Here is a 54,191-nt window from a genome sequence, read left to right on the forward strand (position 1 = left end):
CGCAAAAGGACCTGGGCCTTCCCCCCTTTCCTACCACCACCATCGGCAGCTTTCCCCAGACCCAGGAACTGAGGGCACTCCGCCGGCGCCTGCGCTCAGGGCAGCTGGACCCCGCGGCCTACCGGGCAAGGATACAGGAGGCCATCCGGGAGAACATCCGCCTTCAGGAGGAGCTGGGCTTGGACGTTCTGGTCCACGGGGAGCCAGAACGAAGCGACATGGTGGAGTTTTTTGCGGAGCGCCTGGAAGGCTTCCACACCACCCAGGGGGGTTTTGTCCTCTCCTACGGGAGCCGGGTCTGGCGCCCCCCCATCCTCTTTGCCCCGCCCAAGCGCCGGGGATCCTTGGTCCTGGAGGAAACCCTCTACGCCCAAAGCCTAACCCCCAAGCCGGTAAAGGCCATTCTCACAGGCCCCATCACCCTGGCCGCCTGGAGCTACCTGCCCCAGGGGGTAGGGTTCCGGGAAGCCGTCTTGGCCCTGGCGGAGGCGCTGAGGGAGGAGGTGAGGGAGGTGGCCGCCCATGGCATCCGAGTGGTGCAGGTGGATGAGCCCGCCCTCCTGGAGAAACTCCCCTTACGGGCTGAGGACCACGCGGGTTATCTGGCCCTGGTGGGGGAGGCCTTCTCACGGGTGGTGGGGGGCCTGGGCCCTGGGGTGCAGGTGCACCTTCACCTTTGCTACTCCGACTACGCCGCCTTAAGGCCCTTTCTGGAGGCCATGGACCCGGATGTGGTGAGCCTCGAGGGGGCCAGGCAGGACCCGGGCTTCCTGGAGGCCCTAGCGGACCTCCCCGTGGACCTGGGCCCCGGGGCCTTTGACGTCCACTCCCCCCTGGAGGCCAGGGTGGAGGAGATCCTAGCCCGGCTCCAGGGTTACCTGCGGCACCTGCCCCCGGAGCGCCTGTGGGTGAATCCCGACTGCGGCCTCAAAACCCGGAAGCCGAAGGAGGCCGTGGCCAACCTCAGGAACATGGTGGAAGCCACCAAAAAGCTAAGGGAGCGCATGGGAGGAAAGGATGCTGACAGAACCTAGACCCCACTACCGCCCCTACGAGTACCCCAGGCTTCTGGACTATCGGGACGCCATCCGGCACAGCTACTGGCTCCACACGGAGTTTAGCTACACCGCCGACGTGCAGGACTACGCCCTCGCCCCCAAGGAGGTGCGCTCCCTGGTGGAGCGCTCCCTCCTCGCCATCGCCCAAGTGGAGCTTTCCGTGAAGCTCTTCTGGGCCAGGGTTTACGAGGTCTTCCCCAAACCCGAAGTGGCGGAGGTGGGCATGACCTTTGCGGAAAGCGAGGTGCGCCATGCCAACGCCTACGCCCACCTCCTGGAGCTCCTGGGCCTCGAGGACCGCTTCCAAGAAGCCCTGGAAAGGGAAACCGCCCTCCGGGAAAGGCACCGCCGGTTGGGAGAGGTGCTGGCCCTTGCCCACAAGGGTAGCCTTAGGGACTACGCCCTGGCCCTCCTCCTCTTCTCCGCCTTCACCGAACACGCCTCCTTGTTCTCCCAGTTCTACGTGCTCATGGCCTTGAACAAGCGCCTAGGCCGGTTCAAGGGGATCTCCAACGCCATCGAGGCCACCAGCAAGGAGGAGAACCTCCACGGCCTCTTCGGGGTGGAGCTCCTCCGCATCCTCAAGGAGGAAAGGCCGGAACTCTTCCGCCCCCCCCTCGAGGAGGAGGTGCTGGACGCAGTCCGGGCCTTCTTCCGCGCGGAGGAGGCCCTGCTGGACTGGATCTTCGCCCAAGGGGATGTGGCGGCGGTGGCAAGGGATGAGGTTCTGGAGTTCTTGAAGTGGCGGTACAACCAGACCCTCTCCCTCCATGGCCTTCCCGCCCCCTTCCCCGTGCAAAGGGATCTCCTGAAGGACACGGAGTGGTTTGACCTGGAGCTGTTGGCGGACAAGGAGGTGGACTTCTTCAACAAGAGGAGCGTGGCCTACGCCCGCAGGGTGCAAAGCTACGACCCGGAAAGCCTTTTCTAAGGGGAGGCGAGGATGCTAAAGACCAAAAGGGAATACGAGCCCTGGTACTGGGCCAATGAGTGGACGAGGCTCTACATGAGCCGGGGGTACCTGCTCCCCGGGGTGACGGTGGAGGAGCGGGTGAGGGAGATCGCCCACCGGGCGGAGGCCCTGACCCGCATAGAGGGCTTCTCCCGCAAATTCCAGGAGTACATGGCCAGGGGCTGGTACTCCTTGGCCACCCCCATCTGGGCCAACTATGGCCTCAGGCGGGGCCTTCCCATCTCCTGCTACGGCACCTACGTGGAGGACGATACCGCCTCCATTCTCAAGGCGGTGGCCGAGATCGGCATGATGAGCAAGCAGGGCGGGGGAACCTCCGTCTACCTGGGCACCTTGCGCCCCCGGGGAGCCCCCATCCGGGACAATGGGGAGAGCAACGGTTCCTACGCCTTCGCCTCCCTCTTTGACCGGGTGATCGAGGTGTTCAACCAGGGCTCAACCCGGCGGGGCCAGTGCGCCGCCTACATCCCCATAGAGCACCCTGATTTTGAAGAGTGGCTGAAAATCCAACGGGAAGGAGGGGAGATCCAGTCCCTCTTCTGGGGGGTCTCCGTGGGGGATGCCTGGCTGGAGGAGGCCATCGCCGGGGACAGGGAGAAGCGGGAACGGTGGGCCAAGGTCCTCAAGAGCCGTGCGGAGGTGGGGATTCCCTACCTTTTCTTCCGGGACAACGCCAACCGCCATGCCCCAGAGATCTTCAAGAAACTGGGGAAGATCATCCACGCCTCCAACCTCTGCACCGAGATCATGCTCCCCTCCGGCCCCGAGGAGAGCTTCGTCTGCTGCCTTTCCTCCTTAAACCTTCTCCACTTTGACGAGTGGAAGGACACGGATGCCGTGGAAACCCTCACCATCTTCCTGGACTCGGTGCTGGACGATTTCATTGAAAAGGCGGAGGGCATCCCCTACATGGAACGCGCCGTGCGCTTTGCCAAGCGGTATAGGGCCATCGGCATCGGAGTCCTGGGCTGGCACAGTTACCTGCAGTCCAAGGGGATCCCCCTGGAGAATCCCGAGGCCCTGTTCCTCAACAACCTCATCTTCAAGACCATCCGCGAGAAGGCGGAGGAGGCAAGCCGCTGGCTGAGAAAGCGCCACCCTGAGGACGAGCTGGCCCAGGTCATGGAAAGGCGAAACGCCACCCTTCTGGCCGTCGCCCCCACCAAGAGCAGCTCCTTCATCCTGGGGCAGGTTTCCCCCTCCATCGAGCCCTACACCAGCAACTACTACCTCAAGGACCTGCAAAAGGCCCGGGTGCCCTTCAAGAACCCCTTTCTGGAAGAGCTGCTTCGGCAAAAGGGCAAGGACGAGGAAAGGGTGTGGCGGAGCATCCTGGAGAGGAACGGCTCCGTGCAGCACCTGGATTTCCTCTCGGACGAGGAGAAGGACGTTTTCAAGACCTTCGCCGAGGTGTCCCAGAAGACCCTCATCAACCTGGCCATCGGGCGGCAGAAGTACATCGACCAGGGGCAGTCCCTGAACCTGGTGATCCACCCTGAGGCCCCGCCCAAGGACGTGAACGAGCTCTACCTGCACGCCTGGCGAGGCGGCCTCAAGGCCCTCTACTACCAGTTCAGCACGAGCACCGCCCAGGCCTATAGCCGCGACCTCCTCCTCTCCTGCCGGGCCTGCGAGGGCTAGCCCTTGAAAACCCCAAGGCGGTGGTAGAGGAGGGTGGCCCCCAGGGCTCCCAGAAGGGGGAAGAGGGCCGGGACCAGAAGATAGGGGCTAGCGGCTCCCTCTACCCCCAAAAGGCCCGCCAGAAGCCTGGGGGAAAGGTCCCGGGCAGGGTTGAGGGCAAAGCCGCCAGGCCCTCCCAGACCATAGCCCACCGCCGCCACGGTGAGGCCCAGAAAGAGGGGAAGAAGCCGGGTGTCCCGTGCGGCCACCAGGATGACGGCCATGATGGCGAAGGTGCCCAGGGCCTCGGCCACCGCCGGGCCGGTCCAGCCATAAAGGGCCTCGGGCGCGGTGCGCAGGAAGCCCGGTCCCGTGGAGAACACGTTGGGCATCCCTTGGGCAATAAGCCCCTCCCGGTAGGCCAGGAAGGCCCCTAAAGCGCCCAGGAAACCCCCGGTAAATGCCCTATCAGGTAAAGGGGAACCAGGCGCCAGGGAAAGAGGCCAAAAGCCGCTAGGGCCAAGGTCACCGCCGGGTTCAAGTGAGCCCCGGAAAGGGGCCGGCTGGCCAGAACCCCCACCAGCACCGCCAGCCCCGATCCCAAGGCGATGGCGTCATAGCCGTAGGCACCCGGGGAGAGCCGGAGCTCCAGCAGCGCATCGGCCGCACTGCCCACCGTCAGAAGGACCGGGAGAAAGGTTCCAAGAAGCTCACCAATGAAAGCCTTTGCCACGCGCATCACCTCCTGTCGCTATAGGCCTTTCGTCAGGTAATGGTCAAAGATTTAAAAGAGGAAAGAGGGTTAAGCTAAGAGGGTGCGGGTGGTCAGCCTGGTGCCCTCGGGAACCCTCCTCCTAAGGGCCTTGGGCCTCGAGCCCGTAGGGGTAAGCCACAGCTGTCCTAATCCCCAAGGCGTTCCCGTGGTGACGGAAGGCCTTATCCCCAAGGGCCTCCCCCAGGAGGAGATCGACCGGCGGGTGCGGGAGGCCCACGGGAGGGGGGAGCCCCTCTACAAGATCCGGGGGGAGGTCCTGGCGGTCTTAGAGGCAGACCTGCTGGTCAGCCAAGGGGTCTGCCAGGTGTGCGCGGTCACCCCCCAGCAGGCGGCCCTGGCCACCGCCTTCTTCCCAAGGCCCCCCAGGGTGTTGGAACTCCGGGGCACCCAGCTGGAAGGGCTCTTCCTGGATATACGGGCCCTGGCCCAAGCCCTGGACGTGGAGGAGAGGGGAAGGCATTTGGCTCAGGAGATACGGGAAGGGCTTTCCCGTCTGCCCCCGCCTCCCCCTAGGCGTCCCTCCGTGGCCTTTCTGGAGTGGCTGGACCCCCCCTACCTGGGCGGGCACTGGGTACCGGAGCTGGTGGCCCTGGCTGGGGGCCGGTACCTGGGGCCTGAGCCGGGTACGCCCAGCCTGCGGGTGGACCCCATGGACCTCCCGGAAGCGGAGGTGGTCTTTATGGCCTTCTGCGGCTACAGCCTCGAGGAGGCCCTGGCCGCGGTGGCGGACCACCGGGCAAGAGGAGGGTATTTGGACCGCTATCTTCGGGGACGGCAGGCCTACCTTGTGGACGCTGGGCCCTTCCAGGCCCTGACCCACCGGGTGGCAGAGGGGGTCTGGACCTTGGCCCACCTTCTACGAGGGAAGGGGGTTTCGCCTCATCTAGCCAGGCCTCTTTGAGGGGTAGGGGACAAAAGGGGGTAGCCCAAGGGCTGCCCCCCCATAGCCCTACCCCGGGTCCTACGAGGTCCGGAAACGGCCGTTCAGGCCTTGGGGGAAGAACCCACCCATGCTGACGCCGGTGTTGCCGGTGAGGTAGACGATCCTAAGCACCTCGCTCACCGTGCGGCCAAAGGCCACCCCGTTGGCATCCGCGGGGACCAGGTTGGCCTTTCCCATCTTGGTGATCCCCTCGTCCTTACCCCCGCCCACCTGGGCCCTGAGGTTGCTGATGGCCTGAACCACCTGCTCCACGGTGAGGTCTGGGGTCACCGGCTCATCCTTTCTCTGGTAGAGGAAAAGGCGGGTGGCCCCCGCATGGTAAGCCTCCACGGCCAGGATGCCGGCGGCAGGGTCCAGCACGTTGTTTCTATCGGTGATGAGGGGTGCCGCCCCCTTGTAGGCCGTCACCCCCACATCCTCGAAGATGAAGGCCCCATGCAGGAAGAAAAGCTCGTTGGCAAAGGGGTTAAAGTTGGTGATGGCCCCATTGCTGGCCAGCCGGCCAGCCTCGCGGAAGGCCTGGTCCAGGTCGATGACGGGCCTGGCTACAGCCGCGCTCCCCAGGGCTTGGCGCAGGAAGCGCACGTGGGCCAGCTCATCCTCGGCCAGCTCCTCGGCAAACTGCCTCACCGCCGGGCTCAGGCCCGGCACCGGCTGGGTGCCGTCGAAACCCTGGGGCAGGCGGATTTCCGCGTTGCCCCCCAGGTTGCGTATATCCCCGATGCGGCCCACGGCGGCCAGGTAAAAGGCCGCCTCCAGGTACTCCAGGTTCAAGGCGAAGTTGAGGATGTCCACGTCCTGGTTAGGGCTTTGCCCCATGCCAGGGGAGCAGGCCACCAGGCCGCCCCCACCCATCACCAACCCCGCTCCTACCAAACCCGCGCGTTGCAAAGCCTCCCTACGGCTTAAAAGGGCCTTTTTCATGGGATATCTCCTCCCTTTCCCATCTCCTACCGCACTGGGATTTGCCCCCGTAGCTCCCCGGCACGGAAGGCGGTGGTGTGGATGTCCAGGTAGAGCTCTCCCCGGAAAAGCCGGGAGCGGTCCTCGAGGCTAAGCTCAATCCGGTCCACAAAGGTGGCGCTCCTCCCATCCGGTGCGGGGTTGACCCGCAGAGCCTGAATCAAGGGTCCGTTCTGTCCCCGGGGGCCCCGGTGGAGGTGAACGGCGCTGGTGAGCCGAGCGTTGAGGACAGGATCCTCCACCGGGTCCCGGGTGTAGTCGCGGAAGGGCCCCGCCAGGTTGGCCACCGCCCCCTGGAGCAGAAGGCTTGGCCCCTGCACCTCCACCCGTACCACCGCCAGGGCCGGGGTGTCCACGGGATTCGGCACCACCTCCGCTCCCGTCAGGAGGACGGCCCGGACCAGGCCCCCCTGGGCCCGGGCCGAGTCCAGAAACACCGCCACCCAGCCTGCTCCCAGTAGACCGGCCAGGGTCAGCGCGTCCCTACGGTTCACCCTACCCCCTATTTGCGGATGAAGCCCTGAACCGCCTTGGTGGCTTCCTCCGGAGTGATGGCCTTGGCGAAGGCCCGGCCCACGGGGGTCTGGGGACCCTCTACCTTACCCCCTAGCTCAAGCACGGCGTCCCGGGCCAGGGCCAGGTGGGCCTCCTCGTTCATGGCGATGCTGGCCGCCGCTGAGAGGACCGCCTTGTTCTGGATAAGGGGAATGGCCCCCAGGTAGGCGCCGGTGAAGGCGGTCTCCAAGGCGATCAGGGTTTCCAGAACCCTAAGCCGGCTGGCGGCATCAAACCGCAGGTCCCCATAGGTGAACTGGGGCCGGGCCACCGGGGTGGCCTTGAAGGGCCCCGCTATGGTGTCCCTCAGGGCCTGGACGTGGGCCTCCTCGTGCTTGAGGGCCTCGGCCAGGTAGTCGCGGATCTCCCCGGGGAAGGGGACCATGAGGGCGCGGGTGTAGAAGTCGCTGGCCAGGTACTCCGCGGTGAGGGCCAGGTTGAGGATGTCCAGGTCCTCCACCCCCTTGGCCTGGGCCAGGGCCTGGCCCAGGAGCCCCTTGGCAAAGGCCGTGGAGAGCCCGGCCGCGGTCAACACCTTCACAAACTGCCTGCGCACCATGGTTTTCTCTTGCATAACCTCACCTCCCGTGAGAGGGCTCCTCTGCCCCCTCGCTCTCCCCTTCGCAAGGAGGTGGGGTTTTGGATTTAGCGGGGAAGACCGAACAGGGTGGTGGGCTTGGGGCTTCCCCCAGGGGGCTCCAGGGAAACCGCTATGGCGAGGGCTTCTGGTGGTAGGCGAAGGCTCTTTAGGGGCAGACGGAAGGTGGATAGGGGCATGGGGTCGCCTCCACCCAGTCCCCAGGCTTGGAACACCTTTCCCCTGGGGCTGGACCGGTTCAACAGGACCAGGGCGGTCCGGTCAGCCCTTAGGATCACCCGGCCCACCACCTCCCCTTGGGGGCTCATCAGGGTAAGGACCTGGGTGGTGGGCTCCCGCAGGGCCAAGAGCCAGCCTCCCCCCAGGAAGGCCCCATACCCCAGGGCCAGCAGGAGGAGGACCGCCGCCGCCCGCCCCACCCAGCCCCAGGGTGAGGGGCGCCGGAGGGCGCGGATGCGGGCCATCACCTTGGCCTCGAGGCCCGGGGGAATGGGGGCAGGAGGAACCCCCTCCGCCAGCTGGGAAGCGGCCTCCATCAAGGCCTTGGCCTCGGCCCAAAGCTCGGGGTAACGGGACAGGGCCTCCTCCACCCGGGAGCGCTCCTCCGGGGAGAGGGCACCCAAGGCGTAGAGGGGCAGGAGGTCGCGCACCTCCTCAGGGCTCACGGAGCACCTCCTTGAGGCGCAGCAGGGCGCGCCTAACCCGGGTCTTTAGGGTGCCCAGGGGGATCCCCAAAAGCCTCGCGGCCTCCTGGTGGGAGTGGCCTTGGTAGTAGAGGATCTGGATCACCTCCTGCTCCTCTGGGTCCAGGTGCCTTAGGGCCCCTTGGAGACGGATACGGTCCAGATGGCCCTCCTCGTCCAGGCCGTCCCCAGGCAGGTCGAAGGCCTCCTCCGCCTCCTCCCCCTGGGGCTCCAGGGGCTTGGGGCGGGCCTCGAGGCGGCGGACGAAGTCCACGGCGGTGTGGTGACCAACCGCCAGGAGCCAGGCCCGGGCCGAGGCCCGCCGGGGGTCAAACTGGCGGGCGTTTTTCCAAACCCTGACAAAGGCCTCCTGCACCACATCCTCCTGGGCATTGGCGTCTAGGCCCATCCTGCGGGCCAGGCCCAAAAAGGCCCCCGCGTAGCGCCGGAAGAGCCACCGGAGGGCCTCCTCCTCGCCCCTAGCCACCAGGGCTAGGAGGGCTTCGTCGGAAAGGCCCTCGAGGCTCATCCTCCGCCCATCCTACCCTACGCACACCCCCTGGGGGTTGGTTTTAGCGCCCTTCCCGAAGCCAGCTGGCTCTAGAATACCATTCACTTCCTGCTCTCAAGAGCTCCTTGACCTTCTGCAAAGCTCTATCCCGGCCATCCCGGCTTCCTAGTCGGGCTCCGGCGAACACCCTTAGGCCCTGTCTCCCTCCTGGAGGCCCGCAGCCGGTTCCACGGCCCACCCCCAGGGGAGGAGGTCCGCTACACCTTCCCGGTCCTCGCCCCCCCAGGACCCCAGGCACTACGTGCGCCTGGCCAGCCGGATGGGGTACCGGAGGAGAGGGCACCTGGACTATCCCTCCCATGCGACCCTAGGGGATCCTCGCCTAACGCCAGGCACCCATTCCTGCGGCGTGGGGCCAGACCTTGGTCCACCGCCATTTCCAAGCCACCCCCCTTCCCTACCCGAGATCGTCGCCCCACCTAAGATGCCCTCAGGAACCCCGCCCTAACATGGGGTTATGTTGGACGACGTCTTGAAGCCCATCCATGGCGGTCCCGACGGGGGGCCTGAGCCCCTTTACGACTTCTCCACCAACGCCAACGCCCTGGGCCCCAACCCCGTGATCCTGGAGTACCTGGAGGCGAAGGACCCAAGCCGCTACCCCGACCCCCTTTACCGGAACCTTCGGCAAATGCTGGCGGAAGCCCACGGGGTCACCATGGAACAGGTGGCGGTGGGCACGGGCAGCAGCGAGCTCATCCACCGCCTGGCCCGCTGGAACTACCTAAGGGGCCCCATCCTCCTCCTGAAGCCCACCTTCAGCGAGTACGCCCGGGCCGCCAGGGCCCTGGACCTACCCCTTTGGGAGGCGGAAACCCCGGAGGACTTCCTAAGGCTTCTTCCGCGAAGCTCCCTGGCCTTTCTTTGCGTGCCCAACAACCCCACGGGGGAGGTTTACCCCTTTTTGGAGGAAGCGGCCGAAAGGGCGGGCGGAGCCTTGGTCCTGGACCTGGCCTATTATCCCCTCCTGGAGGGCCCTCCTCCCCTGCCCCAGGAAGCTTGGCTCCTCTTTGGCCCCAACAAGGCCCATGGCCTTACGGGGGTGCGGGCCGGGTACCTGGTAGCCCCCTTGGACCTCACCTATTTCCAGCACCTGGCCCCTTCCTGGCCGGTTTCCGTGTACGGGGAAGCCCTCCTGGAAGGCCACCTAGACCCCAGGGCCCAGGCGTGGCTGGAAAAGAGCAAAAGGGAGCTCCAAAGGCTTAGGCGCCTTCTGGCCCAGGGCCTGAGGGGCCTGGGCCTCGAGGTGCGGGAAAGCCCCGCCAACTTCCTCCTGGTGCGGGTGGGTCGGGCCACGGAGGTGGCAAGAGCCCTCCGGGAAGAGGGCATCCGGGTGCGGGACGCCACCAGCTTTGGCCTAGGGGAGTGGCTCAGGCTTTCCGCCCAAAGGGAGGAGGCCATCCAGGCCCTTTTGCAAGCCCTAAAGGAGATCTTGGCCCGGGTACACTGAGGGGATGAAGGACCTGGCCCCTTGCCTCAAGGAGACAGCTTGGCTATGGGAGGCCCTCTATCCCTTCAGCCCCCATGCCCGCCTACCCTTGAACCGGGATCCCCTAGGACGCGGTCTGGTCCCCGGGGGGGATAGGGCAGGTCCTGGCCGCCCCAGTGGGGGAGTGCCATGAGGGCCAAGGCGCTTGCCATCTGGGGCACGGGAAGCGGCGTGGGGAAAAGCCTCCTCACGGCAGGACTCCTCCGCCACTTCCAGCGCCTGGGCCTAAGGGTAGCCCCCTTCAAGGCCCAGAACATGTCCAACCACGCCCGGGTGGTGGTGGGGGGGGAGATGGCCAGCGCCCAGTGGCTCCAGGCCATGGCGGCGGGCGTTCCCCCTGAGCCCCGCATGAACCCCGTGCTCCTGAAGCCCATGGGGGAAAGGGGTTCCCAGGTCATGCTCCTGGGCCGGGCCAGCCCGGAGCTCTCCCGCCTGTCCTGGCAGGAGCGGCGGGCCCATCTGGATGGGACGGTGCGGGAGGCCCTAGAAGGGCTTCTCCAGGAGTACGACCTGGTGGTGATGGAAGGGGCGGGAAGCCCCGTGGAACGAAACCTTTGGCCCGACCTTCCCAACCTGAAGGTGGCCGAGTGGGCGGGGGCCAAGGCCCTGCTGGTGACGGATGTGGACCAGGGCGGCGCCTTGGCCGCCCTCTACGGCACCTGGGCCCTTCTCGGGGAGCACCGGAAGCGGCTACTGGGGTTCGTGCTCAACAAGTTTCGGGGAGACCTGGAGCTTCTAAAGCCCGCCTACGGGCTTCTGGAGGGGTGGACCGGGGTACCCGTTCTGGGAACCCTACCCATGCTGGGGCTGGAGCTTCCCGAGGAGGATGGGTTCCGCCATCGGCCAAAGCCGGGCCTGGGCCCCAAGGTGGCGGTGCTCCGTTACCCCCATACCTCCAACCTGGATGAGTTTTGGCCCCTAAGCGAGCTGGCCCAACTGGTGCACGCCCGCACCCCCGAGGAGGCGGAAGGAGCCTGGCTCCTCATCCTTCCGGGAAGCCGGCTACCCGCAGAGGACCTCCCCTGGCTAAGGGGCTTCCTACCCCTGATCCAAGGCCACCTGGCCCAGAACAAGCCGGTGCTGGCGGTCTGCGGCGGAGCGGAGATGCTTTCCGAGGCCATCTGGGACGAGGAGGGGGTGGAGAAATGCGGCCACTTCCCCGGGCTCGGCCTACTTCCCTTCCAGGTGCGGCTGGAAGGGTCCAAGACCTTGGAAGAGAGGCGCATCCGCCTGGAGGGCTTGCGGGGCTTTTGGAGCAGCCTGAATGGCCTCGAGGTGGAGGGGTACGAGATCCACCACGGCCAGGGCCTGCCCCTCCTCCACCAGGAAGGCTCCCTCCTCGCCACCTGGCTCCACGGCCTCCTGGAAAACCCCGGGGTGCAACGGGCCCTCTTCGGTAAGGAGGCCAAGGGGCTGGAGGATTCCTTGGAAGAGCTGGCCCAAGCCCTGGAGAACCACCTGGACCTGAAGGCCCTTCACCGGGCCCTGGGGCTTGGGGGAAAACCCCAGTCCCTCGCCTCCTGGCCAAAGACCCCAGACCCTCCCCCTAGCCCCGGCCTCGTCCTTCTCCTAGGCGGGGCGAAAAGCGGCAAAAGCCGCCACGCCCAACGCCTGGCCGGGCCCTTGGCCACCCTCATCGCCACCGCGGAGGCCCGGGACGAGGAGATGACGGCCAGGATCGCCCGCCACCAGGCCGAGCGCCCCCCCACCTGGCAAACCCTGGAGGAACCCCTGAACCTGGTGGAAGCCCTGGCCAAGGCCCACCACCCCACGGTGGTGGTGGATTGCCTGACCCTCTGGGTGGCCAACCTTCTGGAAAGGGGCCTGGATCCCTTGGAGGAGGCCAGGCAGTTCCTGGAAACCCTACGCCATAGCGGCAAGCGGGTCATCGCCGTGAGCAATGAGGTGGGCATGGGGATCGTGCCCGCCCACCCCTTGGCCCAGCGCTACCGGGACCTCTTAGGGGAGGTGAATGCCCTTTTCGCCCGGGAGGCAAAGGAGGTTTACCTCATGGTGGCGGGCCGGGCCCTTAGGCTTTAGTGCTCTATCCCCCTTTGCGCCGGAACCCCTTGGTCAAAGGCGTGCTTGACCTTGCGCATCTCCGTGACCGTGTCGGCCACGTCCAGCAGGGCCCCCGGGGCAAGCCGGCCCGTCACCACCACGTGCACGTGGGAGGGCCGGTGCTTTAGGACATCCACGAACTCCTCCAGGGAAACCCATCCGTAGCGCAAGGGATAGGTGGCCTCGTCCAGGACCACCAGGTCCCACTCCCCCGAGAGGATGGCCTTCTTGGCCCGCTCCCAGCCCTCTTGGGCCAGGGCCTTGGAGGCCTTGAGGTCCCGGCTTTTCCAGGTGAAGCCATCCCCCAGGCCCTCTATGGGGATGCCCAGCCGGGCCAGGGCCCGGTGCTCCCCAAAGCGGGCGCCTTGGTGCTTAAGGAACTGGAAGATGCGAACGTTTAGGCCCCGGCCATGGGCCCTTAGGGCCAGGCCGAAGGCGGCGGTGCTTTTGCCCTTGCCGTCCCCCGTGTAGACCAAAAGGAGGCCCCACCGCTCCCCCTCGGGCTTAACGTACGGCTTCACCCGCTTAGGCTCTTCCATAGGGCATAGCCTAACAAGCCCCCAAGCTCCGAGAGGGCGATCATGGCCCCGAGGACATCCCCGTTGATCCCGCCCAGGCGGGCCACCGCAAAGCGGGCCACCAGGTAGGCGGCGAGCACGGTCCAAAGGGCAGGCCAGGGGTAAAGGAGGGGAAAGGGAAGGGCGAGGAGGAAGGCCCCCCAAACCGGCCCCCCGCGGATGAGCCCAGCCATCCCCGGGTGCAGAAGGGGATACCGGTTCAGGAAGGGTAGGATGGCGAAGCGGGCGAAGCCGGGGAGGAGAAGGAGGAAAAGGGGTTCGGGCCCCAGGGCCAAGGCCTGCCAAAGGAGGAGGAGGTAAAGCCCCCCCACCCCAAAGGCGAAGGGACCCAGGTGGGGGTCCTTAAGGATGCGAAGCCTTTCCTCCTTGGATCTCGAGGCCAAAAGGGCATCGGCGGAGTCCAGAAGCCCGTCCAGGTGCAAAAACCCCGTGAGGCCCAAAAGGCAGGCGAGTAGCAAGGCCGCCAAGAACCCCTGGGGAAGGGGGAGAAGGGCCAAGAGGAATAGGGGAAGCCCGAGGGCATAGCCCGCCAAGGGGAAGAACAGGGTACTTCGCCGAAAGTCCTCCGGACTGGTCCCCTTGGGGGCCAGGGGATACACGGTGAGAAGGCCCAAGGCCAGGCGCAGGGCGCGGAGCATGGGCCTAGGCGCGGTCGGAAACCCCCGCCTCCTCGAAGGTGGCCATGTGCAGAATGCGGGCCGCCGCCCGCAGCAAAGGCATGGCCAGCACCGCCCCTGTTCCCTCCCCCAGGGCCAGGTCCAGGTCCAATAGGGGCCTTAGGCCCAGGGCCTCGAGGATGTACCGGTGCCCGGGCTCCCGGCTCCTGTGCCCGGCGAAGAGGTGGTCCTTTACCCGGGGATTCAGCCTAAAGGCCAAAAGGGCCCCGGCGGAAACGGGAAAGCCATCCAGGACCAAGGGAAGACCCCTTTCGTACCCCTCCAGATAGACCCCCGCGATGGCCAAAAGCTCCAGTCCTCCCAGCTCCGCCGCCACCTCCAAGGGGTGCATCCCCGGGCGCAGGCGGCTCAAACCCCGGGCCACCGCCTCCCGTTTCCGCCCAAGACCCTCCTCCCCCACCCCCGTGCCCGGGCCCACCACCGCCTCCGGGGCAAGGCCCAAGAGGGCAGCGGTGAGGGCGCTGGCCGCGGTGGTGTTGCCGATGCCCATGTCTCCCGCCGCCAGCACCCTGGCTCCCCGGTCCACGGCCCAACGGGCCGCCTCCCTTCCCGCCTCTAAGGCCCTTTCCGCCTCCAGAAGCGTCATGGCGGGCTCCCTGGCCAGGTTTCCCGTCCCCGGGCGCACCTTACGCTTAAGCAAACCCGGATGGTCAGGCAACTCCCCCTTTACCCCCACGTCCAGGACGTAGACCTGGCAGTCTGCCACCTGGGCTAGCTGGTTGATGGCCGCCCCTCCCCGGAGGAAGTTCAGGACCATCTGGTAAGTGACCTCCTGGGGGTAGGCGGAAACCCCTTCCGCCACCACCCCGTGGTCGGCGGCGGCCACCACCACCGCCCCTGGGCCCAGCTCCGGTTTCAGCCTTCCCTGGATGGCGGCAAGCCGTATCCCTACCTCCTCCAGGTACCCTAAGGACCGGGGCGGCTTGGTAAGCCGGTCCATGCGCTTCTGGGCCGCCTCTAGAACCTCCTGGTACCCCATACGCCCGGAGTATAAGCTAAAGCCCGTGGAGCTCTGGTTGGTGCGCCACGGGGAGACCCAGTGGAACCGGGAACACCGGCTTTTGGGCTGGACCGACCTGCCCCTTACCCCCTTGGGGGAAGCCCAGGCCCTGGGCCTAAAGGGGAGGCTTCCCTCCTTCCCCGCCCATAGCTCGGACCTAAAGCGGGCCTGGCAAACCGCTACCCTGGCGGGCTTCCAACCAAGCCTGGCCCCCGCCTTGAGGGAGATCCACTTTGGCGCCCTGGAGGGTACCCTGTGGGAGGAGCTGGAGCGCGGGTACCAGGAGGCCCTCCTCCGGTTCCAGGGCTTCAGCCCCCCTGGGGGGGAGAGCCTCGAGGCCTTCCAGGAAAGAGTTTTCCGCTTTCTGGAAGGGCTTGCCGGTCCCGCCCTTCTCTTTACCCACGGAGGGGTGATCCGGGCGGCCTTAAGGGCTCTGGGGGAGGATGGCCTCATCCCACCGGGAAGCGCCTTGATCCTGGACTGGCCCAGGCGCGTTTTGGACCAGCTGGCGCCCGGAGCATGACCCTTCTCCTCGCCCTCCTCCTGGATGCCCTCCTCGGGGAACCCCCGGCCCGCTTTCATCCCGTGGTCCTCATGGGCCGGTACCTGGCCTGGGCCTGGCCCCGGGTGCGGGGTTTCTGGTCCGGGGCCTTCTACTGGGGCCTCGGGGTTTTCCTCTTCACCTTCCCCGCCCTCCTTCTGGACCTCCTCCTGAGGCCCCTGGCCTGGGACTGGGTGGCCTTAGGGTTTCTCCTAAAGCCCCTTTTCAGCTTGCGGATGCTCCTGGAGGAGGTGCGGGCGGTGGAAGCCTCCTTGGGCCGGGACCTGGAGGAGGCCAGGGGCAGGCTTTCCCGGATCGTGAGCCGCCCCACGCAGGACCTCTCCCCGGAGGAGATACGGGAGGCAGCCTTGGAGAGCCTGGCGGAAAACCTCTCGGATAGCCTCCTGGCCCCCCTCCTCTACTACGCCCTCTTCGGTCTGGCCGGGGCAGCCCTGTACCGGTATGCCAACACCGCCGACGCCATGTGGGGCTATCCCCAGCATGGCTCCCGGGGCACCGTGGCCGCCCGAGCCGACGACCTTCTTAACCTGGTTCCCGCTCGCATCACCGGCCTCCTCCTATGTCCCCCCAGGCTTTGGCTCAGGCTTTTTAGGGAGGCTCCCAAGACCCCTTCCCCCAACGCGGGATTTCCCATGGCCGCCTTGGCTTTGAGGCTTGGGGTGCGTCTGCGCAAACCAGGAGCGTACGCCCTCAACGAAGAGGCCCCCTCCCCTACCCCTGAAAGCACGGCAAGGGCTTTGTTCCTCGGGGGTTCGCTGGGCTACGGGGCGGGTATGGTTCTAGGGCTCCTCCTTGGACCCTAAAACCCATCTCCGTTTACCCCCCGGTATCCCCTCCTGCGGCGGTACATTGGGGGCAGGGGCCCCACCCTTACCCCAAAGGGTCGCCCAATCCCCTTTGGTGCCCTCCCCCCACCCCAGAACCGGCGAGGCTCTAGCCCTGCACGAGGGCCATGGGGATGAGCCCCAAGGCCCGCTCCACGCGCACGGCTGGACCAAGGGGGGGGCCTGTGCCCCGCGGGTTAGGGGTCAGATGCCAGGAGCATTCCGGCGGGCGAGGGGTTCCACCAGGATTAGCCTATAATGGAAGCGCTTTTATGCTGCAGGGACAGGAGGCCATATGCTGAGGATCCTGGCGGTTTGGATAGGCCTAAGCCTAGCCCTGGCGGTACCGGTCACCTTCCGCTACACCCCTCCCCCTGGCCTCGAGGTGCGGTCGGTCAGCCTAAGGGGCTCCTTCAACCAGTGGGGGGAAACCCCCATGCAAAGGGAAAACGGGTCCTGGGCGGTCACCGTGGACCTGGACCCTGGAGAACACCAGTACAAGTTCTTCATCAACGGCCAGTGGCCCAAGGACATGTGCCACGATCCCACCTTCGGCACGCCCATGGTGGACCCCACGGCGGCGGGTTGCGTGGACGACGGGTTTGGGGGCCAAAACGCCGTGATCCTGGTCCAGGCCATGGCCCCATCCCCGCCTCCCACAGGGCCCGTAGCCCTGGAGTTCGCCCACGACCCCGGAAAGGCCCAGTACGTCTCCGTGGCGGACGGCAAGCTTTCCCTCCGCTTTACCGCTGGTGAAGGGGCGGTGGCCGCCGCCTGGCTCGAGGCCCCCTTCCTGGGAAAGGTCCCCATGCACCGCCAGCTGGTTTTCCCAGGAACGGAGGTGTGGCGGGTGGCGCTGCCTTCGGCACCGGAGACCTACCGCATCCTCATCAAGACCCAAGGTGGGGAGGAGGAGGCCTTCGGGCCCTTCCGCCCTCCCACCCGCCCCTTTTCCCAGGTCCCCTGGGTGGGCGGGGGCGTGGGGTACCAGATCTTCCCCGAGCGCTTTTACAACGGGGATCCCCAAAACGATGCCCTTGCCTTGGAGAGCGACGAGTACCTGTACAACCTCCTTTGGCAGCGCTCCGGAGGTCCAAAACCCCACCTTTCCCGCTGGACCGACCCCCCTTCCCCCCTGCACTGTTGCCACCAGTACTTCGGAGGGGATCTCGCCGGGGTCTTGGCCAAGCTTCCCCACCTCGAGGCCCTGGGGGTGACCCTGATCTACTTCAATCCCCTTTTTGACTCCGGTTCAGCCCACGGCTACGACACCCACGACTACCTTAAGGTCTCACCCAAGTTTGGTGACAAGGACCTTTTGCGAAGGGTTTTGGACGAGGCCCACCGCCGGGGCATGCGGGTGATCTTCGACTTCGTGCCCAACCACACCGGCCTAGGTTTTTGGGCCTTCCAGGACGTGGTGAAGCGGGGCCCCCGTTCCCCGTATTGGAACTGGTACTTTGTCAAACGCTGGCCCTTCGTGCCCGGGGACGGAGCCGCCTACGAGGGATGGTGGGGCCTGGGAAGCCTGCCCAAGCTGAACACCGCCCATCCCGGGGTCAAGCGTTACCTGATGGAGGTGGCCAAGTACTGGATCCGCTTTGGTTTTGACGGGGTGCGGGTGGATGTGCCCGGGGACGTGCTGGACCCCCACGCCTTCTTTAGGGACATGCGGGCCGAGCTGAAGGCCATCAGGCCCGATGCCTACCTGGTGGCGGAGGTGTGGCAGAGGGACCCAAGTTGGCTCCAAGGGGACGAGTTTGACTCCCTCATGAACTACGCCATAGGCAGGGATATTCTCCTGCGGTTCGCCAAAGGCGGCCACCTGGCCCTCTACAACGCCCGCCGGGCCCTTGCGGACCTGGCGCGGGTATACGCCCTTTACCCCGAGGCCGTGGCCGGCATGGGCTTCAACCTGATCACCTCCCACGACACCGCCCGCCTGCTCACCGAGCTCGGGGGCGGGGGCCTCAAGGACACCCCAAGCCCGGAATCCCGAGCCCGGCAAAGGCTTGCGGTTGCCCTGCTCTATGCCCTCCCCGGGGTCCCGGTAACCTTCCAGGGGGATGAGTGCGGCTTCACCGGGGAGCGGCCAGCCGAGTCTCCCCATGATCTCCAGCGGTATCCCCTTCAGTGGGAGAGGTGCCATGGGGAAACCCTGGCCTTCTACCAGGGGCTGGCCCAGCTGCGCCGGGAGCTTCCCGCCTTAAGGAGCGCGGTGTTCCGCACCTACCTTGGCGAGGGGCACCTGCTGGCCTTCCTGCGGGGCGAGCCTGGGGAGGGGGAGGTGCTTTCCGCCTTCAACAGCGGCCTCGAGGCCACCATCCTTCCCCTGCCCCCGGGAGGGTGGCAAGACCCCTTGGAGGGGCGCACGTACCGGAGGGAGGTGAGCATACCCCCCCTGGGCTTCCGCTATCTGGTCCACATGGGCCGCTAGCAAACCCCCAGGAGGCCAAAGCTCGAGGACGCCCACCCAAAACCCTCCCTTGCCGTAGCATGGGCCCATGCGCCTCATCGGCATCGCCACCCAGTACCGCATGGCCGAGGGCCTCCTAGCCAAAAGGTTCTGGGGCCTTTTGGAGTTCTATCTGGAAGCCCTCTCCTCCCAGGGCCTGGCCTATGTTCTCCTCCCGCCCCAGGGCCCGGAGGCCCTGGAGAAGATCCTCCCCCACCTGGACGGCCTGCTCCTACCTGGGGGAGGGGATGTGGACCCGGATCGCTTTGGGGAAGAACCCCATCCTAGGCTAGGCGAGGTCCTTCCTGAGCGGGACGAGCACGAGATCTTCTTGGCTCGCTACGGAGCGGAAAAGGGCCTTCCCACCTTGGGGATTTGCCGGGGAATCCAGGTGATGAACGTGGCCATGGGGGGAACCCTTTACCAGGACCTCGAGGCCCAGGGCTTCCACGAGATCCAGCACCAACAAAAAAGTCCCCCTCCTGCCCTGGCCCATGGGGTGAAGCTGGTGGCCGAAAGCCCCCTCTCCCGCCTCTTCCCCCCTAGCTTCCGGGTGAACTCCTACCACCACCAGGGGATCAAGGCACTGGGAAGAGGCCTAAAACCCATCGCCCTGTCCCCGGATGGCCTGGTGGAGGCGGTGGCCCTGGAGGGCCACCCCCTTTTCCTGGGGGTACAGTGGCACCCGGAACTTCTCAAAAAACACTGGCCTCTTTTTAGCTTGCTTAAAACCTAGTCGTTCACCTTCTGTTCACAGTACCGGCCTCCCTCTTTCACCCGACCAGGCCTAGCCTTAAGCCGACCTGGGGTGAGGAAGCCCGGGTCGGAAAGGAGAGGGATCATGAAAGGCAAAGCTTGGATCGCTATTGTAGGGCTCGCGGCGGTAGGGTTGGCGCTGGCCTACGGGCCTAGGGGGGGCCTTGGGGGTCCCAACGTGCCAGGGACCGGTATGGCTTCCCCGCAGCTGGGAGTGACCACGGGGCTTGCGGGAACCCTCCACGATGAGGTGGCTGCCCTTTTGGGCGTAACCCCGGAAGAGCTCATCGCCCTGCACCAACAGGGGAAAACCCTGGCCCAGATCGCCCAGGAGCTGGGAGTGGACCCCGCTAAGCTGGAAGCCCAACTGATGGAGATCCGCAACGCTGCCATCGAGGAGGCGGTTAAGTCCGGGGCTCTCACTGAGGCCCAGGCGGCCATGATGAAGGCCCGCACCCAACAGGTGGTCCGGGCCATGCTCCAACGGGAGATCGGGCCCAATGCAGGCTTCGTCTATGGTCCCGCCTGGGGAGCCCAGGCCTACGGCCGCCGTACGGGCCAGCCCGTGGGTCCCGGCGCACCCCAGGGCCCCGGGTATCCCACCTGCCCCTACTTCCCTCAAGGGGGTAGCTTCGGCCCCTTCGGCCCCTGGCGGGGTAGATAAGCTAAAGCCCAAGGGGCTCCCCCACGGTGGGGGAGCCCCCTCGAATAAGCTATGGGCATGCCCGGCGAACTGGTTTTGGTGGTAGAAGACGAGCCCCAGATTGCCGACACCCTGGAACGCTACTTGAGGGCAAACGGCTTTCGAACCGAACGAGCAGGGGATGGAGAGAAGGCGCTGGAGCTCTGGCGGCGTGCGCGGCCCGACCTGATCCTCCTGGACCTCATGCTACCCAAAGTGGATGGCCTCGAGGTCCTCAAGCACATCCGGCAAGAGGACCGCACCCCCATCATCGTCCTTACCGCCAAGGCAGAGGAGGTGGACCGGCTCTTGGGACTCGAGCTGGGAGCAGACGACTACGTGGTCAAGCCCTTCAGCCCCCGCGAGGTGGTGGCCCGGGTCAAAGCGGTCCTCCGCCGGGCCCAGGGCCTGGTACGCTTACCCAGCCACGTGCAGGTGGGCCCTTTGCAAATCGACCTGGAGGCCTTTCGTGTGCGCTGCCAAGGTAAGGACCTCGTCCTGACCCCCATTCAAGTGCGCCTCCTCTACCTGTTGGCCAGCCGGACGGGAAAGGCCCTGACCCGAGAGGAGCTACTTTTGGGGCTGGGCACCGACGCCGACGAACGCACCGTGGACGCCCATGTGAAGAACCTACGAGCCCGCCTAGGCCCCTGTGCCGCCATGGTGGAAACCATCCGGGGCTACGGGTACCGCTTAAGGGAAACGCTATGAGCCTCACGACGCGCCTTGCCCTATCCATGGCCCTAGTCGCCCTCCTGGTGGCTGGGCTATCGGGCTTTCTAGCCTACAAAGTTGCCTCGGGCCACCTGGAAAGAGCTTTCGCACTAGGAGCCGGTCCAGGTAATCCCTTGGCGCCTCGCCCAGGGCTACGACAGGGAAGGATGTTAGCCGAACTTAGGTCCTCCATCGCCCTCTCAGCAGGAGCCGCTTTGCTCCTAGGCTTGGGAACGGGAACCCTTTTGGCCCTGGGCCTAGTCCAACCAGTGCGGGAACTTTCACGAACCGCTGAGGCCTACCGTCAGGGGAACCGGACCCGCCGGGCCCGGGTGAAGGGACGGGACGAGCTGGCTCAGCTGGCCCAAGGGTTTAACCAGCTCCTGGAGGAGCTGGCTCAGAAGGAAGCCCAGGAAAAGTTGCTTCTCTCGGACATCGCCCACGACCTCCGTACCCCCCTCACGGTGTTGCAGGCGGACCTCGAGGCCCTAGAGGACGGCCTCCTTCCTTGCACGCCCGAACACTTAAGGCGACTGCAGGGAGAGGTCCACCTTCTCTCCCGTTTGGTGGAGGACATCCGCCTCCTGAGCCTGGCCGAAGCCGGGGGACTGCACCTCTCCTTAGAGCCCTTGCATCCCGGGGCCTTGGCCCTGGAGGTACTCCAGGCCCATGCCTCTCGGGCAGGGGCTAAAGGAGTGCGCCTGGCCTTAAAAGGGGAGGCCCCTCTTATCCGGGCGGATAGGGAGGCCTTCCTACGCATCCTCAACAACCTAATGGACAACGCCCTCCGCTATACCCCTGAAGGCGGTACGGTCACCCTGGAACTTTCCCAGGAAGAGGGATGGGTACGCCTGACCGTCCGGGATACTGGGCCTGGGCTGAAGCCCGGAGAAGAGGAGGCCGTCTTCCGTCGCTTTTACCGGGGTGATCCCGCTCGGTCTCGGGGAGGAAGCGGGCTCGGTCTAGCTATTGCCAAGGCCTTAGTGGAAGCCATGGGAGGGCAAATCCAGGCGGGTAACCATCCCGAAGGCGGAGCCATGTTTACCCTCGGACTACCAAAAGCCTAGGCCGCTTACGCTCCGTTTACGGGGAGGGATTAGCATCAAGGTTGGAGGTGAACCATGGCAAAGGAAACACCTTCCCTCCGGTTGGTCTGGCTGGCCTTGGGTCTAGCCCTCCTGGCCTCCTGCCAGATGAGCCCCTCGGGGTCCGCTCCCCAGGCGGTTCAGGTGGCAGGAGTGGTGGGGGGCACGGAAACTATTCCCACCCTTCTGGGCAAGCCTTTGGACCTACAAGGAGTACCCCTGATCAAGGAGGGGGAAGCCTATGGCGGCCCGGTGCTGCCGGGGATGGTGGTGGTGGCGCAGGGAACCGACCAGGGAAACGTCCTCCGCCTCCAGAGCCTCGAGGTGCGGGTGGAACTCAAGGGCCCCATCGCCGCTCTGGACGGGAACGCCGGAACCCTAACGGTCCTTGGGCAGCAGGTAATCACCGATGCCAACACCCGGATTTATGAAAAGGTAGGGGGTTCTTACCGCAACCTCCTCCCTTCCGATTTGGCGGTGGGCGATTGGGTGGAGGTCCAGGGTACCGCCACGGAAAGTGGCGTCCTCGCCACCTACATCGAGCGCCACCCGGGCCAGGACTCCCAGGTGGAGCTGGAAGGCCGGGCCACTAACCTGGACCAGGCGGCCAAACGCTTCACCTTGAACGGCTACACGGTGGACTACGCCCAGGCAAAGGTGGTGGGATCCCCCACGGAGGGGGTGTGGGTGGAGGTGAAGGGAACCCTTTCCGGGACCACGGTCTTGGCCACCAAGGTGGCGTTCAAGACCTCGGGGAACAACGGGTATGGGGCCTCGAGGCGGGTAGAGCTGGAAGGCCCCATCCTTGGACTTGACGAGGCCGCCAAAACCTTCGGGCTTCTGGGCTATACCGTGGACTATAGCGCTGCCAGGGTGACTGGCACCCTGGCGGATAGGGTTTACGTGGAGGCCAAGGGCCAGGTGGATGCCAACGACCCCACCCTCTTCCACCCCCAGCTGGTGAAGGTGAAGTACCCCAGGAGCTACCCGGCCAAGGCGGAGGCCGAGGGAACGGTAAGCGCCATCGATCACGGCCAAGGCACCTTTGCCTTGGGGAGCCTGGGATTCTATGTGGACCCGAACACCATTCTCAAGCGGGATGACCCCGATCGGCCCATCGCCTTCACCGACATCCAGGTGGGGGATTACGTGGAGGTCAAATTCGACCCCAGCCGCACGGAAGAAGGGCGGTACTATGCGGTAAAGGTAGAGCTCGAGCGCCGCTAGCCGGGCATACCTTGGGGTGGGGCCCTCGAGGCCCCACCTTCTTACGTTCCATTTACGCCTAGATTCTAGCCTCGAGGTGGGAGGTGAGGCCATGGTGCGAGGAATAGCCATGCTTTGGTTGCTGGGATGGGCCATGGCGGCCAACTTCCAGGTACAGGGGGAGGCCACCTATGAGGCCCGGGCCCCCTTGGGAACCTTCCGCGGGGTCAACCCGAGCCTGGAGGGGGTGGTGTCCTTTGAGCCCGGCAAGGGCCTTCTCCAAGGCAGGGTCTGCGTGGACCTTTCCGCATGGGATTCCAAGGAGCCCCTGCGGGACCGCCATACTCGGGAGATGTTCCAAGTGGACCGGTACCCCCAGGCCTGCCTGCTCATCCAAGGCTGGGATGCCAACCAGAACCTGGTTCATGGGGTTCTCAGCCTCCACGGGGTGGAACGAAGGGTGACCGTGCCCGTGCGCCATACCCTGGAGGGTGGGCGGATCCTGCGCTTCGAAGGGGAGTGGGAACTCCTCCTCAGCGACTACGGGCTCAAGGCCCCTAGCTTCATGGGCATGCGGGTGCAGGACCGGGTGGTGGTGCGGGTGAAGGGACAGGGGGTGGCCAAGTGAGGAGGCTTTGGCCCGTACTCCTCTTGGGCCTAGCCCTGGCCGGGGAAGGGGAGCGCTACCTCTACGTGCGTTGGGATGCGGAAAAAGCCCAAGCCTTCCTCTCGAACGGCGCCCCCCTTCCTCCGGGAGTTTCCCTGATCCCCGGCCAGTACGTGGAGGTGAAATACGGTCAGCTCAAGCCCAAAAAGCAGTGGCAAGCGCCTCAGGATCTGGTCAAGGTTTTTCAACCCAAAGAGGCCAGCCGGGTGGTCTTTAGCCACGAGCGCCACTTTGCCGCCCTAGGGGCCAAGGGTAGCACCTGCGATACCTGCCACACGGCCTTAGACGAGAATAAGGCCTGGAAGAGCCTGGCCCCAAGCCCGGCCCTCGAGGCCCACGGGGCCAACTCCTTAGGCCGCTTTTGCGCCACCTGTCACGACGGCAAAACCCACCCCGGAAGGGTTGCTGGAAGTCAAAGCTCCCTTAAGGACCCCATCTTCACCGCTTTTGGCCGCAAGGGCGACGCCTCCTGCGGCCAGTGCCATGCCCCCAAGGACCACGGGCAAGACTTTACTCAGGGCCATGGGGACAAGGCGGAACACGGTGGAGCCAGGGAATGCGCCACCTGCCACCGGGGGGCCCTGAGCATCTCCGCCAAGGAGGTGGCCCAGGTGCAAGCCTTCCAGAAGGCCCAGCTGGCCCTGATTCAAAACCCTGAGGACGAGAAGGCCTTTAACCTGGTCCTGCCCGCCAACTTCTGCGCCTACTGCCACGGGCTGGACGGAGAGGCCTGGGATAGGAAACACTGAAGGAGGTACCCATGCGTGAGGTATTGCTGAAGCGGTTTCCCGAACTTGTCGCCCTCTTCGCCGCCTTGGGTTTCCTAACCCTCCTGGCGGAGCTCCTCCTCACAGGGCACACCGAGGGCATCCAGGCCCTGGCGCCCCTGGCGGCGGCAGTGGGAGCAGGGGTAGTCCTCCTAGGCCTTTGGGTGAGGGGAGGGCGGTTTTGGGCCGTAGGCCTACTCCTCCTCGTGGGGGGTACCGGGCTTGTGGGCCTTGTTCAGCATGCAGAGGAAGCCCTGGAGGCCCTGGCGCCGGCCAGGGTGCAACTGGTGGACAAGGAAGGCAGGGAGTACTTCGCCTACCCGGGCCTAGGGGAAGAGGGGGAAAAGGAAACCCCTCCCCCACCCCTGGCCCCCTTAGCCCTGAGTGGCCTGGGTATCCTTGGGGCCTTGGCCCTTTACGTGCGCACACCATGAGGGTTTTGGTGGTGGAGGACGAGCCTGGGATTTTGGAGCCTATCCTGGCCCTGCTTAAGCGGGAGCGGTACCAGGTACAAGGGGCGAAGAGCCTCCAAGAGGCCTGGGAGCTTCTGGCAGAGGGAGAGCCCGACGTGCTTGTCCTAGACATCATGCTCCCCGAGGGAGAGGATGCAGGGTTCCGCTTCGCCGAGACCCTGCGCCAAGGGGGCTTCCGCGGGGGCATCCTGTTCCTCACCGCGAGGGATGCCCTCCAGGACCGCATCCATGGCCTGGAGCTGGGTGGGGACGACTACCTGGTGAAGCCCTTCCACCTGGAGGAGCTCCTGGCCCGGGTCAAGGCCCTCGCCCGCAGGCACGCCGATTTCAAGGGACGTATCCTGAGAAGGGGCCCCCTCGAGGTGGATCTGGTGGCCAGGCGGGTGACCCTGGGCGGGAGGGAGGTGGCCCTTTCCCCCAAGGCCTTTGCCCTCCTGGAACTCCTGGCGCAAAACCCCGACAGGACCTTTAGCCGTGAGGAGCTCCTCGAGCGGCTCTTCCCGGGAGCCGAAACGGATGCGGTGCTCCGGGTGTACGTGCAAAAGCTCCGCCAAAGCCTCGCCCCTTGGGTGGTGGAAAGGGTACCCGGGGGCTACCGCCTGGGGAAGCCATGAGCCTTAGGGCCCGCTTAGCCTATGCCTTCTTCCTTCTGGCCGCCGCCATCGGCCTCCTTTCCCTCCTTCTGGGGTACGTGGTCTTCCGCAACCTGGTGGAGCGGGACATCGCCCTGGACCTGGCGGAGGTGACGGGACGGGTCCTGAAAGCCTTGGAAATCACCGATGCGGGCCCCAGGCTCAGCCAGGGGGATGTCTTCCTGGGGACCCATTATGTCTTCGGCTTCCGCCTTTCCCGGGATGGAGTGCCCATCCTGGAGGGAGGTTTCGCCCCCAAGGAGGGAGATGCCTGGCGCACGGCCAAGGTCCCCTGGAAAGAGTACGTGTTAGAGGTCCACCTCCGGGTTGAGGAGTACCGGCGGGCCCTTGGCACCTATCTCAGGGCAAGCCTGAGCCTCCTCTTGCCCCTCCTGCTCCTGGCCGCCTTTCTCGGGTCCTACTTCGCCGGGGTTCTTTCTAGGCCCCTGCAGGAGCTGGCCCAGGCGGTGGAAAGCCTCTCCTCCCTTCGCTTTCCCAAACCCCTGGCCCCGGTCCGGGAACGGGAACTCGCCCGGGTTATCCATAGCTTCAACCGCCTGGTGGAGGCGGTCCGGGGAGCGCTGGAACGGGAAAGGCTCCTCACCCGCTACGCTTCCCACGAGCTCCGAAGCCCCCTGGCGGTGCTCCGGAGCCAAGTGGAGGCGCTCAAGGGAGGTCTTCTCCCCTTAGAACGGGTCCTCCCCCACCTGGAAGGTGCCCTGGCCCGCATGGAAAGGACCCTCGAGGGACTCCTGGCCCTAAGCCGAGCGGAGGGGGACCTGGAAGTGGACCTGCTTCCCCTAGAGCTTACGGGGTTCCTGAGGGACTACCTGAAGGGTCAGGAGGGGGTGCGGTTTCGGTACCTTCCCGCTGCGGAAAGTGGTCCAGGGCTAGGCCAACTGGACCCAGGACCCACCGAGCCCGCCTGGATCCTTGCCCATCCCCTTCTGCTGGAAAGAATGCTGGATAACCTCTTGGAAAACGCCCAGCGCCACGGGGCACCCCCGGTGGAGATCGGGGTTGGCGGTGGAAAGGAAGAGGTGGTCATAGAGGTGAGGGACCATGGGCCCGGGGTGACGGAAGAAGCCCTGCCCCACTTGACCCAGCCCTTTTTCCGGGAACGTAAAGAGCGGGAAGGGCTGGGCTTGGGCTTGGCCCTGGTGGAGCAAGGGGTGAAGCGCCTGGGCGGAACGCTGGAACTGGAAAATGCCCGTCCGGGCTTGCGGGTACGCTTGAGGCTTCCGAGGTGGCGCGGTGAGGCGGCGGACCTTTCTCGTTAAGCTTCTCCCCCTCCTGGCTGTGGCCCTCTTGCCCTCAGCATGGGGAGAAGAGGGGAAGGAAGGGGGGAAAAGGAAAAGTGAGGAGGGGAAAAAGCGCAGGGATGAGGCCAAGGAGGATAACCGGTCCACCCCCCGTTACTACGGCCAGGTGGAGGGGGTTGAGGAGGACACCCTCTGGGTGGGTGGCCGGGCCCTACAGGTGCGCACCCCCCTTCTCCCCTACCTGGCCCCTGGCATGGTGGTGGAGGTGGGCCCGGAAGGCCTCGCTGTGCTAAGCCCGGCCACTTGGTCCTACTACCAGGGTCCTGGAAGCCTCGTGGGCCTGGGGCAGGGACCGGTGCGGGCCTGGTGGGGGGAGGGCGGGCTTCTCTGGCGGGTCCTGCCCGGGTATGGCGGGCAGGCCTCCTTGGTGGCTCGGTACCGCCGGGGAACGTGGCAGGCGGTGCCCAAGGGCTTTAGCCTCCCCCGCCCTCCGCAGGAGGGATGGTGGCTTTTAGCCCTGGAGGGCAAAACGGGAAAGTTGATCCGGCGGCTGGAGTGAGCAGGCTAAGCCTCCCCCTCCCAAAGCCGCTCCCAAGGGTCTTGTGCCCGAAGCACTTGCCAACCCTCTCCCGTCCAGAGGAGCTCCAAAGGCCTTGGGGTATCCAGGTAATGGAGGCTCATGCTGCTTCCATAGGCGCCCGCCTCGAGGATGGCAATGGCCTCCCCCTCCCGGGGCACGGGTAGGCGCACCTCCCGGGCCAGGATGTCGCCTGCCTCGCAAGCGGGACCCGCCAGGTCAAAAATCCCTTCCTCCCGGCCCCCTCGCGGGTAAAGGGGCAGGACGGGGTGGCGGGCCCCATAAAGGGCAGGCCGGATGAGGCTGGTCATCCCGGCGTCCAGGAGGACATACCGCCTTCGGGTCTCCTTGAGGCCCACCACCCTGGACACCAGGACCCCCGCCTCGGCCACCAGGTACCTTCCCGGCTCCAACCACACCTGGGCCCCATAAAGCCGGGCCAGGTTCCCCATGGGTCCTCCTAGGAGCTCCAGGGGAAGGTCCAAGGCGAAGCCCCCTCCCAGGTCCAAGACCTCCACCGGCCCCACCTGGGGATGGAGGGCCTCGAGGACCCGATAGCCCTCCAGGAAATCCTCCACCCGGCCCAGGGCCGAGCCCAGGTGGAGGTGAAGGCCCAAAAAGGTTAACCCCCGTTCCCGGATGGACCTCACTAGCCCCGGCACCGCCTCCGGCAACACCCCGAACTGGCTTTCCCCCCTCCCGGTGGCCAGGTGCCCGTGCGTGCTCACCGGGAGGTCCGGGTTCACCCGCAGCAACACCCTGGCCTCGGGAAGGTGCCGGGCCACCCGCCCCACATCCCCTTCGGAGTCCAGCACCACAAGGGGTGCCCGTCCCCTCAGGGCGGAAAGGGCCTCAGGGGTTTTCACCGGACCGTTCCACACCACCTGGTCCGGACTAAAGCCCACCCGGTAGGCCCTGAGCACCTCCCCCAGGGAAACCGCCTCGGCCCCGAGGCCGAGGGCCCTGAGGCGCCGAAGAAGCCCAAGGCGGGGATTGGCCTTCAAAGCGTAGAAAAGGCGGGCAAAGGGGAAGGCTTCCCTCAGGCGCGCCCACCGGGCCTGGATCCGCCCCCAGTCGTAGGCGTAAAAGGGGGTGGGATACCGATCCAAGGCTTCCCGCAAGGCCGTCTGAAAGGCGGGATCCAGCATCCTACCCCTTAAGGCTTCCCAGGGTAAGGCCCTGGATGAAGTAGCGCTGGGCCACATCCTCCGTCATGTCACCTCCGCGGCCAGGGCATTTCCCACCGCCCGCCGCAAGGGGGCCAGGGAGGGGCGGTGCCGGGTGGGATGCACGGCGTTGGTCAAAAGGGCCCAGGCGTACCCCCGCACGGGGTCCACCCATAGCCCCACCCCGGTGAAGCCCGTGTGGCCGAAGGCCCCTTCCGAGGCCAGGCTCCCCCCTTGCCAGCCAAGCCTTTTCCTCTCCCAGCCCAAAAGCCTTTCCCCATGGGGCCTTGCCATTTCCTCCAAGGCCGCCCGGGAAAGCCAGGTGCCCTGGAGGATGGCCGAAAGCTGGTCCAGCACACCCTCGAGGGTGCCAAAAAGCCCCGCGTGCCCGGCCGCCCCCCCAAGGGCAAAGGCGTTTTCGTCGTGCACCTCCCCCCTTAGCACCCGCTTCCTCCAGGGGCAAAGCTCCGTGGCCGCGCTCCGCTCCTTGGGAGGGGCAAAGGTGAGGCCAGGCGGTAGGGGAAAGTGGGCTAGCGGCCTGCCCCGCACCCGCTCCAGCAGGATCCCCAGGAGGATGTAACCGATGTCGGAGTAAGTGGGTTCCCCCAAGGGCCAGGGGTGTTGCAGCACCCGGGCCTTTAGGGCCTCCCCCTCTCCCCAGGTGTACAAAGCCTCCCAGGCGGGGAGGCCTGCGGTGTGGGCCAAAAGGGCCCGCACGCTTACCCCCTTAAGGGGATGGTCCTTAAGCCAGAGGATCTCGGGGAGGTGCTGGGAGAGGGGGTCATCCAGATCCAAAAGGCCCTCCTCCACCGCCCGCAACACCTCCCGCAAGGTAAAAAGCGGTTTGGTAAGGCTCGCCAGGTCAAAGTAGAAGCCCTCCTCGAGGGGCACGGGCTCAGGCACCTGCTGAGCCAGGCCCAGGTGGAAGGCCTCCCTGCGCCCATCGGCATACACCACCCCAAAGGCCAGCCCAGGCACCACGCCCCGGACCACCGCCTCCTCCAAGAGGGCCCTGGCCCGCATGGCCCCAAGTGTATAACGGTCTGCCATTGGTAGGCAAGTGGTAGAATGGCGCCATGGCCCACGGCCCCCTTTACCTGGAACTGGCCCGGCGGCTCAGGGAAGGCATCCTGCAGGGCAACTTCCAGGACACCCTCCCCCCAGAACGGGCCTTGTCCGAGGCCTTCGGGGTATCCCGGGACAGCGTGCGCAAGGCCTTGGACCTTCTGGAGGAGGAAGGCCTGGTGGTGCGCCGGCAAGGAAGCGGCACCTTTGTGGCCAAAAGGGCCACCTTCCGCACCCGGCTCAAGGGGTTTAGCGAGGAGATGGAGGCCCTGGGGATGAGGCCCGGCACAAGAACCCTGGGAGTGGAAAAGGGCCCGGCCACCCCGGAGGAGGCCATGGCCCTGGGGCTATCCCCGGGGGAGGAGGTGCTCCGCCTGGTGCGCCTCAGGCTTGCGGACGGGGAGCCCATGGCCCTGGAACGGGCCACCTTGCCCGCCTGGGCCCTGGAGGAGGCCCCCCCGGGTTCCCTCTACCGGGCCCTCGAGGCCAAGGGCCTTAGGCCCGTGCGCGCCCTGCAACGCCTCCGGGCCGTGGCCGCCCGAGAAGAGGCCAGGCTCCTGGGGGTGGAGGCAGGAAGCCCCCTCCTTCACCTGGAAAGGATCAGCTACCTGGAGGACGGAAGGCCCATAGAACGGGTGAAAAGCTGGTACCGGGCCGACCGGTACGAGCTCTTGGTGGAGCTCTCATGAGGGTACTGGGCCTCATGTCGGGAACCAGCGCCGACGGGGTGGACCTGGTTCTGGCGGAGTTCACGGGCTCCCCTCCGGATGTGGTTCACCGGGTCCTGGCCCACCGGGAGGTGGCCTACCCGGAGGAGCTTAGGACCCGGGTGCTTCGGGCCATGCGCCACGGGGACACCCGGGAGCTCGCCCTCCTCCACCACGACCTGGGGCGGTTCTATCTGGAGGCCGCGCTCCCTTTCAAGGGAAGCGCTCACTTGGTGGCCCTTTCGGGCCAGACCGTCTGGCATGAGCCACCCCGGGCCACCTTCCAGCTGGGGGAGCCCAGCCACCTGGCCCTGGGCCTTAAGGTGCCGGTGGTCCACGGCTTCCGGGGCATGGACCTGGCCGCAGGAGGCCAAGGGGCTCCCCTGGTGGCCTATCCGGACCTCCTCCTTTACGGGGAGGCGGGAAAGCGCAAGGCCGTGCACAACCTTGGGGGAATCTCCAACCTGACCTATTTCCAGGGAAAGGATCCCAGCTCCCTGTTGGCCTTGGACACCGGGCCTGGGGTCTGCCTTTTCGACGAGGCTGCGGGCACCCTAGGGCTCAGCTGGGAAGAGGCCACGGCCCTGGCGGAGGAGGCCAAGCCTGATGAGGAGGCCCTCAGGGCCTGGCTTTCTCATCCCTACTTCCAGGCCCCCCCACCCAAGACCACGGGACGGGAGGTCTGGTGGCTTGGGAACCTCTCTCCCCTCCCCCAGGAAGCCGGGACGCTCCTCCGCTCCCTTTTGGAGCTAACCGCCAGAAGCATCTTCCTAGCCTACCGCCGGTTCGTGGGCAGGGTGGACCGGGTCCTATTGGCGGGGAGTGGGGCGAGGAACCGGGTTCTGGTGGGGCTTCTCTCCCAAGAGCTTCCCGTGGAGCTCATGGGGAACCCGAAGGTACGGAAGGCCCTGGCCTTCGCCCTCTTGGGCTACCTGTACGCCATAGGGGAGGTGAACGTGCTGGGCCGGGCCACGGGTGGGCGCAACCTAAGGGCCGGCCAGGTGGTGTACCCAGACTAGGAGAAAGGCATGCTGCAAGGTCACATCCTTACCCCTCACGGCTTCCTGCGGGGCCGGCTCCACTTTTCCCAGCGCATCGAGGCCCTAGAGGAGGCCCCCGTGGAGGGCCCCTACATCCTCCCGGGCTTCCTGGACCTCCACGTGCACGGGGGAGGAGGCAGGGAGGTGATGGAGGGCCAGGAGGGCGTGGAGGCCACGGTGCGCTTCCACCTCCGCCACGGCACCACCGGCCTTTTGGCCACCACCGTGACCGCCCCCTTAGGGTCGCTGGAAAAGGCTCTTAGGGGCATCCGAGAGGCCATGGAAGGTCCCCTAGGGAAAGCCCTTCTGGGAGCCCATTTAGAAGGTCCTTTCCTCAGCCCAGGCCGCCTGGGGGCCCAGCCCCCCTTCCCTCTCCCCCCTGATAGGGAGGCGGCCGAGCTCCTCCTCTCCCTGGCCCCTGTACGGGTGGTAACCCTGGCCCCCGAGCTCCCCGGGGCCTTGGGGCTCATCCGCTTCCTGGCGGAAAGGGGCGTCCGGGTCCAGCTGGGGCACACGGAGGCGGGCTACGGGGAGGCCCTGTCCGCCCTGGAGGCGGGGGCGGTGGGCTTCACCCACCTCTACAACGCCATGACCGGCCTGCACCACCGCTCCCCGGGGGTGGTGGGCCTGGCCCTGGAGCGGGGGGCGTGGGCGGAGATCATCCCCGATGGCCTCCACGTGCACCCTGCCGCCCTCCGGCTGGCCCTGCGGGCCATCCCCGGGCTCTACGGGGTGAGCGATGCCGTGGCGGCGGCGGGGATGCCGGATGGGGTCTACCCCTTGGGGGCCCACCGGGTGGAGAAGCGGGGGGAGGGGGTGTGGCTGGGGGAGTCCCTGGCGGGGAGCACCCTCACCCTGGACCGGGCCCTCAGGAACCTGGTGGCCTGGGGGTTGCCCCTGGAGGAGGCCAGCAGGCGGCTATCCCTGTACCCGGCCCGGTACCTGGGCCTATCCGACCGGGGGGAGATCGCCCCCGGCAAGCGGGCGGACCTGGTGGTGCTGGACGAGGCCCTGAGGGTGGTGGAGGTGTACCTGGAAGGGGAACGGGTAGCCTAGCGTCCCCTAAGGATCCCACACGTCCCTTGGCCCATCCCCCAGGAGGTTGAAGCCCAGAACCGTGAGCAGGATCCCCACCGCCGGGGCCGTGGCCGCCCAGGGAGCCTCTTCCGGCCACACCGCCCTGGCCCTAGCCCCCCTTGTGCGGGAAGTCATCGGGCTCGACCTGACCCCAGCGATGGCCATGCCCTTCGCTCAGGCCGCCCACGAACGGGGCCTGGGCAATGTCCGCTTCCTGGTGGGGGACGCCGAGTCCCTGCCCTTTCCTGAGGAGGAGTTCCACCTGGTGACCACCCGGAGGGCCGCCCATCACTTTCCCCACCTCCCTAGGGCCCTGACCGAGATGGCCAGGGTGCTAAGGCCAGGAGGCCGCTTGGGAATCGCCGATATGGTGGCCCCGGAAAACCCAGAGGCCGCCCATCTCTTCAATGCCCTCGAGGCAACCCGGGACAACTCCCACGTACGGGCGTATACCGTGGAGGAGTGGCTGGGGCTCATCGGGGACGTGGGCTTGAACCTTCTTCACCTCGAGGCGTTTGAGGAGGAGGTCGCCTGGCTAGATTGGCTCTATCCCCTTGACCCGGAGGGGTGGGAGGCTAAGCGGGCGGAGGAAGTTCTGGCCCAGGCCTTCCCCGGGACCCGCTCCCTGGTGGTCCGGGAAGGGCCAGGGGGCCTGACCCTCATCAAGCGCCGGATGGTCCTGGTGGCCCTGAAGGGCTAGGGCCCAAACTTGGCGAAAACCTTAAAGGGGCGGGGTGAAGCGCCCGTCCACCGCCGTCCAACCCCCATCCACCAGGAAAAGGGTGCCGGTCACGTAACTGGAGGCGGGTGAGGCCAGGAACACCACCGCCATGGCCACCTCCTCGGGCCTTCCCCAGCGTAAGAGAGCGGTTTTCTCCGCATAGGCCCGGTACCAATCCGGGTGGGCTTTGATGGGAGCGGTGAGGGGAGTTTCTATGGGCCCGGGGGCGATGGCGTTGGCCCGCACCCCAAAGGGCCCGAGCTCGGCAGCCAAGGTGCGCATAATCTGAAGGATCCCCGCCTTGGTGGCCGCATAAACCCCTTGTCCCGGTTCCACCACCAAGGCCCTTATGGAGGCAAAGGCGATGAGGCTTCCCCCCCTTTGCTCCCGCATCACCCGCCCCCCAGCCCTTAAAAGCCGCAAGGTCCCCTTCAGGTTCAGGTCCACCACCCGGTCGATCTCCTCGTCGCTGTAGTCCAGAAGGGGCTTGCGCACATTGATGGCCGGGGTGGAAACCAAGGTGTCCAGCCGGCCATAGGTCCGGTGCACCCTCCCCACCAGGGCCTCGGCCTCTCCCCTGGCCGCCAGGTCGAGGAGGTGGGCCTCCGCCACCCCTCCCTGCTCGCGGATGGCCTCGAGGGTCTCCTCCAGGCCCCCTTCATCCCGGTCCGCCAGCATTACCTTGGCCCCAAAGGCCGCCAGGGCCTCCGCGGAGGCCCGCCCGATTCCGGAGGCCGCCCCCACCACCATGGCCACCTGCCCCTCTAGGTCAAAAAGTTGCCGGTAGTTCACCGCCACCTCCTTTCGTTTAGGCCAGCATACTCTCCCACCTGGGCCTTGGCGTCCAACCCCCAAGCCCGAGCCTTGGCCGGATGCTCCGGGAAGCCCAAAGCTTCCTTACCCTTTCCCCCTATCCGGCCCTGGTTCCCGGGCTGGCCCTTTCCCTGGCCGTCTTGGGCTTTAACCTCCTGGGGGATGGCCTCCGGGACCGCCTGGATCCCCGGCGTTAGGGGCTTGCATACCTTTGCAGGCACGTGGTAACTTGCCCCTGACAAAGGAGGAAACCATGTGTGCCCCTCTGGTGATGGAGGAAGTGGCCAAGCAGATCTCCCGTAGGGCCCTCCTGGGCGCGGGCCTGGGGTTTCTTGCAAGCCGGGCCGTGGCCCAGGCGCAGGTGCCGGGCAAGGCCTTCAGCCGGGCGGTGGACCTCACCCACGAGCTCTCCCCGGAGATCCCCCTCTTCCCAGGAGCCGAACCCATGCGCATCACCACCCTGGTCACGGTGCGGCAAAACGGGTACTACGGCAACCGCATAGATTTCTGGGAGCACTCGGGAACCCATATGGACGCCCCCGCCCACTTCGCGGAAGGGGGGCTCACCGCGGAAAAGCTACCCGTGGAAACCCTCATCGCCCCCCTGGCCGTGATCCACATCCATGAGAAGGCCGCCCGTAACCCGGATGCCCAGGTGAGCGTGGACGACATCCTGGCCTACGAGCGCCAGCATGGCCGCCTGCCCAAGGGAGCATTGGTGGCTATGCACTCCGGCTGGGAGGCCCGCTGGCGCGACCCCAGGGCCTTTTTGAACCAGGACGCCTCGGGCACCCTTCACTTCCCCGGCCTCTCCCCGGAGGCGGCGGAGTTTCTGGTGCGGGAGCGGGAGATCGCGGGGGTAGGCGTGGATACCCTTTCCCTGGACTTCGGCCCCTCCAAGGACTTTAAGGCCCACGTAACCCTGCTAGGAGCAGGAAAGTACGGCTTGGAAAACCTGGCCAACCTGGCCCAGGTGCCCCCTGCTGGGGCTCTTATCTTCGTGGGAGCCCCCAAGCACCGGGGGGCCTCTGGGGGGCCCGTGCGGGCGGTGGCGGTATGGTGATCTCCTGGCTACGGGTTCCGGAGGAAGGGGAGCTCGCCCCAGAGGTCCGGGAGCTTTTCGCCCGGTTCCGGGAGAAAACGGGCTTTGTGCCCAACGTGGCTAGGGCCTTTGCCCTGAGCCCCAGGTTTCTCCTCTGGTTCCGGTACTATGACGCCCTCATGCGGGGGGAGGGCCTCCTCAGCCGGGAGGAACGGGAGGCCATGGCCGTGGCCATCAGCGGGGAGAACCGGTGCGAGTACTGCGTGGCCAGCCACAAGCGCTACCTCGAGGACCGCACCGGGGATGGGGCGCTCCCAGAGGTTTTGGCCGCCAACCCTCGCAGGGCGGAGATGCCTAAAAGGATGCGGGCCCTGGTGCAGTTTGCCCTCAAGGTCACCCACCAGCATTACGCCATGACCGAGGAGGACCTTGTCCCCTTGAGGGAAGCGGGTCTGAGCGACGAGGCCATCCTCGAGGCGGCAGAGGTGGCTGCCATGTTCAACTTCACCAATCGCCTCCTCAACGCTTTAGGCATAAAGCCCAACCCCGAGTACTACGCATGAGCTTCCTGGAGTTTAAGCAGGTTTCCGTGGCCTTTGGCTCCTATGTGGCTGTGGAAGGGGTGAGCCTCCGCCTGGCCCCAGGCGAGTTCGTGAGCCTGGTGGGCCCCACGGGGTGCGGGAAGAGCACCCTCCTAAACGCGGCGGCGGGGCTTCTGGCCCCCACCCAAGGGGAGGTCCTCCTGGAGGGGAGGCCCCTTAGGGGGTTGAACCCTGTGGCGGGCTACCTTTTCCAACAGGACGCCATCCTGCCCTGGAAGACCGCCCTGGACAACGTGGCCTTGCCCCTGGTCTTCCGGGGCCAGTCCTGGAGGGAAGCCCGGGAAAGGGCCCAGGCCTGGCTGGAGAAGGTGGGTTTGGGACGGTTTCCCCGCCACTATCCCCACCAGCTTTCCGGGGGGATGCGCAAGCGGGTGGGGTTGGCCCAGGTGCTCATCGCCAACCCCAGGCTCCTCCTCATGGACGAGCCCTTTTCCGCCCTGGACGTGCAGACGCGGCAGCTCATGGAGAACGAGCTCCTCAGGCTCTGGCAGGAGGATCGCAAGACCGTGCTCTTCGTCACCCACGACCTGGAGGAAGCCATCGCCCTTTCCGACCGGGTGGTGGTCATGTCGGCGGGGCCCCGCTCCCGGGTCATCGGGGAGTTCCCCATACCCCTTCCCCGGCCCCGGGATGTGGCGGAGATCCGGCTTACCCCGGAGTTCTTGCGCCTGCACCGGGAGATCTGGGAGCTCCTAAGGGGGGAGGTGATGCGGGCCCATGCGGGGGCTTAGGCTACGGCTTTGGCAGGCAGGGTTGCTCCTCTTCTTCCTCGCCTGGTGGGAGTGGGCCTCCAGGACCGGCCGTCTGGACCCCTTCTTCTTCTCCAAGCCCTCCGAGATCGCGGGAAGGGTCTGGCGCTGGTTCAGCACCGGGGAGATCTACCCCCACCTTTACATCACCACCCTGGAGATGCTCCTGGCCTTTTTCCTCGGAACCCTACTCGGGGTGGTCTTGGGGCTTTGGCTGGCCTTGGCCCCCAGTGTGGCGGCGGTCTTAGACCCTTACATCAAGGCCTTAAACGCCATCCCTCGGGTAGTCTTAGCCCCCATCTTCACCCTTTGGTTCGGCCTGGGGGTGCTCTCCAAGGTGGCCCTGGGGGTCACCCTGGTCTTTTTCGTGGCCTTCTTCAACACCTATCAGGGGGTTAAGGAGGTGAGCCCTGTGGTCCTGCAAAACGCCAGGCTCCTGGGGGCCCGCCCTGGCCACCTCCTCCGCCACGTCTATCTTCCCTCCGCGGCCAGCTGGATCTTCTCCAGCTTAAGGACCTCCATCGGCTTCGCGGTGATCGGGGCCGTGGTGGGGGAGTACCTGGGAAGCGCCGCCGGCCTGGGTTACCTCATCGCCCAGGCGGAGGGGGTCTTTGACACCACCGGGGTCTTCGCCGGCATGGTGGTGCTCATGGCCTTCGTGTTGCTGCTGGATGCCGTGGTGGGCCAGGTGGAAGGGCGTCTAGTCCGCTGGCGTCCTAGAATGGAGGGGGAATAGCGTTCAAAAGGAGGAAAGGAGGGAATATGAGGAGGCTGGTTGTGGCGCTTTTGGTGTTGCTCTTGGCGGTGGGCCTAGCCCAGAAGCGGGTGGTCTTGGGAGTGGGGGGAAAAACAGCGGTGGTCTACCTACCCCTCACCGTGGTGGAGCGCCTGGGATACTTCAAGGAAGAAGGCCTGGACGTGGTGATCCAGGACCTGCAGGCGGGCTCGAGGGCCCTCCAGGCCCTGGTGGGGGGAAGCGTGGAAGTGGTCATGGGCTTTTACGACCACACCATCCAGATGCAGGCCCAGGGCAGGGACATCGTGGCCTTCGTGCAGGTGGGGCGCTATCCGGCCATCGTGCTGGGGGTGCGCTCGGACCTAGCGGACCAGGTGCGAAGCATTGCCGACCTCAAGGGTCGGAAGGTGGGGGTCACGGCCCCCGGAAGCTCCACCCACTTCTTCCTCAACTACCTCCTGGTGAAAAACGGGCTTAAGCCCACGGACGTGTCCGTGATCGGCGTTTCCGTGGGGGCCCAGGCGGTGGCCGCGGTGCAAAACCGCCAAGTGGACGCCATCTCCAACGTGGAACCCGCCATCACCCTTCTGGAGGAAAGGGGCCTCATCAAGATCCTGGCGGACACCCGCTCCACCAAGGGAACCCGGGAGGTTTTGGGCGGGGAGTACCCCGCCGCCGTCCTCTACACCACCCGGGCCTGGCTGGAGAAGAACCCCGACACCGCCCAGCGCCTGGTGAACGCCATGGTGCGGGGCCTCAGGTGGATGCAGGGCAAGACCCCAGAGGAAATCGCCGCCGTATTACCGGAGGAGTACTTCCTGGGTGACCGGGCCCTCTACCTCAAGGTCCTCAGGAACTCCCTGGAGGCCTTCTCTCCCACGGGGCGCTTTAGCGACACGGCTCCTTTAAGGCCCCTCACGGTACTTTCCGCCTTTGACCCCAACGTGGCCCGGGCCAAGATCGACCTCAAACGCACCTACACCAACGAGTTCGTGGACCGGGTACCCAAGCGGTAGCATGGGATAGGAGGTGCATAGGTATGCGGATCCTTTTAGCAGGCCTAGCCTTATTGGCAGTAGCAGCCCAGGCCCAGAGCTGGAACATGGCCAGCCCGTATCCCCCGGCCAACTTCCACACCCAGAACATTCAGCAGTTCGTAAAGGAAGTGGAGGAGGCCACGGGGGGCCGGCTGAAGATCACCGTCCACCCCGGAGGCTCCCTCTTCCCCCATCCCCAGATCCTGCCCGCGGTGAGGAACGGGCAGGTGCAGATGGGGGAGGTGCTGATGTCCCTCCTGGCCAACGAAAACCCCATCTTCAACCTGGACTCCATCCCCTTTGTGGCCACCAGCTACGAGGAGGCCCGCCGGCTTTACCAGGCCCAGCGCCCTGAGGTGGAAAAGTGGCTGGCCCAAAGGGGAGTGGTCCTTCTCTACGCCGTTCCCTGGCCGCCTCAGGGGCTTTATACCAAGCGGCCCGTGAACACAGGGGCAGATCTAAGGGGCATGCGGTTCCGGGCCTACAACCCCGCCACCGCCCGGTTGGCAGAACTCCTAAGCATGCACCCGGTGCAGGTGGAAGCCGCCGACATCCCCCAGGCCTTCGCCACCGGGATCGTGGAGGCCATGATTACCTCCCCGGTCACCGGGGTGGACAGCCAGGCCTGGGATTTCGCCCGTTACTTCTACGACGTGAAGGCCTGGATCCCCAAGAACATGGTGGTCATCGGCCGGCGGGCCTTTGAAAGCCTCTCCCCCCAGGACCGGGAAGCCCTGGTGCAGGCGGCCAAGCGGGCGGAGGAGCGGGGCTGGCGGCTGAGCCAGGAACAGGAGGAGAAGGCCCTCCAGACCCTGGCAAGCCGGGGCATGCAGGTGGTGAAACCCTCCCCTGCCCTCCTGGCCGACCTCAAGAAGGTGGGGCAGACCATGATCCTGGAGTGGCAGAAGCAGGCGGGGGCTACCGGGGTGAAGGTCTACCGCCAGTACCTTGGACGATGAACCTCTTGGGAAAGGCCCTCGAGGGCCTCTTCCGCCTATCCCAGCTCCTGGCGGCCCTCATGGGCCTTTTTATCCTCCTGGTGATCCTGGCCCAGGTGGCGGGGCGGTATCTGGGCTTCGTGGTGCCCTCGGCTCTGGAGATGGCCGGGTTCGCCACCGCTGGCCTCATCTTCCTGGGCCTTGCCCCCACCCTGAGGGCCGGGGGGCATATCCAGGTGCGGCTCTTGTTGGGAAAGCTTCCCCCTAAGGCCCGTCGTCCGCTGCAAACCTTCGCCCTGGGGCTGGGATTCCTGGCTGCCTTTTATGCCTCCGTTCAGGCGTGGCTAAAGGTGGCGGAGAGTTTCCACTACGGGGACCTGGCTCCAGGCCTTCTCCCCCTTCCCCTGTGGCTACCCCAAAGCTTTCTGGCGCTGGGCCTTAGCCTCTTCACCCTTGCCCTCCTCGAGGCCTGGCTTAAGGCCGTACAGGGGGTGGAGGGATGAGCCTTCTCCTGGAGGGCCTTATCCTGGTGGGCCTCCTTTTCCTCCTCCTGGCCCTGGGGGTCTACGTGGGTTTGGCCCTCCTCCTGGTGGGCCTGGCGGGCCTGGCCTTCTTCACCACCGCCCCCCCAGGGTCCAACCTGGCCACCGCCCTATGGTCCGCCACCTCCGGATGGAGCCTGGCCGCCTTGCCCCTTTTCGTGTGGATGGGGGAGGTTCTCTACCGCTCCCGGCTGGCCCAAGGGCTCTTCCAGGGGCTAAGCCCCCTCCTCTCCCGCCTTCCTGGGGGGCTACTCCATGTGAACGTGGTGGCCAGTGCCCTCTTCGCTGCCGTCATCGGCTCCTCCGCTGCCACCACCGCCACCGTGGGCCGCTTCACCCTACCCGAACTCCTGCGCCGGGGTTATCCCAAGCCCCTGGCCTTGGGCTCCTTGGCCGGGGCCGGAACCTTGGGCTTCCTCATCCCCCCCAGCGTCATCATGATCGTCTACGGGGTCATGGCCGAGGTTTCCGTAGCCCGGCTTTTCATGGCCGGGGTGGTACCCGGAGCGGTCTTGACCTTGCTCTTTATGTTCCTGGTGGCCCTCCTGGCCTTTCTCTACCGCCGCCAACTGCCCCAGGAACCCAGGACGCCCCTCGGCCAGACTTTGGGTGGCCTTCTGGCCGTTTTCCCTGTGCTCTTTCTCATCCTCCTGGTCCTGGGCTCCATCTATCTTGGGGTAGCCACCCCCACGGAGGCGGCGGCCATAGGGGTAGCGGGGTCCCTCCTCCTGGCGGGGCTAAACCGGGAGCTATCCCCCAGGATGTTCTGGGAAAGCCTGATGGGAGCCATACGCACCACCAGCATGATCGGCCTGATCCTGGCAGGGGCCGGGGTTTTGACCCTGGCCATGGGGTTCACCGGGATCCCCAGGGCCTTGGCCACCTGGGCGGTGGAGGCCGGGATCACCCCCGTGGCCCTCATCTTCTTCCTGAGCTTGGTTTACCTCGTTCTGGGCTGGTTTCTGGACGGGATCTCCATCGTGGTCCTCACCATCAGCGTGATCCTTCCCGTGGTGAAGGCCATTGGCGTGGACCCCTTGTGGTTCGGGGTGTATCTGGTGATCATGGTGGAACTGGCCCAGATCACTCCTCCTGTGGGCTTCAACCTCTTCGTCATCCAGTCCTTAACCGGGGAGGACCTCTTCCATATCGCCCGGTATGCCTTCCCCTTCATGGGGGTACTGCTCCTTATGGTGGTTCTCCTCATGCTGTTTCCCGGAATGGCCACCTGGCTGCCCCGCACCATGACCGGGGGATAGGGTGCAGGTCATCCCTTTGCAGACGGGATTCCCGGCAAGGACCCATAGGGGCTACCTGGGCGCATGTGCCCGAAGCCATTGCCACGTTGGACCTCTTCTGCGGGGGGACGGAGGTTAAGCTTACTCTGTAAGGAAAGGAGGTCGGCATGTTCATAGACCTCAACGCCGATGCTGGAGAGTCCTACGGGGCCTTCACCTACGGTCACGACCGGGAGATCTTCCCCCTGGTGACCTCGGTGAACCTGGCCTGCGGCTTTCATGGGGGTAGCCCCGTCCGGATGCGGGAGGCGGTAGCCCTGGCCAAGGCCCATGGGGTGGCGGTGGGGGCCCACCCAGGCTTCCCCGATCTGGTGGGCTTTGGCCGCAGGGACATGGCCCTGAGCCCTGAGGAGGTATATGCGGACGTGCTCTACCAGATAGGAGCCCTCTACGCCTTTCTGAAGGCGGAGGGGCTACGCCTCCACCACGTGAAGCCCCATGGGGCCATGTACCTTAGAGCCTGCCGGGACCGGGAAACCGCCCGGGCCATCGCCGAGGCGGTGAGGGCCTTTGACCCTGAAGTGCCCTTGGTGGTGCTTCCTGGCACCGTGTACGAGGAGGAGGCCCGGAAGGCAGGGCTGAGGGTGGTCCTCGAGGCCTTTCCCGAACGGGCGTACCTGAAGAACGGCCAGCTGGCCCCCCGCTCCCTCCCAGGAAGTTGGATCAGCGACCCCGAGGAGGCTGCCCGGCGAGCCCTCAGGATGGTTGTGGAAGGAAAGGTGGAGGCCCTGGACGGCGGAGACGTAGAGGTCAGGGCGGAGACCCTCTGCATCCATGGGGACAACCCCAACGCCCCCAAGGTGGCACTGGCGGTGCGCAGGGCGCTGGAGGAGGCGGGGATAGGGGTTAGGGCCTTTTGAATCAGGGTCTACCGCCCTGCATTCACCGCCAGACGCCCTTCTCCCGGAAGAAGCGCACAGCTCCCTCGTGGTAAGGAACCTTTCCCCCACGGGAGCGTACGGCATTTTCTAAGTTGGTATCCCGGGCGGGAGCCACCGCCGTATACAGGGTAGGGAGGTTTTCAAACACCGCTTTGACCATGGCATAAGCTAGCTCCTCAGGAAGGCTGGCAGGACACACAAACACGTTCCAAAACGTTAGGGTCGGGGTGTCGTAGCGGGTGTTGTATACGCTCTTGGGGATGATTCCCGTATCTACTACCCCGGGAAAGCGGCGCATGAGGACCTGAACCGGAGTGCTTTCCTTGGCAAGGGGAACCAGATAAAGCCGCTTTCCCTTGCGGGATAAGCTACCAGAAAGCTCCAGAATGCTTCCGGTCGGAAGACCCCCGGACCAGAAGAAAGCATCCAGGTTACCCTCAGAGAGCATCTGGGCACTTTCCGCTACCCGGATCCTTTCCCACTTAGCAAAGTGAACCCGGGGATCGAAGCCAGGAAGAGCAGCGGACATAAGGACTCGGGCCTCGTACTCAATAATACCCCCCGGCACCTCCGTGGAAACCCGCTTTCCCTTTAAGTCCTGGAGCACACGGATGCCACCGCCCTCCGTGGTTACCACGTGGAAGTAATTGGGGTACATAGTGAAAAGAATACGCACAGGTACCGGCTTCCCTTGGAAACGCTCCTCCCCCTGGTATGCCATTAAAGTAGCATCTGGAAGTGCCGTGCCGCAATAGTAGATGCCCCTGGCCGCATCTGTACGGTCTCGGAGAAGCATCAAGTTCTCTATAGATCCCCCAGACTGCATGGCTTGAGCTTGAACCACCCCGCTTTTGGTTAGGATCTCCGCCACCGCGGTACCGTAGTAGAAGTAAACTCCTCCGATGCCCCCGGTACCGATAAGAACTTGCGGTTTCTGGGCCAGAGCCAAACTTAGAGCCCCCAGTAGGAGATAGGCATACAGACCCTGCTTCACGATGGCCTCCTCGCCTGGACCTTAGTTTAACTTACACGAAGGCTGGTCGTGTCAAGAGGGCTTGCGCCCCTCAAAATATCCTGCTGACTAAAAGCCGAGTTCACCCGGTAAGGGTTGAGGCCCGAAGCCCTGCCTGGGCCGCGGCAAGCCGGCCGGTGAGCACCCTGAAGGGGCTTGCTGAGGTGTAATCCAGGAGGTCGGCCACGAAGGCCACGCTACGAGCCTCGCCTCCATGTTCCCCGCAAAGCCCCACCTTAAGCCTGGGGTTAGCCCGCCTTCCCTCCTGCACCGCAAGCCTAAGAAGCCTTCCCACTCCCTTCTCGTCCAGGCGCTCCGTGGGGTCGAAGGGGAAAAGCCCCTCTTCCACGTACCGGGGCAGGAACTTGGCGGCATCATCCCGGGAAAGGCCAAAGGCCATCTGGGTGAGGTCGTTGGTGCCAAAGCTGAAAAAGTCCACCAGGGGAGCGATCTCCGAGGCCAGAAGGGCTGCCCTTGGGGTCTCGATCATGGTGCCGAAGGGAATGGGGCCGTATTCCCGGAAAAGCTCCTCCGCTAAAGCCTTGGCCCGTTCCACCTCCTTGGGATCCGCCACCAGGGGAATCATGACCTCCGGGCGGGGGTCAAAGCCCTCCTCCCTAAGTTCCTTGGCCGCCTCCAGGAGTGCCCGAAGCTGCATCTGGAAGATGCCCGGCCTGAGGAGCAAGAGCCGGATGCCCCTGAAGCCCAGCATGGGGTTCTGCTCCGCCAGGGCCTTGGCCCGCCCCCAAAGGGCCTTGGCCTCCTCATCCCCGGCCTCCGCCCGCGCCTTTAGTTCCTCGAGGGAGGGCAGGAACTCGTGAAGGGGAGGATCCAGGAGGCGCACGGTTACCGGGAGTCCATCCATGGCCCTGAGGATGCCCTTGAAGTCCTCTTTCTGGAAGACAAAAAGCCGCTCCAAGGCCTCGGCTTCCTCCTCCGGGGTGCGGGCCAGGATCAACCGCCTGACCCAAGGCAGGCGTTCCTCCTGGAAAAACATGTGCTCGGTGCGGCAAAGCCCGATCCCCTCAGCGCCGAAAGCCCGGGCCCTTTGGGCATCCAGGGGGGTGTCGGCGTTGGCCCTGACCCCCAGGGAGCGGTGGGGCTCCGCCCAGGCAAGAAGCTTTTGCAAAAGCTCCTCCCCTGTCGCCTCCGCCAGGGGCACCGCCCCCAGGTAAACCTCCCCGGTACCCCCGTCCAGGGTGAGGAGGTCCCCTTCCTGGATCTCCAGGCCCTCCACCCAGGCCCGGCCTTCCTCGGGGACCACCCTCAAGGCCTCCGCCCCCACCACCGCGGGCACCCCCAGGCCCCGGGCCACCACCGCTGCATGGGAGGTCAAGCCTCCCCGGGCGGTGAGGATTCCCTTGGAAAGGTACATCCCGGTGATGTCCTCGGGGGTGGTTTCCGGGCGCACCAGGATGGTGGGAAACCCCTGGGCCGCGTAGCGCTCCGCCGCCTCATTGGTGAAGACCGCATGGCCGAACGCCGCCCCTGGGCTTGCGGGAAGGCCCTTCAGAATGGGCCTGGGAGCCTTCTCCCGATCCACAGTGGGCTTGAGGAGGCCAGGCAGGGCGTTGGCCTCCACCCGGAGCACCGCCTCCTCCTTGCCGATCAGGCCCTCCTCCGCCATCTCTACGGCGATGCGCACCGCAGCCTGGGCCGTGCGCTTACCGGATCGGGTCTGAAGCAGGTAAAGCCTCCCCCGCTCCACGGTGAACTCAAAATCCTGCATATCGCGGAAGTGGCGCTCCAAGAGCTGGGCCACCCGCTCGATCTCCCCATAGAGCTCGGGGGCGTACTCCTTCAGGCGGGAGAGGGGCTCCGGGGTGCGGATGCCCGCCACCACATCCTCACCCTGGGCGTTCCGCAGGTACTCCCCGTACAGGCCCTTCTCCCCGGTGGCGGGATTGCGGGTAAATCCCACCCCGGTCCCCGAGTCTTCCCCCAGGTTCCCGTAGACCATGGCCTGGACCACCACCGCCGTGCCCAGGTCCTCGGGGATGCCGTAGATGCGGCGGTAGGTCTTGGCCCGGGGATTCAGCCAGCTACGGAAGACCGCCTCGATGGCCCCCCTTAGCTGAAGCCAGGGGTCCATGGGGAAGGGGGTACCCCGTTCCTCCAGGTGGCGCAAGTACTGGAAGGAAAGGGCCTCGAGGTCCTCGGGGGAAAGCTCGGTGTCGCTTTGCACACCCCGCTTTTCCCTTAGGGCCGAGAGCAGGCCCTCAAAGACCTCCGCCTTCTCCCCCAAGACCACCTCCCCGTACATGGAAAGGAGCCTCCTGAAGGCATCCCAGGCGAAACGGGGGTTGCCCGTGGTTCGGGCCAGGCTTTCCACTCCTTCCAAGGTGAGGCCCAGGTTAAGGATGGTGTCCATCATCCCGGGCATGGAGACGGGAGCCCCACTCCGCACGGAAACCAAAAGGGGAGGGATACTCCCCTCCCCTTCGCCAAAGCGCTTACCTACTAGGCCCTCGAGGGCCGAAAGCTTGGCCCGGACCTCCTCCCATAGACCCGGCACCGCCCCCTCCCTCAGGAAGCGGCGGCAAGCCTCCGTGGTGACGATAAGGGCTGGGGGAACGGGAAGCCCCGCCTGGGCCATCTCCACCAGACCAAACCCCTTGCCGCCCAAGAGGTCCCGGGAAAGGCCCCGGGCCTCGGAAAGGAGATACACCTGCATATGCGCGCCCACGCCCCCAGTTTCCTCCTGGGCATGGAAGCGTGGAAAGGTGTAAGGTCCGCAGGTCTACACCGCCTTGTGCCTGCACACCTGGGCCTGGTTACCGGTAGGCTTTTCTCGTGGCCTCGAGGCTTGCGGCCCTCCCTTCCGGCGTACTCTTGGGCACGGTGAGTGAAGGGAGCCTGCTCCCGCCCTCCCCCTCGTGGCCCGGACCCACTTCGCCGCCACCCTCCTTATCCTCACGGGCCTCATGAGCCTTTCCGCCTGGCTGGTGCGGGCCCGGGGGTAGGCCCAAACCACACTCCAGAGGAGCGGGAAGGGCATAGCATGGGGCCATGGTGGACGATGTGCTCAAGCCCATCCACGGCGGAGCCGACGGGGGTCCCGACCCCCTCCATGACTTCTCCACCAACGCCAACGCCCTGGGGCCCAACCCGGTGATCCTGGAGTACCTCAGGCGGGCCGACCCAAGCCGCTACCCCGACCCCCTCTACCGCAGAACCCATCGTCTCCTGGCCGAGGCGCATGGGGTTCCGGAGACCCACGTGGCCGTGGGCACGGGCACCAGCGAACTCATCCACCGTCTGGCCCGTTGGAGCTACCTAAGGGGCCCCATCCTCCTCCTGAAGCCCACCTTCAGCGAGTACGCCAGGTCCGCCCGGGCCCTGGACCTGCCCCTGTGGGAAGCAAAGAGCCCGGAGGAGTTCCTGAGGCTTCTGCCTCGGAGCTCCCTGGCCTTCCTCTGCGTGCCCAACAACCCCACGGGGGAGGTTTACCCTTTTCTGAAGGAGGCAGCAGAGCGGGCCGGAGGGGCCTTGGTCCTGGACCTGGCCTACTACCCATTTCTGGAAACCCCCATTCCCTTGCCCCAGAGGGCCTGGCGCCTCTACAGCCCCAACAAGGCCCACGGCCTCACCGGGGTGCGGGCTGGCTACCTCCTGGCCCCCTTGGACCTTACCTTTTTCCGCCACCTGGCTCCTTCCTGGCCGGTCTCCGTCTACGGGGAGGCCCTCCTCCTGGGCCACCTGGACCCGAGGGCCCAGGCGTGGTTGGAGGAAACCAAGGGGGAACTCCTCCGCCTCCGCCGCCTCCTGGCCCAGGGGCTACGGGAGCTGGGCCTAACGGTGCGGGAAAGCCCCGCCAACTTCCTCCTGGTGCGGGTGGGCCGGGCCACGGAGGTGGCCACGAGGCTTAGGGAAAGGGGCATCCGTGTAAGGGACGCCACCAGCTTCGGCCTGCCCGAGTGGCTTAGGCTTTCCGCCCAGAGGGAGGAGGCCATAGAGGCCCTCCTGGAGGCCCTCGCCGAGATCCTGGCCGCAAGGGTCTGAGGGTTGCATTGCCCAAAGGGCAAATCCATAGGGGATTGAACCCTCATGTGCGCGGAAAAGAAGCAGCCCAAAATGCGGCCCTGGTTCCCCTTGCCCACAACACCTGGCAAGCTGGAGGACCCAGAAGGGCTGGGAGGGACTGCGGAAGGTTTGGAGAGGTTCCAAAGCATAATTCCGGTGGGGGAGGTCAAGGGTGAAGGCTAAGGCCTTCATCGTCTGGGGGACGGGAAGCGGGGTGGGGAAAAGCCTCATCGCCGCTGGGCTCCTCAGGCACTTCAAGCGCCAGGGCCTAAGGGTGGCCCCCTTTAAGGCCCAAAACATGTCCAACCACTACCGGGTGGTGGCGGGCGGGGAGATAGCCAGCGCCCAGTGGCTCCAAGCGGTGGCGGCAGGGACCCCACCCGATCCCCGCATGAACCCCATCCTCATCAAGCCCTTGGGCCTCGAGGGAAGCCAGGTGGTGGTCCTGGGTCGGGTGGACCCCCTTCTTTCCAAGCTTCCCTGGAAGGAGCGGAGACCCCACCTGGAGGCTCCCGTGCGGGAAGCCCTGGAGGCCTTGGGGCAGGAGTTCGACCTCTTGGTTCTGGAAGGGGCAGGAAGCCCGGTGGAGCGAAACCTTTGGCCGGACCTCCCCAACCTTCTGGTGGCGGAGTGGGCGGGGGCCCAGGCCCTCTTGGTGGCGGACGTGGACCAGGGAGGATCCCTGGCCGCCCTCTACGGCACCTGGGCCCTCCTGGGGGAGCACCGGGAAAGGCTCCTTGGCTTCCTCTTCAACAAGTTCCGGGGGGATATCCGCTTGCTGGAACCCGCCTACCGCCTCCTGGAGGACTGGACGGGAATCCCGGTTCTGGGCACCCTGCCCATGCTCCCCCTGGAGTTACCCGAGGAGGATGGATTCCGCCACCGCCCGAGGATAGGCCAAGGCCCCAAGGTGGCCATCCTCCGTTACCCCCACGCCTCCAACCTGGACGAGTTCTGGCCCCTTTCGGAGCTGGCCCAGCCCGTGTACGCTCGCACCCTCGAGGAGGCCCAGGGAGCCGAACTCCTGATCCTCCCGGGAAGCCGCCTGCCCGCCAGGGACCTGGCCTGGCTCCAGGGGTTCCTACCCCTTCTCCGGGGCCACTTGGAGGCGGGAAAACCCGTGCTGGCCATCTGCGGTGGGGCGGAGATGCTGGCCCAGGCCATCGTGGACGAGGAGGGAGTGGAGGCAAAGGGGGTTTTCCCGGGCCTGGGCCTCCTCCCTTTCCCGGTGCGGATGTTGCCGGGGAAAACCGTCCGCCCGGCGCAGGTGGTCTTCCGCGGGCTTTCCGGCTTCTGGGCCAGGCTGAATGGCCTGAAGGCCCAGGGCTATGGGATCCACCACGGCCAGGGAATCCCCTTGGTGCACCAGGAAGGGCCCCTTCTCGCCACCTGGCTCCACGGCCTTTTGGAAAACCCTGGGGTGCAGCAGGCCCTCTTCGGCCGGGAGGCCAAGGCCCTGGAGGAGGCTCTAGACCAGCTGGCTGATGCCCTGGAGGAGCACCTGGACCTGAAGCACCTCCACCGCAACCTGGGGCTTACGCCCGGCCCTCCTCCAGCGCCCACAAGAAAGGAGGGGTCCCTTGACCCCCCGCCTCCCCCCGGCCTCCTCCTCCTCCTGGGCGGGGCTAGAAGCGGGAAAAGCCGCCACGCCCAAAGGCTTGCCGGCCCTTTCGCCACCCTCATCGCCACCGCGGAGGCTCGGGATGGGGAGATGGCGGAGAGGATCGCCCGCCACCGGGCGGAACGCCCCCCCACCTGGGAAACCCTGGAAGAGCCCTTGGACCTGGTGGAAGCCCTACAAATGGCCCGTTACCCCACGGTGGTGGTGGACTGCATCACCCTTTGGGTTTCCAACCTTCTGGAAAGGGATCGCGATCCCTTGGTGGAAACCCGCCGGTTCCTGGAAGCGGTCTCTTCCAGCGGCAAGCGGATCATCGTCATCTCCAACGAGGTGGGGATGGGAATCGTTCCCGCAAACCCCCTAGCCCGGCGCTACCGGGACCTTTTGGGAGAGGTGAACGCCCTGCTGGCAAAAGCAGCCCAGGAGGTCTACCTGCTCGTTGCGGGCAAAGCCCTGAGGCTTTAGAGAAGGGTCTGCTGGGGCCCCCACCTTGGGGAAAGCCCAGGTGGGATGGTACTAGACCCTTCCCCTAGCCTCCCACCTTTCCCGCAGCCGGGCGAAGAGGGCCTCCACCTTCTCCTTGGGCAGGATCACCTGCTCCGTGCGCCCCCGGCCGATCAGGTCCCCAAGCTCATTGTAGGCCTCCATGCTGGCGTAGACCCGGTTCCCTTCCGTGGCCTCGAGGCGGGCCACGATCCTCACCCGCATCCCCGGCAGCGCCGAGGCCAGGTGGCGCACCTCCACGTAGCTACCGATCCCCTCCTCCCCCTCCTCCAAGAAGGGCAGGATGATCTTGCGCCCGGCCAGCTCCATGTGCTTGGCCATCCAGTAGGTGGCGTAAACGGGGTGCACGGGGCCCAGTTCCTCAAAGTTCACGGTCATCTCGGGGGTGACCACGGTCTCAAAGACCGCCTCAAAACCGCTGGGAATGGGACGCATGGCCTACTTTCTCAGATCCAAAACCCGTCTCAGCTTCCCCCCCTCGCTCCTCGGGGCCTCCCCCGGGGCCAGGAGGGTCACCTTCATGCTCACCCCAATGCTGTCCTTGATCTTGTGGGCCACCTTCTCCCTCAGGGCGTGGAGGCGATGGTCCGCCTCGATAACCTCATCGGAAAGGGCCTTGCGCCCGATCTCCTGGAAGAAGGCCTGGGAAACCTCCACCCTGAGCTCGGCCTCGTCCAGGGTACCCTCCCGCCGCACCACGATCTGGTAGTGGGGCTCCACCTCGAGGATACCCGAAAGCACCGCCTCCACCTGCGTGGGGTAGACGTTCACTCCCCGGATGATGAGCATGTCGTCGGTGCGCCCCAGGACGGGACCCATGCGCACGTGGGTGCGGCCACAGGAGCAGGCCTCGCGGGTGAGGAAGGTGAGGTCCCCCGTCCAGTACCGCAAGAGGGGCATGGCCTCCTTGGTGAGGGTGGTGAGGACCAAAACCCCCACCTTGCCCTCCGGAAGGGGCTCCCCGCTATTTGGGTCCACCACCTCGGGCAGGAAGTGGTCCTCCCAGATGTGGCTTCCCTGACGTTCCTCCACGCACTCGTTGGCCACCCCGGGGCCGATGATCTCGGAAAGCCCGTAGATGTTGGTGCTCCGCACCCCAAGCCCCTCGTCCACCTGCTTCCGGATGGCCTCGGTCCAGGGCTCGGCCCCTAAAACGGCATACTCCAGGGATAGCTCCTCCGGGGAAACCCCCCGCTTCCTGAACTCCTCCGCCAGGGTCTGGGCGTAGGAAGGGGTACAGGAGATCACCTCCGGGCGGAAGTCCTGGATGAGCAGGAGCTGCCTCTCGGTCATGCCGCCGGAAACGGGGACCACCGTCATTCCCAAGGCCTCCGCCCCCCCGTGCAGGCCTAACCCCCCGGTGAAAAGCCCGTAGCCGTACGCGTTGTGGAGCATCATGCCCGGCTTGGCCCCCGCCGCGGCCAGGGAGCGGGCCACCACCTCCGCGAAGACCTGGAGGTCTTTTTTGGTGTAGCCCACCACCGTGGGCTTGCCGGTGGTACCGCTGCTGGCGTGGATACGGGCCAACTCCTCCCGGGGCACGGCGAAGAGGCCAAAGGGGTAGTTTTCCCTGAGGTGGTCCTTCCGGGTAAAGGGGATTTTAGGGAGGTCCTCGAGGGTCCGCACCCCCTTCGGGTCCACCCCTGCCTCATCCAGAACCCGCCGGTAGAAGGGCACCCTCTCGTACACGTAGGCCACGATGGTCCTGAGCCTTTCCTCCTGCAAAGCCCTAAGCTTTTCCCTGGACAGGGTTTCCCACTCCGGTTGGTACATCATCCCTCCTCCTTAGGCCAAGGGTTCTGCCCGGAAGGTAGCCCTTCCCCCACAGTGGGAAGGGCATTCCCCTCCAGGCGAAACACCGTTCCCGTAAACAAGGCCACCAGCTTTCCTTCCCACACCACCTCCACCCGGTAGGTGGCCGTACGCCGGGAGAGGTTGACCTCCTGGGCTCTGGCCTCCACCCGCGCTCCGGCGGCAAGGGGACGGAAGTAATCCATGCGGCAGGATAGGGCCACGGCGGGCCCCCGGGTGTTGGAGGCCAAGGCGAAGGCACTATCCGCCAAGGCGTAGAGGAATCCCCCATGGGCGGTACCGTGGAGGTTTAGGTGCGCCTCCCCCACCACCCCGGACACCACCGCCTCCCCCGGGGCCAGGTACCGCACCTGGAGGCCCAAGGTCCGCATGAAGGCATCCTCCAACCCTTCGCCGGAACCGTCCCGCCCCATTGCCCTACCCCTCCTCCAGGTGTTCCCTCGGCGCAACCGCCGCGTCCGACTCCCGGGAAAGCCCCAGGTACGCCTCCACCACCCGGGGATCCTGCCTCAAGGCCTCGGCGGACCCCTCGAGGACCATCTCCCCCGCCTCCAGCACCAGCCCGCGGTCCGCCAGGGCCAAGGCCACCTTGGCGTTTTGCTCCACCACCAGGAGGGTGGTCCCTTGGCCCTTGAGCTCCCTGAGGATCCGGTAGATCTCCTGCACCATCAGGGGAGCCAAGCCCAAGGAGGGCTCGTCCAGTAGGAGGAGCCGGGGCCTGGCCATGAGGGCCCGGCCGATGGCCAACATCTGCTGTTCCCCGCCGGAAAGGGTGCCGGCGGGCTGCCTCCTCCTTTCCAAAAGCCTGGGGAAAAGGGCATAGACCCTTTCCAGGTCCGGCCTCAGGTTCTCCCGGCGGCGGAAACGGGTAAAGCCTCCCAGGAGGAGGTTGTCCTCCACGGAAAGCCCCGGGAAGAGGGCCCGCCCCTCCGGCACCAGCACCATACCCCAGGAAAGAAGGGCCTCCGGGCTTCGCCCCCGCACCTCCTCCCCGTCCAGGAATACCTTCCCCTCCGCCTGGGCCAGGCCCAAGAGTCCCCGCAGCACGCTGGTCTTCCCCGCCCCGTTGGGGCCGATGAGGGTAAGCGCCTCCCCCTTCCTTAGGGAGAAGCTCACCCCCCGCACCGCCTCGAGGGGCCCGTAGCGCACGGTAAGACCCTGAACGGAAAGGAGGCTCATGCCACCTCCTCCTCCCCCAGGTAGGCCGCCCGCACCAAGGGGTTTCTCTGGACCTCCTTGGGCGTGCCCTCAGCGATCTTCTCCCCGTAGTTCATCACCACCACCCGGTCCGCAAGCCCCATGATCAGGTCCATGTCGTGGTCCACGATGAGCACCGTGTAACCCTCCCTGGCCAGGGAGCGGAGAAGGGAAGCGAGCTCCCGCTTCTCCTGGGCCCGAAGCCCCGCCCCCGGTTCGTCCAGGAGAAGCACCTCCGCCCCGGAGGCCAGGAGCCGGGCGATCTCCAGAAGCCGCTGCTGGCCCACGGAAAGGCGCTCCGCCTTTTCCAGGGCCAAGGACTCCAGCCCCACCCGCTTCAAGGCCCGGTAGGCGGTGGCCAAGGCCCGCTCCTCCTCCTTCCGGGAAAGGCCCAAGAGAGCCTGCAAAAAGCCAGCCCGGGTACGGCTGTACGTGCCCAAGGCGGCGTTTTCCAGCACCGTGAGCTCCGGAAAAAGGTGCGGGTGTTGGAAGGTGCGGCCCAGGCCCAGGGCGTGGATCCGGTAAGGGGGAAGCCCCGTGATCTCCTTACCGAAGAGGCGGACCTGGCCCCGGTCGGGGATTAACGCCCCCGCCACCAGGTTGAAGGTGGTGCTCTTCCCCGCCCCGTTAGGGCCAATCAAGGCCAGGATCTCTCCCCGTTTCAGGTTGAAGGAAACCCCGGCCACCGCCATAAGCCCCCCGAAGGACTTCTGTAGGCCCAGGACCTCCAGTACCACCTCGCCTTGGCGGCCGCCGGGGGGGCTAAGGGGAAGGGGTTCCGCCTTGGGAATCCCTGGGTCCCTGCTGGGCAGGTAGCGCTCCACCAGGGGCCACAGGCCCTTGGGGGCCAGGATGAGGATCAGGGCCAGGATTAGGCCGTAGCCGATGGTTTCGTAGTTGCCCTGCTGCCCCAAGAGGAGGGGCAGGAGATCCTTCAACCAGTCCTCGAGGCCGGTGAAGAAGGCCGCCCCCAGCATCACCCCGGGAATGCTCCCCACCCCCCCGGCCACGGCCATCACCAGGTACTTAATGGAAGCCTCCAGGGAAAAGGGCGTGGGGTTGACAAAGCGCAGGAAGTGGGCGTACAGGAAACCCGCCAGGCCGGCGATGGCCCCCGAGAGCAGGAAGGCCTTAAGCCTGAGGGCTGCCGGGTCCACCCCGAAGCTGGCCGCCGCCAGGGCATCCCCCCTAAGGGCGAGAAGGGCCCGGCCCATGCGGCTATGGCGCAGGTTGTAAAGGCTGAGGACCAACAGGGCCAGGAGGCCAAGGGTGAGGAAGGCATAGCGGAACCCGGTGTCCAAGGGCAGACCCAGGACGCTCAAGGGAGGCAGATCCGTAAGCCCGGTATGCCCCCCCGTGAGCCCCACCAGGTTCCCCGCCAGGATGTACAAGGCCACCTGCCAGGCGATGGTGGAAAGGGGAAGAAAATGCCCCTTAAGCCGCACCGTTAGGGCGCCCAGGAGCCAAGCTAAAAGGAGGGCGAAGAGGAGCCCAGCCCCAAGCCCAACCCAAGGGGAAAACCCCGCCTTAACCGTGAGGAGGGCGGTGGCGTAGGCCCCCATGCCCATGAAGGCCGCCTGGGCGAAGCTGGTCATCCCTGCCAAACCCGTGAGCACATATAGGGAAAGGGCCACCATGGCGGAGAGGGCGAAGAAGTTCAGGAGGGTGAGGTAGTAGGGAAAGGGGGACAGGGCCAGGGGCAGCAGGAGCAACAAGAACCAGAGGTAGCGCATCACTCCTCCACCGTCCGCGCCCGCAGGCTCTGGTAGAAAAGAGCGGGCACCAAGAGCAGGAAGACCAAGGCCTCCTTGTAGGCGCTGGCGTAGAAGCTGGTGAAACTCTCAAAAAAGCCCACGAGGAGGGCTCCCACAAAGGCCACCGGGTAGCTAGCAAGCCCGCCCAGGATGGCGGCCACGAACCCTTTGAGCCCCAGCATGAACCCCATGAAGTAGGCGGCGTTGATGAGGGGGGCCAAGAGAAGCCCGGAGAGGGCCGCCAAAAGGCTGGCAATGCCGAAGGCCACCATCCCCGCCTCCTCCGGGCGTATCCCCAGGAGCCTGGCCCCAAGCCGGTTCTCTGCCGCCGCCAAGAGCGCCTTTCCGAAAAGGGAGAGGCGGAAGAAGAGGTAGAGGGCCACGAGGCCCAAAGCAGCGAAGAGGAGGACCAAAACCCCCTGCCAGGAGAGGCCCACCACCACCTCCCCTGAAAGGAGAGGGGCTGGACGGAACTGCTCGGGACCGAAGAAGACCAGGCCAAGACCCTGGTAAGCCACGTGAAGGCCCACGGCCATGATGAGGAGGGAAAGCACCGTGGCCCCCCGCATGGGCTGGAAGAAAACCCGGTAGCTGGCCACCCCCAGGTACACTACGAGGAGCACCGCCGCCAGGTAGGCCAGGGGGGGA

The 54,191-nt window shown here is 65.9% G+C and carries 55 protein-coding genes and 2 pseudogenes (1 of these 57 running past the window's edge); 36 read left to right on the forward strand and 21 right to left on the reverse strand.

The window, feature by feature from the left end:
* The 3 genes and pseudogenes from L0C59_RS04645 to L0C59_RS04655 form a co-directional block, all read left to right on the forward strand.
* Window positions 1-1,034: pseudogene (locus L0C59_RS04645) on the forward strand (5-methyltetrahydropteroyltriglutamate--homocysteine S-methyltransferase); the annotation flags it as partial.
* The gene (locus L0C59_RS04650) at window positions 1,018-1,989 is read left to right on the forward strand and encodes a ribonucleotide-diphosphate reductase subunit beta (RefSeq protein WP_243090044.1); all 972 of its coding nucleotides are present in this window, start codon (window positions 1,018-1,020) and stop codon (window positions 1,987-1,989) included. The pseudogene L0C59_RS04645 and the gene L0C59_RS04650, both read left to right, overlap by 17 nt.
* A 12-nt stretch (window positions 1,990-2,001) precedes the next feature.
* Entirely contained in the window at window positions 2,002-3,672 is a 1,671-nt protein-coding gene (locus L0C59_RS04655; protein ID WP_243090045.1) for a ribonucleoside-diphosphate reductase subunit alpha, read from the forward strand.
* Here the strand turns inward: L0C59_RS04655 and L0C59_RS11110 are convergent.
* Window positions 3,669-4,043 (reverse strand): aquaporin, encoded by a 375-nt coding sequence (locus L0C59_RS11110; protein WP_279232521.1) that lies wholly within the window; start codon window positions 4,041-4,043, stop codon window positions 3,669-3,671. The two genes, L0C59_RS04655 and L0C59_RS11110, sit on opposite strands and share 4 nt — an antisense overlap.
* 41 nt (window positions 4,044-4,084) lie before the next feature.
* On the reverse strand, window positions 4,085-4,390 hold the full coding sequence (locus L0C59_RS11115; RefSeq protein ID WP_279232522.1) for an aquaporin: 306 nt from the start codon (window positions 4,388-4,390) through the stop codon (window positions 4,085-4,087).
* A gap of 76 nt (window positions 4,391-4,466) precedes the next feature.
* Here L0C59_RS11115 and L0C59_RS11120 point away from each other — a divergent pair, with 76 nt between their 5' ends.
* Window positions 4,467-5,327: a TroA family protein gene (locus tag L0C59_RS11120; RefSeq protein WP_341474737.1), complete on the forward strand. Its 861-nt coding sequence runs from the start codon at window positions 4,467-4,469 to the stop codon at window positions 5,325-5,327.
* 60 nt (window positions 5,328-5,387) lie between these two features.
* Here the strand turns inward: L0C59_RS11120 and L0C59_RS04670 are convergent, their stop codons facing one another.
* The 5 genes from L0C59_RS04670 to L0C59_RS04690 all read right to left on the reverse strand — a co-directional run bounded on the left by L0C59_RS04670 (window position 5,388) and on the right by L0C59_RS04690 (window position 8,697).
* Window positions 5,388-6,293, reverse strand: coding sequence for a ferritin-like domain-containing protein (locus tag L0C59_RS04670; protein WP_243090046.1), 906 nt, complete (start codon window positions 6,291-6,293; stop codon window positions 5,388-5,390).
* Window positions 6,294-6,319: 26 nt separating this feature from the next.
* Entirely contained in the window at window positions 6,320-6,826 is a 507-nt protein-coding gene (locus L0C59_RS04675; protein WP_243090047.1) for a CHRD domain-containing protein, read from the reverse strand.
* A gap of 8 nt (window positions 6,827-6,834) precedes the next feature.
* Window positions 6,835-7,461 carry a ferritin-like domain-containing protein gene (locus L0C59_RS04680; protein WP_243090048.1) on the reverse strand — a complete coding sequence of 209 codons (627 nt, stop codon included), beginning with the start codon at window positions 7,459-7,461 and terminating at the stop codon, window positions 6,835-6,837.
* A 71-nt stretch (window positions 7,462-7,532) separates the two neighbouring features.
* Window positions 7,533-8,150: an anti-sigma factor gene (locus L0C59_RS04685; protein ID WP_243090049.1), complete on the reverse strand. Its 618-nt coding sequence runs from the start codon at window positions 8,148-8,150 to the stop codon at window positions 7,533-7,535.
* Complete coding sequence (locus L0C59_RS04690; protein ID WP_243090050.1) at window positions 8,140-8,697, reverse strand: sigma-70 family RNA polymerase sigma factor; 558 nt, start codon at window positions 8,695-8,697, stop codon at window positions 8,140-8,142. Before L0C59_RS04690 ends, L0C59_RS04685 begins: the two co-directional genes overlap by 11 nt.
* Before the next feature lie 499 nt (window positions 8,698-9,196).
* Here L0C59_RS04690 and L0C59_RS04695 point away from each other — a divergent pair, with 499 nt between their 5' ends.
* Window positions 9,197-10,189, forward strand: a complete 993-nt coding sequence (locus tag L0C59_RS04695) for a pyridoxal phosphate-dependent aminotransferase (protein ID WP_243090051.1) — start codon at window positions 9,197-9,199, stop codon at window positions 10,187-10,189.
* Between the two features lie 168 nt (window positions 10,190-10,357).
* Window positions 10,358-12,268 carry a cobyric acid synthase gene (locus L0C59_RS04700; RefSeq protein ID WP_243090052.1) on the forward strand — a complete coding sequence of 637 codons (1,911 nt, stop codon included), beginning with the start codon at window positions 10,358-10,360 and terminating at the stop codon, window positions 12,266-12,268.
* On the opposite strand, the gene cobO is transcribed toward L0C59_RS04700, so the two are convergent.
* Genes cobO through cobT form a run of 3 tightly spaced genes read right to left on the reverse strand, consistent with a single transcriptional unit; the run spans window position 12,265 to window position 14,523 of the window.
* Window positions 12,265-12,828: a cob(I)yrinic acid a,c-diamide adenosyltransferase gene (gene cobO / locus L0C59_RS04705; protein ID WP_243090053.1), complete on the reverse strand. Its 564-nt coding sequence runs from the start codon at window positions 12,826-12,828 to the stop codon at window positions 12,265-12,267. The two genes, L0C59_RS04700 and cobO, sit on opposite strands and share 4 nt — an antisense overlap.
* Window positions 12,807-13,505 (reverse strand): adenosylcobinamide-GDP ribazoletransferase, encoded by a 699-nt coding sequence (locus L0C59_RS04710; protein WP_243090054.1) that lies wholly within the window; start codon window positions 13,503-13,505, stop codon window positions 12,807-12,809. The genes cobO and L0C59_RS04710 overlap by 22 nt, the downstream gene beginning before the upstream one ends.
* A gap of 4 nt (window positions 13,506-13,509) precedes the next feature.
* Window positions 13,510-14,523, reverse strand: coding sequence for a nicotinate-nucleotide--dimethylbenzimidazole phosphoribosyltransferase (gene cobT, locus L0C59_RS04715; protein ID WP_243090055.1), 1,014 nt, complete (start codon window positions 14,521-14,523; stop codon window positions 13,510-13,512).
* Between the two features lie 25 nt (window positions 14,524-14,548).
* On the opposite strand from cobT, the gene L0C59_RS04720 reads away from it, so the two are divergent.
* The 14 genes from L0C59_RS04720 to L0C59_RS04785 all read left to right on the forward strand — a co-directional run bounded on the left by L0C59_RS04720 (window position 14,549) and on the right by L0C59_RS04785 (window position 27,188).
* A complete protein-coding gene (locus L0C59_RS04720; protein WP_243090056.1) occupies window positions 14,549-15,067 on the forward strand; it encodes a histidine phosphatase family protein in 519 nt (172 codons plus the stop codon).
* The gene (gene cbiB, locus L0C59_RS04725) at window positions 15,064-15,909 is read left to right on the forward strand and encodes an adenosylcobinamide-phosphate synthase CbiB (RefSeq protein ID WP_243090057.1); all 846 of its coding nucleotides are present in this window, start codon (window positions 15,064-15,066) and stop codon (window positions 15,907-15,909) included. The genes L0C59_RS04720 and cbiB overlap by 4 nt, the downstream gene beginning before the upstream one ends.
* Window positions 15,910-16,225: 316 nt before the next feature.
* Window positions 16,226-18,367 (forward strand): alpha-amylase family glycosyl hydrolase, encoded by a 2,142-nt coding sequence (locus tag L0C59_RS04730; protein WP_243090058.1) that lies wholly within the window; start codon window positions 16,226-16,228, stop codon window positions 18,365-18,367.
* 67 nt (window positions 18,368-18,434) lie between these two features.
* The gene (locus tag L0C59_RS04735; protein WP_243090059.1) at window positions 18,435-19,121 is read left to right on the forward strand and encodes a gamma-glutamyl-gamma-aminobutyrate hydrolase family protein; all 687 of its coding nucleotides are present in this window, start codon (window positions 18,435-18,437) and stop codon (window positions 19,119-19,121) included.
* Between the two features lie 213 nt (window positions 19,122-19,334).
* Entirely contained in the window at window positions 19,335-19,805 is a 471-nt protein-coding gene (locus tag L0C59_RS04740) for a DUF2680 domain-containing protein (protein ID WP_243090060.1), read from the forward strand.
* Window positions 19,806-19,862: 57 nt separating this feature from the next.
* Window positions 19,863-20,534 (forward strand): response regulator transcription factor, encoded by a 672-nt coding sequence (locus L0C59_RS04745; protein WP_243090061.1) that lies wholly within the window; start codon window positions 19,863-19,865, stop codon window positions 20,532-20,534.
* 170 nt (window positions 20,535-20,704) lie between these two features.
* The gene (locus tag L0C59_RS04750) at window positions 20,705-21,604 is read left to right on the forward strand and encodes a sensor histidine kinase (RefSeq protein ID WP_243090062.1); all 900 of its coding nucleotides are present in this window, start codon (window positions 20,705-20,707) and stop codon (window positions 21,602-21,604) included.
* A 54-nt stretch (window positions 21,605-21,658) separates the two neighbouring features.
* Complete coding sequence (locus tag L0C59_RS04755; RefSeq protein WP_243090063.1) at window positions 21,659-22,849, forward strand: DUF5666 domain-containing protein; 1,191 nt, start codon at window positions 21,659-21,661, stop codon at window positions 22,847-22,849.
* Window positions 22,850-22,940: 91 nt separating this feature from the next.
* The gene (locus L0C59_RS04760) at window positions 22,941-23,456 is read left to right on the forward strand and encodes a YceI family protein (protein WP_243090064.1); all 516 of its coding nucleotides are present in this window, start codon (window positions 22,941-22,943) and stop codon (window positions 23,454-23,456) included.
* Window positions 23,453-24,244 carry a cytochrome c3 family protein gene (locus L0C59_RS04765; protein ID WP_243090065.1) on the forward strand — a complete coding sequence of 264 codons (792 nt, stop codon included), beginning with the start codon at window positions 23,453-23,455 and terminating at the stop codon, window positions 24,242-24,244. Before L0C59_RS04760 ends, L0C59_RS04765 begins: the two co-directional genes overlap by 4 nt.
* Before the next feature lie 11 nt (window positions 24,245-24,255).
* Window positions 24,256-24,696 (forward strand): hypothetical protein, encoded by a 441-nt coding sequence (locus tag L0C59_RS04770; protein WP_243090066.1) that lies wholly within the window; start codon window positions 24,256-24,258, stop codon window positions 24,694-24,696.
* Window positions 24,693-25,349 (forward strand): response regulator transcription factor, encoded by a 657-nt coding sequence (locus L0C59_RS04775; protein ID WP_243090067.1) that lies wholly within the window; start codon window positions 24,693-24,695, stop codon window positions 25,347-25,349. The genes L0C59_RS04770 and L0C59_RS04775 overlap by 4 nt, the downstream gene beginning before the upstream one ends.
* Window positions 25,346-26,647 (forward strand): HAMP domain-containing sensor histidine kinase, encoded by a 1,302-nt coding sequence (locus L0C59_RS04780; RefSeq protein ID WP_243090068.1) that lies wholly within the window; start codon window positions 25,346-25,348, stop codon window positions 26,645-26,647. Before L0C59_RS04775 ends, L0C59_RS04780 begins: the two co-directional genes overlap by 4 nt.
* Window positions 26,622-27,188: a hypothetical protein gene (locus L0C59_RS04785; RefSeq protein ID WP_243090069.1), complete on the forward strand. Its 567-nt coding sequence runs from the start codon at window positions 26,622-26,624 to the stop codon at window positions 27,186-27,188. The genes L0C59_RS04780 and L0C59_RS04785 overlap by 26 nt, the downstream gene beginning before the upstream one ends.
* Window positions 27,189-27,193: 5 nt before the next feature.
* Here the strand turns inward: L0C59_RS04785 and lysA are convergent, their stop codons facing one another.
* Window positions 27,194-28,354 carry a diaminopimelate decarboxylase gene (gene lysA / locus L0C59_RS04790; RefSeq protein WP_243090070.1) on the reverse strand — a complete coding sequence of 387 codons (1,161 nt, stop codon included), beginning with the start codon at window positions 28,352-28,354 and terminating at the stop codon, window positions 27,194-27,196.
* 63 nt (window positions 28,355-28,417) lie between these two features.
* Window positions 28,418-29,395, reverse strand: a complete 978-nt coding sequence (locus L0C59_RS04795) for a serine hydrolase domain-containing protein (protein WP_243090071.1) — start codon at window positions 29,393-29,395, stop codon at window positions 28,418-28,420.
* A 53-nt stretch (window positions 29,396-29,448) separates the two neighbouring features.
* Here L0C59_RS04795 and L0C59_RS04800 point away from each other — a divergent pair, with 53 nt between their 5' ends.
* Genes L0C59_RS04800 through L0C59_RS04820 form a run of 4 tightly spaced genes read left to right on the forward strand, consistent with a single transcriptional unit; the run spans window position 29,449 to window position 32,961 of the window.
* Window positions 29,449-30,126, forward strand: a complete 678-nt coding sequence (locus L0C59_RS04800) for a GntR family transcriptional regulator (protein WP_243090072.1) — start codon at window positions 29,449-29,451, stop codon at window positions 30,124-30,126.
* Window positions 30,123-31,163, forward strand: a complete 1,041-nt coding sequence (locus L0C59_RS04805; protein ID WP_243090073.1) for an anhydro-N-acetylmuramic acid kinase — start codon at window positions 30,123-30,125, stop codon at window positions 31,161-31,163. Before L0C59_RS04800 ends, L0C59_RS04805 begins: the two co-directional genes overlap by 4 nt.
* Window positions 31,164-31,172: 9 nt before the next feature.
* Window positions 31,173-32,240 carry an N-acetylglucosamine-6-phosphate deacetylase gene (gene nagA / locus L0C59_RS04810; protein WP_243090074.1) on the forward strand — a complete coding sequence of 356 codons (1,068 nt, stop codon included), beginning with the start codon at window positions 31,173-31,175 and terminating at the stop codon, window positions 32,238-32,240.
* Window positions 32,241-32,286: 46 nt separating this feature from the next.
* Complete coding sequence (locus L0C59_RS04820) at window positions 32,287-32,961, forward strand: class I SAM-dependent methyltransferase (protein WP_479729393.1); 675 nt, start codon at window positions 32,287-32,289, stop codon at window positions 32,959-32,961.
* Between the two features lie 21 nt (window positions 32,962-32,982).
* Here the strand turns inward: L0C59_RS04820 and L0C59_RS04825 are convergent, their stop codons facing one another.
* Window positions 32,983-33,774, reverse strand: coding sequence for an SDR family NAD(P)-dependent oxidoreductase (locus L0C59_RS04825; RefSeq protein WP_243090076.1), 792 nt, complete (start codon window positions 33,772-33,774; stop codon window positions 32,983-32,985).
* A 29-nt stretch (window positions 33,775-33,803) separates the two neighbouring features.
* On the opposite strand from L0C59_RS04825, the pseudogene L0C59_RS04830 reads away from it, so the two are divergent.
* From L0C59_RS04830 to L0C59_RS04875, 10 genes and pseudogenes are all read left to right on the forward strand, one after another.
* A pseudogene (locus L0C59_RS04830) lies at window positions 33,804-33,992 on the forward strand (ABC transporter permease); the annotation flags it as partial.
* A gap of 56 nt (window positions 33,993-34,048) precedes the next feature.
* Window positions 34,049-34,858, forward strand: a complete 810-nt coding sequence (locus tag L0C59_RS04835; RefSeq protein ID WP_243090077.1) for a cyclase family protein — start codon at window positions 34,049-34,051, stop codon at window positions 34,856-34,858.
* On the forward strand, window positions 34,852-35,400 hold the full coding sequence (locus tag L0C59_RS04840) for a peroxidase-related enzyme (protein ID WP_243090078.1): 549 nt from the start codon (window positions 34,852-34,854) through the stop codon (window positions 35,398-35,400). Before L0C59_RS04835 ends, L0C59_RS04840 begins: the two co-directional genes overlap by 7 nt.
* The gene (locus tag L0C59_RS04845; protein WP_243090079.1) at window positions 35,397-36,170 is read left to right on the forward strand and encodes an ABC transporter ATP-binding protein; all 774 of its coding nucleotides are present in this window, start codon (window positions 35,397-35,399) and stop codon (window positions 36,168-36,170) included. The genes L0C59_RS04840 and L0C59_RS04845 overlap by 4 nt, the downstream gene beginning before the upstream one ends.
* Window positions 36,157-36,924, forward strand: coding sequence for an ABC transporter permease (locus L0C59_RS04850; protein WP_243090080.1), 768 nt, complete (start codon window positions 36,157-36,159; stop codon window positions 36,922-36,924). The genes L0C59_RS04845 and L0C59_RS04850 overlap by 14 nt, the downstream gene beginning before the upstream one ends.
* A 26-nt stretch (window positions 36,925-36,950) precedes the next feature.
* Entirely contained in the window at window positions 36,951-37,940 is a 990-nt protein-coding gene (locus tag L0C59_RS04855) for an ABC transporter substrate-binding protein (RefSeq protein WP_243090081.1), read from the forward strand.
* Between the two features lie 23 nt (window positions 37,941-37,963).
* The gene (locus L0C59_RS04860; protein WP_243090082.1) at window positions 37,964-38,920 is read left to right on the forward strand and encodes a TRAP transporter substrate-binding protein; all 957 of its coding nucleotides are present in this window, start codon (window positions 37,964-37,966) and stop codon (window positions 38,918-38,920) included.
* Window positions 38,917-39,402, forward strand: coding sequence for a TRAP transporter small permease (locus L0C59_RS04865; RefSeq protein WP_243090083.1), 486 nt, complete (start codon window positions 38,917-38,919; stop codon window positions 39,400-39,402). Before L0C59_RS04860 ends, L0C59_RS04865 begins: the two co-directional genes overlap by 4 nt.
* Window positions 39,399-40,700, forward strand: a complete 1,302-nt coding sequence (locus L0C59_RS04870) for a TRAP transporter large permease (RefSeq protein WP_279232524.1) — start codon at window positions 39,399-39,401, stop codon at window positions 40,698-40,700. Before L0C59_RS04865 ends, L0C59_RS04870 begins: the two co-directional genes overlap by 4 nt.
* Window positions 40,701-40,846: 146 nt before the next feature.
* On the forward strand, window positions 40,847-41,599 hold the full coding sequence (locus L0C59_RS04875; protein ID WP_243090084.1) for a LamB/YcsF family protein: 753 nt from the start codon (window positions 40,847-40,849) through the stop codon (window positions 41,597-41,599).
* Between the two features lie 22 nt (window positions 41,600-41,621).
* Here L0C59_RS04875 and L0C59_RS04880 read toward each other — a convergent pair whose 3' ends face one another.
* Window positions 41,622-42,602 carry a TAXI family TRAP transporter solute-binding subunit gene (locus L0C59_RS04880; protein ID WP_243090143.1) on the reverse strand — a complete coding sequence of 327 codons (981 nt, stop codon included), beginning with the start codon at window positions 42,600-42,602 and terminating at the stop codon, window positions 41,622-41,624.
* A gap of 112 nt (window positions 42,603-42,714) precedes the next feature.
* A complete protein-coding gene (gene ppdK, locus L0C59_RS04885) occupies window positions 42,715-45,306 on the reverse strand; it encodes a pyruvate, phosphate dikinase (RefSeq protein ID WP_243090085.1) in 2,592 nt (863 codons plus the stop codon).
* A gap of 335 nt (window positions 45,307-45,641) precedes the next feature.
* Here ppdK and L0C59_RS04890 point away from each other — a divergent pair, with 335 nt between their 5' ends.
* Window positions 45,642-46,634 carry a pyridoxal phosphate-dependent aminotransferase gene (locus L0C59_RS04890; RefSeq protein WP_243090086.1) on the forward strand — a complete coding sequence of 331 codons (993 nt, stop codon included), beginning with the start codon at window positions 45,642-45,644 and terminating at the stop codon, window positions 46,632-46,634.
* A 193-nt stretch (window positions 46,635-46,827) separates the two neighbouring features.
* Window positions 46,828-48,741, forward strand: a complete 1,914-nt coding sequence (locus L0C59_RS04895; RefSeq protein WP_243090087.1) for a cobyric acid synthase — start codon at window positions 46,828-46,830, stop codon at window positions 48,739-48,741.
* Between the two features lie 51 nt (window positions 48,742-48,792).
* Here the strand turns inward: L0C59_RS04895 and L0C59_RS04900 are convergent, their stop codons facing one another.
* The 6 genes in view from L0C59_RS04900 to L0C59_RS04925 are tightly spaced (at most 4 nt apart) and all read right to left on the reverse strand, a layout consistent with a single transcriptional unit that may run on beyond the window.
* A complete protein-coding gene (locus tag L0C59_RS04900; protein ID WP_243090088.1) occupies window positions 48,793-49,215 on the reverse strand; it encodes a thioesterase family protein in 423 nt (140 codons plus the stop codon).
* A gap of 3 nt (window positions 49,216-49,218) precedes the next feature.
* A complete protein-coding gene (locus L0C59_RS04905) occupies window positions 49,219-50,553 on the reverse strand; it encodes a phenylacetate--CoA ligase family protein (protein WP_243090144.1) in 1,335 nt (444 codons plus the stop codon).
* Window positions 50,553-51,005, reverse strand: a complete 453-nt coding sequence (gene paaI, locus L0C59_RS04910) for a hydroxyphenylacetyl-CoA thioesterase PaaI (protein WP_423247921.1) — start codon at window positions 51,003-51,005, stop codon at window positions 50,553-50,555. Before paaI ends, L0C59_RS04905 begins: the two co-directional genes overlap by 1 nt.
* Window positions 51,006-51,009: 4 nt before the next feature.
* Window positions 51,010-51,771 (reverse strand): ABC transporter ATP-binding protein, encoded by a 762-nt coding sequence (locus L0C59_RS04915; protein ID WP_243090090.1) that lies wholly within the window; start codon window positions 51,769-51,771, stop codon window positions 51,010-51,012.
* The gene (locus L0C59_RS04920; RefSeq protein ID WP_243090091.1) at window positions 51,768-53,522 is read right to left on the reverse strand and encodes a branched-chain amino acid ABC transporter ATP-binding protein/permease; all 1,755 of its coding nucleotides are present in this window, start codon (window positions 53,520-53,522) and stop codon (window positions 51,768-51,770) included. The genes L0C59_RS04915 and L0C59_RS04920 overlap by 4 nt, the downstream gene beginning before the upstream one ends.
* A protein-coding gene (locus L0C59_RS04925) for a branched-chain amino acid ABC transporter permease (protein WP_243090092.1) crosses the window boundary here: on the reverse strand, window positions 53,522-54,191 show its 3' portion. The gene runs 308 nt beyond the window's last position; only the last 670 of its 978 coding nucleotides appear in the window; its start codon lies beyond the right edge, outside the window; the stop codon is at window positions 53,522-53,524. Before L0C59_RS04925 ends, L0C59_RS04920 begins: the two co-directional genes overlap by 1 nt.

It is taken from the genome of Thermus neutrinimicus, assembly GCF_022760955.1.
Classification (GTDB): domain Bacteria; phylum Deinococcota; class Deinococci; order Deinococcales; family Thermaceae; genus Thermus; species Thermus neutrinimicus.

Excerpts from the sequence above, each read along its gene's own strand:
- L0C59_RS04650 (WP_243090044.1), top strand. The coding sequence starts at position 1,018 with ATGCTGACAGAACCTAGACCCCACTACCGCCCCTACGAGTACCCCAGG.
- L0C59_RS04655 (WP_243090045.1), top strand. The coding sequence starts at position 2,002 with ATGCTAAAGACCAAAAGGGAATACGAGCCCTGGTACTGGGCCAATGAG.
- L0C59_RS11110 (WP_279232521.1), bottom strand. The coding sequence starts at position 4,043 with ATGCCCAACGTGTTCTCCACGGGACCGGGCTTCCTGCGCACCGCGCCC.
- L0C59_RS11115 (WP_279232522.1), bottom strand. The coding sequence starts at position 4,390 with ATGCGCGTGGCAAAGGCTTTCATTGGTGAGCTTCTTGGAACCTTTCTC.
- L0C59_RS04670 (WP_243090046.1), bottom strand. The coding sequence starts at position 6,293 with ATGAAAAAGGCCCTTTTAAGCCGTAGGGAGGCTTTGCAACGCGCGGGT.
- L0C59_RS04680 (WP_243090048.1), bottom strand. The coding sequence starts at position 7,461 with ATGCAAGAGAAAACCATGGTGCGCAGGCAGTTTGTGAAGGTGTTGACC.
- L0C59_RS04690 (WP_243090050.1), bottom strand. The coding sequence starts at position 8,697 with ATGAGCCTCGAGGGCCTTTCCGACGAAGCCCTCCTAGCCCTGGTGGCT.
- L0C59_RS04695 (WP_243090051.1), top strand. The coding sequence starts at position 9,197 with ATGTTGGACGACGTCTTGAAGCCCATCCATGGCGGTCCCGACGGGGGG.
- L0C59_RS04700 (WP_243090052.1), top strand. The coding sequence starts at position 10,358 with ATGAGGGCCAAGGCGCTTGCCATCTGGGGCACGGGAAGCGGCGTGGGG.
- cobO (WP_243090053.1), bottom strand. The coding sequence starts at position 12,828 with ATGGAAGAGCCTAAGCGGGTGAAGCCGTACGTTAAGCCCGAGGGGGAG.
- L0C59_RS04710 (WP_243090054.1), bottom strand. The coding sequence starts at position 13,505 with ATGCTCCGCGCCCTGCGCCTGGCCTTGGGCCTTCTCACCGTGTATCCC.
- cobT (WP_243090055.1), bottom strand. The coding sequence starts at position 14,523 with ATGGGGTACCAGGAGGTTCTAGAGGCGGCCCAGAAGCGCATGGACCGG.
- cbiB (WP_243090057.1), top strand. The coding sequence starts at position 15,064 with ATGACCCTTCTCCTCGCCCTCCTCCTGGATGCCCTCCTCGGGGAACCC.
- L0C59_RS04730 (WP_243090058.1), top strand. The coding sequence starts at position 16,226 with ATGCTGAGGATCCTGGCGGTTTGGATAGGCCTAAGCCTAGCCCTGGCG.
- L0C59_RS04735 (WP_243090059.1), top strand. The coding sequence starts at position 18,435 with ATGCGCCTCATCGGCATCGCCACCCAGTACCGCATGGCCGAGGGCCTC.
- L0C59_RS04740 (WP_243090060.1), top strand. The coding sequence starts at position 19,335 with ATGGCTTCCCCGCAGCTGGGAGTGACCACGGGGCTTGCGGGAACCCTC.
- L0C59_RS04745 (WP_243090061.1), top strand. The coding sequence starts at position 19,863 with ATGCCCGGCGAACTGGTTTTGGTGGTAGAAGACGAGCCCCAGATTGCC.
- L0C59_RS04750 (WP_243090062.1), top strand. The coding sequence starts at position 20,705 with ATGTTAGCCGAACTTAGGTCCTCCATCGCCCTCTCAGCAGGAGCCGCT.
- L0C59_RS04755 (WP_243090063.1), top strand. The coding sequence starts at position 21,659 with ATGGCAAAGGAAACACCTTCCCTCCGGTTGGTCTGGCTGGCCTTGGGT.
- L0C59_RS04760 (WP_243090064.1), top strand. The coding sequence starts at position 22,941 with ATGGTGCGAGGAATAGCCATGCTTTGGTTGCTGGGATGGGCCATGGCG.
- L0C59_RS04770 (WP_243090066.1), top strand. The coding sequence starts at position 24,256 with ATGCGTGAGGTATTGCTGAAGCGGTTTCCCGAACTTGTCGCCCTCTTC.
- L0C59_RS04775 (WP_243090067.1), top strand. The coding sequence starts at position 24,693 with ATGAGGGTTTTGGTGGTGGAGGACGAGCCTGGGATTTTGGAGCCTATC.
- L0C59_RS04780 (WP_243090068.1), top strand. The coding sequence starts at position 25,346 with ATGAGCCTTAGGGCCCGCTTAGCCTATGCCTTCTTCCTTCTGGCCGCC.
- lysA (WP_243090070.1), bottom strand. The coding sequence starts at position 28,354 with ATGCTGGATCCCGCCTTTCAGACGGCCTTGCGGGAAGCCTTGGATCGG.
- L0C59_RS04795 (WP_243090071.1), bottom strand. The coding sequence starts at position 29,395 with ATGCGGGCCAGGGCCCTCTTGGAGGAGGCGGTGGTCCGGGGCGTGGTG.
- L0C59_RS04800 (WP_243090072.1), top strand. The coding sequence starts at position 29,449 with ATGGCCCACGGCCCCCTTTACCTGGAACTGGCCCGGCGGCTCAGGGAA.
- L0C59_RS04805 (WP_243090073.1), top strand. The coding sequence starts at position 30,123 with ATGAGGGTACTGGGCCTCATGTCGGGAACCAGCGCCGACGGGGTGGAC.
- nagA (WP_243090074.1), top strand. The coding sequence starts at position 31,173 with ATGCTGCAAGGTCACATCCTTACCCCTCACGGCTTCCTGCGGGGCCGG.
- L0C59_RS04835 (WP_243090077.1), top strand. The coding sequence starts at position 34,049 with ATGTGTGCCCCTCTGGTGATGGAGGAAGTGGCCAAGCAGATCTCCCGT.
- L0C59_RS04840 (WP_243090078.1), top strand. The coding sequence starts at position 34,852 with ATGGTGATCTCCTGGCTACGGGTTCCGGAGGAAGGGGAGCTCGCCCCA.
- L0C59_RS04845 (WP_243090079.1), top strand. The coding sequence starts at position 35,397 with ATGAGCTTCCTGGAGTTTAAGCAGGTTTCCGTGGCCTTTGGCTCCTAT.
- L0C59_RS04850 (WP_243090080.1), top strand. The coding sequence starts at position 36,157 with ATGCGGGGGCTTAGGCTACGGCTTTGGCAGGCAGGGTTGCTCCTCTTC.
- L0C59_RS04855 (WP_243090081.1), top strand. The coding sequence starts at position 36,951 with ATGAGGAGGCTGGTTGTGGCGCTTTTGGTGTTGCTCTTGGCGGTGGGC.
- L0C59_RS04860 (WP_243090082.1), top strand. The coding sequence starts at position 37,964 with ATGCGGATCCTTTTAGCAGGCCTAGCCTTATTGGCAGTAGCAGCCCAG.
- L0C59_RS04865 (WP_243090083.1), top strand. The coding sequence starts at position 38,917 with ATGAACCTCTTGGGAAAGGCCCTCGAGGGCCTCTTCCGCCTATCCCAG.
- L0C59_RS04870 (WP_279232524.1), top strand. The coding sequence starts at position 39,399 with ATGAGCCTTCTCCTGGAGGGCCTTATCCTGGTGGGCCTCCTTTTCCTC.
- L0C59_RS04875 (WP_243090084.1), top strand. The coding sequence starts at position 40,847 with ATGTTCATAGACCTCAACGCCGATGCTGGAGAGTCCTACGGGGCCTTC.
- ppdK (WP_243090085.1), bottom strand. The coding sequence starts at position 45,306 with ATGCAGGTGTATCTCCTTTCCGAGGCCCGGGGCCTTTCCCGGGACCTC.
- L0C59_RS04890 (WP_243090086.1), top strand. The coding sequence starts at position 45,642 with ATGGTGGACGATGTGCTCAAGCCCATCCACGGCGGAGCCGACGGGGGT.
- L0C59_RS04900 (WP_243090088.1), bottom strand. The coding sequence starts at position 49,215 with ATGCGTCCCATTCCCAGCGGTTTTGAGGCGGTCTTTGAGACCGTGGTC.
- L0C59_RS04905 (WP_243090144.1), bottom strand. The coding sequence starts at position 50,553 with ATGTACCAACCGGAGTGGGAAACCCTGTCCAGGGAAAAGCTTAGGGCT.
- paaI (WP_423247921.1), bottom strand. The coding sequence starts at position 51,005 with ATGGGGCGGGACGGTTCCGGCGAAGGGTTGGAGGATGCCTTCATGCGG.
- L0C59_RS04915 (WP_243090090.1), bottom strand. The coding sequence starts at position 51,771 with ATGAGCCTCCTTTCCGTTCAGGGTCTTACCGTGCGCTACGGGCCCCTC.
- L0C59_RS04920 (WP_243090091.1), bottom strand. The coding sequence starts at position 53,522 with ATGCGCTACCTCTGGTTCTTGTTGCTCCTGCTGCCCCTGGCCCTGTCC.